Here is a 57,516-nt window from a genome sequence, read left to right as displayed (position 1 = left end):
TTTCGGCTTTGACTAACAGATATTGGTCTTTGATAAATTCTTTGAATACATCAATAAAAGATGGTACTCTTTTTCCTTTTCGTACTAATCCGTGAGAGACTCTGTGCCTTTCTAGGATTTCGTCTGGTCGAATTGGTTCGTTGGGTTTTTCAAAACCAATTTGATTAAAGATTTGGGTAAAACGTAATTCATGGTTATCCATGAGCTTTTGATTTTTTGCAGCCTCTTTGCCTTGAAAACACTGTTCTTTGGGATTCCATTGTTTGCGGTTTAACTTGATTTTAGTAGAAATTGGAACGGACTTTTCACCATCAACTCTAATTTCGCAATAGATAATACCAAGGTCTTTGGTTTTACCTTCACGAAACCAATAATAGAAGGACATCATGTTGATAGGGGTGTAACTAACACTTCTAGGTGATGTTGCAGATTTTTTGACATTTGTAAAAACTATTATATGTGAAGAAATTATAAAAGTTTAAACACAGGTCAAAGAGTGTTCCAAAACCACTTAAAATAAAGATGTTAGTAAAATTGTTAGTAAAATTGAAAAAGTGCCTTGGTTGCAAGTAGAGGGGCTTTTTGAGGTATTTCAGACAATTGCGGAAAATCTGATATAAAACAAAAAAGTGAGCTAAATAGCTCACTTGTAAGTCCTTGAAAATCTGGGTTGTGGTCTCGTAGGGATTCGAACCCCAAACCTTCTCATCCGTAGTGAGATGCTCTATCCAGTTGAGCTACGAAACCTTTACTCTCCCTTACAGCGTTGCTGTGTTTTGGGACTGCAAAATTAGAACAATAATTTAAAAATCACAAATTAAATGCGTTTTTTTTGCATATTTTTTCCTAAATAATGTACAAACCACTAGTAGCCAGAGAGATAAAAATATTATTTAGCAATCATTTTTACAACAGCATTGCCAGTTTGTCCCATATAGGTAACATTACCTTGAATATCAAAGTTTGTATCATTTAATTGAATTAACGTAAATTCTCCTGAAAGTGCTAATCCACCTTGAATGCTCACATTTGTCAACACTACTTTACTTTGGTCAGTATTGAATGCCCATGTACCTCCTGTAATAGCGGTACCATTGTTGTCTGTTCCAGTTACGGTTCCGTTGCTATTCAAATTAAATGTTACTTTCGACAAATCATACAGGTTTTGAGTATTAGCTTTTTGATATAATAAAATAATCCCGTTCACTGTAAGATTGTCAATAATCCAAGTTTTGGCAGAAATGTACTCTGTTTTTGTTTTAGTTGGGGTTGGATTGTCATTACTTTTGCAAGACGAAAACAATGTTACCAATACTGCAAAGCAGATAAATAGATTTTTCATGAGAGTAGGGCTTTTGTGTATGATACAATAAATAAAACACGCCCACTTTTGTGGGCGTGTCAAGAAATATTAATAAATGGCTTCTTTCTGTGCTTTAACTTTTTCGTCAGCAATATAATCATCAAAAGTCATTAACTTATCTAAGAATCCTTTTGGTCCAATTTCCAACATGCGTGTAGCTACTGTTTGAGTCAATTGATGGTCATGGCAAGTAAACAACATGGTTCCTGTAAAATCTACCAAACCATTGTTTAATGCAGTGATCGATTCTAGGTCAAGGTGGTTAGTTGGCTCGTCAAATAATAAAACGTTTGCTCCCGACAACATCATACGACTAAACATACAACGTTGTTTTTCTCCTCCTGACAACACAGTACATTTCTTTAAGGCTTCATCTCCAGAAAATAACATACGACCTAAGAAACCACGGATAAAACTTTCGTCCTTTTCAGTTGAATATTGTCTCAACCAATCAACCAAGTTTAAACTTGCATCTGCAAAATACTTGGCGTTGTCGTTTGGTAAATAAGCCTGAGTTGTAGTCACGCCCCATTTGAATTCACCACCATCTGCTTGACGTTCGCCTGTCAAAATATCAAGAAATGCAGTAATTGCCAATGAATCACGAGAAAGCACTGACATTTTATCACCTTTGTTTAACGTGAAAGAAAGATCTTTGAACAAATACGTTCCGTCTTCAGACTTCGCCGAAAGATTTTCTACAGTCAATAATTGATCTCCTGCCTCACGCTCTGGCTTGAAGTTGATAAACGGATAACGACGAGAAGATGGTTTTATGTCGTCAACTTTCAATTTATCTAACATTTTTTGACGAGCAGTCGCTTGTTTCGACTTCGCTACGTTGGCAGAGAAACGGCGAATAAACTCTTCTAATTCCTTACGTTTCTCATCATTTTTCTTACTTTGGTCAGCACGTTGACGAGCTGCTAGTTGAGAAGATTCATACCAGAATGTGTAAGTACCTCCATACAATTGAATCTTGCCGTAGTCAAGGTCTGCAATGTGAGTACATACATTGTCTAAGAAGTGACGGTCGTGAGATACTACAATAACTGTATTTTTAAAATTTTGTAAGAAGTTTTCCAACCACATGATCGACTCAATGTCCAAGTTGTTGGTAGGTTCATCTAGCAACAAAATGTCTGGTGCTCCGAACAAAGCTTGAGCTAATAGCACCTTCACTTTATCTGAACCACTCAAGTCTTTCAACAACACATAATGTAAATCTTCTTTAACCCCCAAACCTCCTAACAACATTCCTGCATCAGATTCAGCTTCCCAACCGTTCATTTCTGCAAACTCGGCTTCTAAATCAGCTGCACGATTACCATCTTCCTCTGTGAAATCTTCCTTTAGATATATGGCATCTTTTTCAAGCATAATGTCGTATAGGCGTTTGTTTCCCATCATTACAGTTTGAAGAGCAGTTACATCTTCATATTCGAAGTGGTTTTGCTTCAAGATTGACATACGTTCACCAGGGTTCATAGAAACTGAACCTGTCTGTGAATCTAATTCGCCAGAGAGAATTTTTAAGAAAGTAGACTTTCCAGCACCATTAGCTCCAATTAGGCCGTAACAGTTGCCTTCAGTAAATTTAATATTAACATCTTCAAAAAGTACCCGTTTGCCAAAACGGAGTGATACATTCGATACGGTAAGCATTCCTTAGTATATGAGAATTATAAAATGAGTTAAAAGTCAAAAAAATGGGCATTATTTGCCTCTATTATCTTAACAAAGTACAAAATTACAAAATGATTCTGATAACTTAGATTTAAAAGCTTGGAGATTTGGAAATGTAGCTATTTTGATTTGAAAATTGAGATAAAAAAGAAACAAGTTATGACAATTGTTGATTTTGAAAGATTTTTTGATTAGCCTTTGTGTGTATATTGTAAATTTGACAAAAACGCAGACCTATGTTTTGCCAAAAAGTAAGATATCAAATAAAAAAAAGTAACTTTTTTTATTTTTTTTTCACAACCGTAAATGGTTCTTTATTGTACAATTAAGCGCCTGAAAAATAAATAATTACTGTAGGTGTTATGAATTATAAAACGCCTCAATTAGCCGAAAAAATGATGTTTTTTGGATAGGAATTTAGATTTTTTTTCCTGAAATGTTTGTGATTTCAAAAACAATATTCTAATTTTACATCACAGAAACACAGAGACACTGTAACAAAATAAAGGTTTCGTAGCTCAACTGGATAGAGCATCTCACTACGGATGAGAAGGTTTGGGGTTCGAATCCCTACGAGACCACAACCCAGATTTTTAAGGCATTGCAAGCGAGCTATTTAGCTCGCTTTTTTGTTTTATAACAGATTTTCCTCAGTCGTCTGAAATACCTCAAAAAGCCCCTCTACTTGCAACCAAGGCACTTTTTTAATTTTACTAACAATTTTACTAACATTTTTATTTTTCGTTGTTTTGGAACACTTTTTGACCTGTGTTTAAGCTTTTATTATTACTTAAATTTTACACAGTTTTACAAATGTCAAAAAATTAAACAACTACCCACCTAGAAATGTTAGTTACACCCCTATCAACATGATGTCCTTCTATTATTGGTTTCGTGAAGGTAAAACCCAAAACCTTGGTACTATCTATTGCGAAATTCGAGTTGATGGTGAAAAGTCCGTTCCTATTTCTACTAAAATCAAATTAAACCGCAAACAATGGAATCCCAAAGAACAATGTTTTCAAGGCAAAGAGGCTGCCAAAAATCAAAAGCTCATGGACAACCATGAATTACGTTTTACCCAAATCTTCAATCAAATCGGTTTTGAAAAACCCAATGAACCAATCCGACCAGACGAAATCTTAGAAAGGCACAGAGTCGCCAACGGATTGGTACGAAAAGGGAAAAGAGTACCATCCTTAATTGATGTATTCAAAGAATTTATCAAAGACCAATATTTGTTGGTCAAAGCCGAAAAGCTCAAGAAACAATCTGTAGTAAGTCGAGAGTCAAAATTTGAGACTATTCGAACCTATCTGGTACAAAAGCGACTGGAGCAAATAGATATTGATGAAATAGACCATGTTTTCATGGAGGATTTTAAATTTTACCTCAAAATTTCGAAGTATCAAGAAAGTACCATCGAAAAGTATCTATTCCTTATTAAAGGTATCATTAAGTACGCCGTATCTAAAGGATACACCCAAGACCGAAAAATAGAAAACTATAAGGTAGAGAAAGCCAAAGAGAAGGAACCTGTATCACTCACTCAGGAGGAGCTGGATAAAATAGAGGCTTTGGATTTGTCAGAGAAGCACCGAAAGACCTTTGACATCTATCGTTTTTGTGCCGAAACCTCTCTGAGTTATGTGGATTATGATACACTTTGTGAAGATGATATCGTCATTGACTCGGATGAAATCATCTGGATAAAGATAGGAAGGGACAAAACGGACACTAGACAGAGAGTACCCTTAAACGAAAACGCCATGAGCATATTCAAGCGTTACGGCTCTGATATTCTTTCATTACCAAAAATGTCAAATACTAAGCTTAATAAATACATAAAGGAAATCGCCAAAAAGGCTAAGATAAATAAGTACCTTACCTTTCATACTTCACGAAAGAGTTTTGTTGACCACAGTATCAATGAGCTTGATTTACCAGAAAGTACGATTAAGGCAATAGTTGGCTGGAAAGATAGCAGACAGCTTTCAAGGTATGCAAGAGTGAAGGACTCCACTATTAAGAAGCAGTTTTTGAAGTAAAATCCAGTCGATGAATAATTTAATAAGTGTCTATTCGTTGGTAGAATTTTATTGATTAAAAAAATTACGAAGGAAGTATTTATTATATATCTTCCTTCGTACAATCTTATCTCTTTTAACTTTTGAACCGTACTCTTTTTGAGGAAACTTACACCGAACTTATGGGTTAAGAAACATTTTCTGAAGTAGTGACAAAGTATTTAATGTAATATTTAGCCAGCTGTTGATTGAAACTGTTTTTTAAAGATTCTTCTATTGCTTTTTTTATATGTGTTATTTTAGAGAATCTTTCGAATAAATCAGCTTCATCAGCCAGTAGAGAAAGCCACTCGACTTTGAATTTAGAATAATCAAAAGACTCAGGATACAAAAAGAACTGCATATATTCTGTTAAATTTGTTAAGCTTTTAAGCCTTGGGTCATTATTTGATAAATTTAATGAGTAAATAAATCTTACAGCATTCATGAAAGTGAAATTCGATAAAATAGCTTTATCTGAAGAAATAATAGGCTCTTCTCTAACTTTATCTTGTTCTATCTTTTGAATATATCCATCGAAGTATCTTTCATATTCAATTACGCCATTCTCCACTGCTGAAACATATAAGTCTATTTCCAAATTTGAATCAAGTGTTTTTATTATTTCTGCTTTCAAGTCAACTTTTATTTCTGTACCAGAAATTGTCCACAGATATGGTAACACTCTATTTTTTGAATATGAATCTTTTTTGAAAATTGATACAATATCATTAACTAAACTCTTATTGTCAATCAGGAACTTATTTTTGCTTAATATTTTTGAAATAAAAATTAAGCTATTTTCAACTTGAAAAAAAATATATTTTTTGGATATTGTTTCAAGTAGTGTTTCAATATCATCTTTTGAAAATAGATGAAAGTTTTTATCAATAAATGGTAAAATATATTCCAATTCTGATCCTAATAAAAACGATTCATGTTTGAAAAACTTGAGAATATTATTTACTAGGCTGGAAGTATCAGCCTTGGGTATGGATATTTTTGCAAGTACTGTGAATATATTTTTATATGTATTTTGACATTTATACTTAAAGAAATAAATGCTAGTTTGGTTTTTCATTTTTTTTTCTTCGGAAGTACCCGTCATTAAGAATGTATCTTCTTCATAAAAAGATTTTAAGAAGTTGTTCACATGTTTAACAATTGAGGATAATCCTTCTTCGGAAAAAACGAGCTCAGATATATGAAATTTATTAAATATGTCATTTATAGCTTTTGAATCTCCATACTTAATCAAAAGTTCAAAAAATCTCAAGTTAAATCTTTGAATTCTTCCTTCATACTTTTTATCTGTAGCATAATTAATTAATAGTGCTTCAATACCTTTGTTTATCACTCTTGGGATGCTTTCATACTCATCTCCTATTATATAATTATTAGTGTAAAAAAGTATAACATTATGTATCTCCTTAAAAATTAATTGAGGGTAATACGTACCACGCCTATCCACTCTTTTTTCCTTATAAAATTCATATGTATCAAGAACATTTTTATAGTGTTCATTTATATTGGCCTCGGAATCTTTTAAAACTGTATCGTCTCTTATTATTTTTAAAAGCTTATATTGGCTATCACCCAAATATGGAATATGAGATATAAGTTTATCAAAATCTATGTCGTCTAACTCTCTAATTATTTTTTCTTTTTCATCTTCGTCTAGATTTTCTTCTTCATATTTTATTAAATTCCTTAGGGCTTTTATATTGTGTTTTGCAATATAATAGGTTAGATACTTACCTGATTGCCAAGCTTTATTCGCAATTTCTTGAAATAATGAATATGATTGCTTAATGTTACCTATTTTATGATTAATATAAGCTAATGCTAAAGCATTAGGTAAACTTGAAGTTCCATGTATAGATGAATTAAGTGCATCTGAGATTAAACTATGAAACTCTAGTCTATCATACCTACAATTGAAACATTGACATTCTTCATTTTGGATGATAATAATATTTTTTTCAGGTTCCAATCTTTGACTCCCAGTGATGTCGCCTGTTCTTGATTCTGGCTTGTAATAGAGGGTCGAAATCCCACTATAGTTTAAAAAAATAAAAATCTCCTCTATTTTTTTTTCAAATTGCCCAATTTCAATCTCAGAAAAGGTGTGTTTGTCTGTTGGATTGTATTTGACCTTCCCATTTGCTATCTCGGTATTCAAGCATAGTTCTTTGAAAAGTGATTCGTTAGATAGCTCTAATGTGTAAGGGGCAAAATTATAAACGTATCTATCCGTAATTTTAAAAGGGTATAGATTTGAAATGAAACTGATGGGTAAAGATCTTAATTCAGAAAAACGAGATAGGGAGTTATAGAGTTGGTCAATAATATGCTTTTCAGTTATTAGGTCATTGAATTTATCATAATTAGACAAAAAGACAAGGAAATTAAGCAGTCTTTGCCCCAGCATAGAAAAGTTTTCCCCTTTCTTAAAATATTTCTTCTTAAGTGCGTTATTGCCTTTTATATATTGTTCTATGTAGTTTTCTTCTTTTCCACTATCAAAATAATCTATGACGTTTATTCCTTTATTTTTCAAGTAATCTCTTTGTGCAGGATGTAAACTATTATCTACTGATAGTAGATACGCATTCTGAAAATCTTGAGTAAGTATATTCCTTACCGACTGAATGATAATTTTGAGATTTATATCAGAGAAGCTATAGCCAACAAATAGTACAACTTTAGATGCGAAAGTAGATTTTATAAAGGACTCAATAAGTGGATGATTCAAACCATAATCCAAATAATCATCTTCTTTAAGAACTACATCAGAATTGTCCAAATCGCCATGAATTTTCACTAAAAGATTAGTATTTAAAGCATATGGGAATTCTTTATCCTTTGTTACTATTGAAAAGGGCAAAGATTCTTTTCTTATTACTTGCTCTAATAAATCATCATAGTTTGTAGTAATTAGATGTACAGGATTTAATTTAAAAATAGCCTCATGTATCTCATTATGTATAGCCTTTTTATGATTCAAGACTACACGAATTTTTTCCATATATTCTTTCTGCTGGCGTTCATTAAAGTACATTTGTGCAATTCTGAGATAGTCTGATTCATTGGCTGGTATATCTATTTCAGATTTCATTTCATTAATTAGCGTACCCCATAACGGTATTCCCGCATCAATTGAAACTCCTGCACCTGCAAATACCACAAGCCTATTTGAATCGATTGCATTTCTAATGTTTTTTATATCAGTCAAAAATTTCTTCATATTTCTTTTATCTTCTAAAAGGCGTTTACTAAATATTAAGTTACAAATATGATTGTTTTTATCTTGAAACAACTTTTTAGGGTAAATAATCCTTTCCACGATTCTTAAGATGAGGAAGAATGTATCCACAACTTACCCAATTTCCATATAAGTCATAATAAATTATAGTTAATTGAAAACTACTGATATGCAAACGCCCACCAATTCACAATTGGTGGGCGTTTGCATATCAGTAATATTTAGAAGAGAGCTTTGTTTTACGACATTGACACGTTCCAAGCTTTGGCGCAATCGGCAAATGTGACGTATGCACAACCTGTTGCCTTTTTTACCTGTCTGATTTTCTTTGCCGAATATTCCTTTGTCCAGCCCATGAGTTGAGCGATGCTTGCAGAATTAACTATCGTAGAAGCTCCCATAATAAATCCAATGTTTTCGTTTTAGGTTTTCATACAAATTTACTAAAAATCACTTGTGCAAAAAAGAGATAAAAACGGATATATACGGACAAAATCGAATGTGCTCGCATGAAAACATCATGTTTTCGTCAATAGCCTACTAATTTCATGATGAAAACGCCGATGAAAACAAACGAAAACATCGGTCTTGATTCATGAAAACATTGAAAACATGGCTGAAAACATTGCACGTACCGTCCAGATTGGAGCAAGAGTAAGACCTGAAATTGCTGACTGGCTAAGAAGCTCTCAAAACACTAGTGATTTCCTTAACGAGATTCTTGAAAAGACTTTTACAGGCAATACACTTAAGCATGAAAACACTGTTTTCATACACCTCACACCTGAGCAGCTTCGTGAACTTGATACCCTACTCGAAGAAAATCCTGAGCTGAAAACTCATGAAAACATTCTTCAATCTGCCTTGGCTCACTATGTTTTCAATGGTCTAACGTTTGGCTTAAACGAAAACGATGAGCGCCTACTAACACCTGAACGAGAAGTCGAAATCCGAGCACAGTTCCAAACCTTGTTGGATGAAAACATCAATCCTCTAAAGGATGAAATCATTCAGTTGAAGCATGAAAACAAACGATTGCTGGACGAAAACAATGTTTTCAGAAATCATGAAAACATTAGCACTGAGCCTGAAAACATTGAAAACAATCCTGTTTTCATCAAGCTTCAAAGTGAAAACATTGCTTTACAGAATGAAAACAAACGCCTGATAGACGAAAACAATGTTTTCAAGAATCATGAAAACATCAATACTGAGTTTGAAAACATTGAAAACAACTCTGTTTTCATTCAGCTTCAAAATGAAAACATTTCTTTACAGGATGAAAACAAACGGCTGCTGGACGAAAACAGTGTTTTCAAGAATCATGAAAACATCACCACTGAGTCTGAAAACATTGAAAACAACCCTGTTTTCATTCGACTACAAAACGAAAACAAAGCTCTTCAACTTGAAAACATCCGTTTGCGTGATGAAAACAACGAAAACACCATGCTGGATAAGTTCAAGGCTTTTAAGCTCGCTAACGATGCGGGTCTCAACAATTTGATTTCTGAGGCAGTTCGATTCTCTGAGCAGAGAGCATTTGTTCGTATCGGAGCGGGTGTCTGGAAGAAACACTATACCAAGGGCTTTGAAGAAATCTCTCAACCATGAAACAAATACTTGCTACACTCACCCTAGACACTAACGGACAAATTGTAAGCTATCAGAGTCACGGGGAAATGACGCTTGAAGAATTTCAAGCATTTTCTGAAGAAGCTCTGGCATTACTTGCCAAGAAAAAAACTTATGATGCTGCCGTTATCAACAACGAACTCAAACTCGATATGATTGGAAAATACATGACCGCAATGGGTTGCTTTCGAGCCGATGGAGCGATTGATTTTGAACCCGCTTTTCGTCCTGTTTTCGAAAAATTGATTATCGAATGGGAAGAACGTAAAACCTTGATGGGAAAAGTCAAAGCCCAAATAAAGGCAGGTAAAAAGAAAGTAGCGTCCTTCTTTGTTAACCTTGGTTTAAAGTACGCTGGCAAGGGTCTAGCAAAGGGAGTCCAATACGTAAAAAAGTAGCACCATGATTTTTTCAGAAAAACTAAAATTAATCACAGAGGGTGCGGAAATAGGTAATTCCATCCTCACGGGAATGAGTTCACCACCCGAAAGAGTGGAAGAGCCACCAGCTCCCAAACAGCTTGAGGGACTATTTGATAATCCTTTCAAACCTCAAACTGTAGCCCAACAGGTCGTCACACCTCAATATGTGCCCAACATCGACCAAGTGATTTTGGAAGGAAATGCAGAACTGGAAACAGAACTAATTTTCTCCTACGTAAAAACGGGTACGGGCGTGCTACGAAATATCTTGGCAGAGATGTCGACCGAAAATGGCGATGAAAAACTGGTCGAAGATTTTGAAGCGAGCCTTATTCCATTGAGCGACGAAGTCAAAGCAGCTCAAAAACGAGTAGAGCAAAAGAAGAAAATCCAACAGGATGAAGGATTGGAAGATACAGAATCTATCCGAAAGTTTGTCAAGCTGGTGATTCTCGAAGACTTGAAGAAAAAGGCACGTGAAGGCAGATACAGACTCCCAAGTAAAACCGCCATGATTTACGATTTAGTGGTACTCATGGGTTCAAATATCATTGCCCATCATCCACAGGCACTATCGAACTTCACCATAAAAGTAGTCAAGAAAATTAAAGCCAAAATCACCTAGATATGAATCCCAAAGGAAACGTTTGGGGCTTCTTTGGTACTCGAAATACAGGAAAGACCTACGAAGCCTTACAACTCTCACTTGATTTTCGAGTCGGAGCCTTCAAAAATAACCCCAAAAGAATCATTGTCTTTGACCACTCGAATAATTCCAGTTACAAGGAAATCATCAAGGTGGTATCGTTTGAGGATTTGGAAAGACCCATGCCCAAAAATGCCGTGGTTAAGCTTCAATCTGATGATTATGACAAGTTTTCGTACTACTGTAGCCATTACCTGAAAAATGCGGTGGTCATCTACGACGATGCAGGTTCATTTTTTGGATCAGGGGCGATGACAAAAGCTCAAAAGCAGCTTTTGAAAACCCCGAAAAATAACGGTTTAGAGCTACTTCTACAATTTCACTTTTTCGGAGGTACAGAGGTTTCACCAGACCTTTTGAAAATGATGAATATGCTGGTTTTGAAGGAAACAAGTGATGATTTCAATGACCTACCTACGAAAGTTCAACCGAGAAAAGAGATTGCCTATTTGATGTATGACATTGCTGTTCAAAACACGGAGCTTCCTGAAAACAAGAAGTGGACAACGAGATACTTCGACAAAGAGGAATATCGTGTAGGCGTGCGTAACACCGAACAAGTGGAATGGATAGATGGGAAAAAGTACTTTCCTTTTGCACAACAGAAACTAGAATTTAACCCCAAATAGCACCTATGTTAGATTTTGAAGATGAATCAGAGAATACCAACTACGGATTAATTGTGAAGTTGTTTTTGATCATTTGCGCCATTGTTGGCATGGTGATTCTTGGCATGAGCCTATTGATGCGAAAAAGGACTGAAAAGAACCTTGCAGATAATGCCACGGTAGTTGAAGAACCTACAGAAAGCCAGAATACCACAATAATGCCCATCAAACTGGATAAATCAGAATTGAATGAGCTAAGTGAGCATTTTGAGTTGGAAGAACCAGAGTCTACTATCGGTTTCCAGCAAGCTAATGACGAATCAGCCCAGCTACGACAACAGTTTGAGGATACTATCAAGATTGATTCTGTGATTTTGTATGAGTTAGTTCAAAAACACTTTGGCAAGCCATTCAAGGCACTTCACAATCACGAAGTAACTGAATTGGTACAAATTATCAATCACGATAAGAAAATCTACGAGAGCCTAGATATTGACTCACAGTTCGCAATTCTCAACTGGAAAACCTTAGAAAACAATGACCCTTCGTGACACCTTAGACCTAGTATTCCTATGCGTAATTTTCTTTGTTGGGTTTCAGACCCATCGCAAAAAAGTCAAGCAACAAAAGCTTCAGCTAGAGACAGAGGTACGTAGCTTTAGAAACATGGTGATGATGCAAACCACCTTTTTGAAGTTCCAATACTGTCTGGCTATCCAAGCAAAAAGAGAAGTATTACCACCACTCGACTATTTTAGGGAGCTGCCAGACTTTCACACCATGCTCAAGAGAAATGAAACACCTGAACTGGAACAGTATTTCTCAGAGCAAGAAATCAAAGACTTTTTACAACCTCTTTAAACCATGTTTACACTAAACCTATTACTCATTCTTTTGGTGGTCTTTTGTCTAGGAGCAATAGTAAGAACCCTGATCCAGAGAAAAGACCGCTACAAACAAACCTCCAACGCTCAAACTATGCTAGCACCACAAATGCAAGACACCATGCAAGTCTTTTGCGACAAGCAGCAATTAAGCCTCAATCCAGAACTACAACTAGGTAGAGGCATCACCAGAAAAGAAGTCAAAGAATTACCCCTTGGATTCACACCAATTTTAAAATCAAGATAAGATGAAAATCTATCCACCTTCAACACTAACCGATATTTGCAAAGAGTTAAGCATCACCAAAGGTCATGAAAAGAAACTCAAAGCTGATGTGAAGTATCTTCTTTCGTGTTTGAAGGTGGATGCTCACAAGGAAAAGTTAAAAACATTGGGTTTTGATCCAGATAAACCTGCTTTACGTAAAAAATTACCCTATCCTGCTATCGATTATATCTACAGGGAGGTATTTAGAGTCCACTAATTTATATACATTTGAAAACTTCATCCTTTTTTGAAAATCCCACCAAATACGACCGTATCATCCATGAAAACCCCAATGTACAACAACTAGCTGGCTTAATTGCTAGTCAATACATTCACCAAGCCAAGACACAAACCAAAGCTTTTGCCAAAAGAGTTAAGTCTCAATCGTACCAAGATTCTGTTAAAGCCCTGTATGACTTTTGTAGAAAAGAGTTCAAATACCAATACGACGGCTATCCTGACTCAGCAGAAATCATTCGTTTACCCAATGCCTCATGGGCTGACAGACATACAGGAGTAGACTGTGAAGATTTTGTCATTCTTTTAGGAGGGACACTACTGAATTTAGAGCTTCCTTTTAAAGTTCGTTTAGCTACCTATCCCTCACAGAGTACTTCACACATCTATCTGGTGGTTTTGCTGGATAAACCTCTTATCCTTGACCCATGCAATCCCGTTTTCAACGCAGAGGAAGCTGGTATTTTTACAGATTTTGAAGTAACTCAAACTATCCAAAGTATAGGCAAATTGGTTATTGACCATTCGCTTCAATATGTACAAGCCATTGAGAAAAGACTCAAAGAAGGTCAAAAGGATAGTAAAACCACTTCCCAAAAACTAGCAAGCCAATTTGGTATTACCAACCAATCAGAGGTCAAAGAACTTACTGAATTAGCCATTGTTCGCACCGCACGGGAATATGCGCATGCCAATACAAGTATTTTAGAGCGATATTTGAGCATTGTTAATCTATATAAAAACCAAGTTCGACTCAATCACCGCACCTCTGAGAGTATCATGCTCCAGCAATACTCCACTCCAGCGCCCATTGCCTTTTTGATGGGGATTTGGTGTGGAATTGATGACCCAAACAAACAAGGTTTTGAACCAAGTGCAGGAAACGGACTTTTAACCATTGCCGCAGAGCCTAGGCAGTTTATCGTTAATGAAATCTCTGAGCTACGATATAAGAATCTCCTCACGCAAAGCTTTAAGTTAGTAACGAAGAATGATGCCTCTTTAAAGATGCCAGCTTATCAACGTAGCTTTGATGCCGTTATCTCTAATCCTCCCTTTGGTTTACTTCCCCAAAGAGTGAATGTGGGTCCTATCAGAGTTCATAAACTCGACCATTTGATGGCACTCTATGCTTTGGAAACCATGAAGCCAGAAGGTAAGGCAGCTTTTATCCTTGGTGGACATACCCATTACAATGCTCATGGATTGATTGCTGGTCGAAATCGTGGGAATCATGCCGTAGGCGACCGCTTCTTTTTTAACTATCTCCACCATTACTACAATGTGGTCGATGTAATTAGTATCGATGGAGAGCTTTACGCTCGCCAAGGAACACAATTTGACGTGCGTGTGGTCTTAGTCGATGGTGTCAAAAAAGAACCTTCGGGTTTTGCTCCAATGGCAGAGGAAGTCAATCAAACTGTGGTCGAAACCTTTGAAGCGCTTTATGAAAGATTTATGACTACTTATCAGAAAGGAGAAAGAAAGCCTACGGAATTAATCAAAATCAAACTACGATTACTCAAACTCAAATCTATGGCATTAGCCATTTGATAGCAAAAAAATACAAGAGCTTTACTGATCAGCTCCTGATATCTACAAACCCTTATTGATTTTGATAGCAAAATCCGTTTTTCTCCTGGTCTTTTTCCAGCTGCAGACGCTCATTTTGCTATCAAAATAAACACCTCTACCATGATTAAATTGTTTAAATCCAAAAAGAAGAAAGTGGAAGGATTGGGCGAAATGTATCGCCCCGCTTCCAAAATGAAGTCACTTTCCGTTGAAACCCCCGATTCTATGTTTTTTGAAGGACAAATCGCCCTTTCAAAACTCAAAGAATATCTTCGAAACGAATACGGTGACGAAATGACAGTCGATGAATACGTCAAGATGCACCTACGCTACAAATCACTCGATGAACTCTCGAATGCACTGGCGGCCGAGCAGGTCGATTCGGTCGCATTGGCTATCTATCAAGTCGAAAAAGGCAAAGGAATCATTATCGCCCACCAAACAGGCATTGGAAAAGGTCGTATCAATGCGGCCATGATTCGTTATGCCTACCACAAAGGAAGGAAGCCCATTGTTATCACTGAAAAGCCCTCTTTGTTTACCGATCTTTACCGTGACCTTATCGGGGTGGGTATGGAAGATGGTTCTCAAAAACTAGAAATCGCCATTGGTCAAGTCGAGCAGAAAATCAAATATGATTCTTGGGAGGAATTGAGCGAAGAAGAGAAAAGCAGCTACGAAAACAATTCCGAAAACTACGAAGCTTTTAAAGAGCAAAACCCCACGAAAAGCGTGTTTAAATACAAACGAAACACCGCTGACTATGACTTGTCAAAGGGTAAACATATCAGACCCTTTATTGTCAATACAAGGGATGCCGATTCGCATATCAAGGATGATTTAGGAAATATCATTTACAAAGCCCCTGAGAAACTAGAACAAGATGGAGTCATTGACTCAGGTGTTTTACCCGATGAATATGACTTTATCTTAGCAACCTATTCACAAGTAGCCACAGGCAATAAAATTATCTGGAATGGGGGTAAAAAGAACGTTATCAAGGGTAAAAAGGCTAAATTCCTGTACGAACAGGCAAAAGACAATATCTTGATTTTGGATGAATCGCACAATGCCTCAGGAGGAAGCTCATCTACGGGTATCATTATGCGAGAAATTGTCCGTGAATCCAAAGGTACGATTTTCCTTTCTGCCACTTTTGCCAAACGTAGCGAAAACATGGCTTTGTATGGTCTCAAAACTGACCTTAGTGAAGCCAATATGTCCTCCGAGCAAATGGCTAATGCCGTAGAAATGGGTGGTGTCGCTTTGCAAGAAATCATCTCAGCCAACTTGGTAAGTAAAGGGCAGCTCATTCGACATGAAAGAGGCATGGCTAACACTGGTGCAATTGTTAACTGGATTGTGTTAGACAAAACTGCTACCAGTTTTAGCATGAAGGATTATTCTACCTTGCATCGAAAGATATGTGACAACATCACTGACATCATGCAAATGATTGTAGCCTTCCAGCGAAACTATGTCAAGAGCACGGTAGAAAACATGAATCAAACCTTACGTGATGAACAAGGTGAGGTAGCGCTGGCCACTGGAACGGCTGATTTAGGAGTGCGCAACGCTCCATATTTTTCTAAGGTCTTTCAAATTGTCTCACAAATGCTATTGGCTATCAAAGCTGATGCCGTCGCGGATAGAGCAATTCAACGACTTAGAGAGGGTAAAAAGCCTGTCATAGCCTTTGCCAATACAATGGAAGCTTTTGTCAAGGAGCTTGATATTGATTCAACGGGCAAGGTAAATACGGATTTCTCACAAGTATTAACCAGAGGTCTGGAAGGTGTATTGCGAATACAAATTAATGATGGTTGGGGTAAAAGGCATTTTGAGAAAATCGAACTGGAGACCTTAGGGAGTAATGCCGTTTTTGAATACAACTACATCTTGAGTAGAATCAAAACCATTCAAACGGGTGTGATGATTTCACCGATTGATTATGTCAAACAACGTATTGAAGCTGAGGGCTACAAAGTTGGTGAGGTAACGGGTCGCAACTTGGAGGTTATTTATGAATACCTACCCAAAGGCTTAGGAAGAATGAGTGCTGCTGTCACGGCAGGTCGAGTTCAAACCCGACGCAAAGAGAATGCGGCTGATACTTTCCAGAAGTTTCAAGACAACCAAATTGACTGCTTGATGATTAATCAAAGTGGTTCAACAGGAAAGTCCGCTCATGCGATTCCTACCAAGAAAGTACCAGCCTCCGATGTAAAACAAAGAGTGATGATTGTTTGGCAACCAGAGCTTGATATTAACACCGAGATTCAAAAACGTGGTCGTATCAACCGAACAGGTCAAATCTTGCCACCGATTTACGACTATCTCAGTTCTGATATTCCTGCTGAAAAGCGATTAGTGATGATGCTCAAATCAAAGCTTAAATCCTTAGATGCGAATACGACCTCATCCCAAAAGACGTCAAAAGACCTGATTCAATCTGAGGACTTTTTGAATAAGTATGGAGACATCGTGATGAAAACCCTGATTGAGGATGATAAGAATGAGGATTTAGAAAAGAGTTACTACACTCGTTTAGACCTTCAACGCTATTTCTATGATGCTCAACATGGTGATGAAGATGCAGAACAGACGAATGCAAAGTCCGAAAAGTATATTGAAAACTTAGCCAAAAGCGTGTCTGGTCGAGTAGCCTTACTCAATACCAAAGAACAAGAAAAGTTCTATGCTGATATGGTCAAAAAGTATCAAGCCTTCGTGGAGCTAAAGATTGCCTTGGATGAATATGACCTTGAAGTCGAAACGATGGACTTAAAGGCAGCTAGTATCGAAGAACCCAATATCGCAGTACTAGGCAAAAGCTTTACAGATTCACCTTTTTCGGGACCTACCTACGTGGGCTTGTATGAAATTAACAACCTACGAAAACCCTACACGGTCACAACGCTCCAAGAAGAACTTAAAAAGCGTGAAAAGGTACAAAAGGATGGTATCAAAGAGGTTGTTTTGAATTTATTAGAGCAACAAACACAATCCAGAATTACCAGAGCGCAAACGGACTATGAGAAAGACAAAGAGATGACGATTTCATGGTTTGAAGCACTTAAAAATAAGACCGAGGAACAACAGCAAAAGCTACAAACCAAGCTGCAGGAACACATCGAAGAACGCGAAGAAGCCATTGCCTATCATAGTTCAGGGAAAGAAGGAAACAAACGAGCCTATGCAGAACTACTTGACTTTTTCAAACTAGGAAGGCTTTTGTATGTCCCACAATCCGACAATAGTTATGTCACAGGGGTATGTTTGGGTATAAAGCCCTACGAAGAAGGTCAAATACAATTAAACACTTTTGAGATTGACATAGCCGTCTCCAATGGCGTCAAAAAGCAAACCTTTGGCATCACAGGCAATGATTTTGGTAAGCTCTCAGGAATTATGAGCCAATCGAAGTTTTTGTCCAATGATAATGTGTTGGAACAATGGCAAAGAGCCATTACTTCTCAGTCTAAAGACCGTGTTTCAGCTTTGATTGTTACAGGCAATATCCTTCAAGCCTATACCAACGATAAGTTTGCCAAAGGACGTTTGATTGATTTTACCATGCAAGATGGCAGCGTCAAGAAAGGCTTATTGCTTCCTAATTCATACCTGAGGGAATCTAATTGGAAAAGTAATACTGCCAATGTTATTGCACCACTAACGGTAGCAGTACCCATCATTCGAAGTAAAGGTCAGGTGTCCACCAGTATTGGAACTACCTTTTTCAGACAGAATGGCAAGTTTAGAATGATTACCGCTCTATCTAAAAGCAAGGGAGGAGATGTTTACACCGATGCGGAACTACTAAAATACGTAGATGGTGGCAACTTCAATTCAGTATCGAGCACGATGGTGGGTATTGTCGATGATTCAAACTTAGAGGCAGTCTGTAGGATTTTGACCGAGCGATTTGGAGCGTCTGTCAACCTGAGTGCTACCGACTTTAAAATGATTCAAGATTCGGTGAACGCTCAGGTACAACAAAGTTCTAACGAAGCCTCAGGCAAACAGAAATCCATGCGCCTGATTAAAATCAAGCTTCAACTACTCAAACTCAAAGCACAAGCATTAAACTTAAATTAAACCTAATCAAACATGAAAATTACCGTTAGCAATTACGCTTCAAAACGTTCAGAGCTTTTAGAAAACTCAAACAAGAAATTAGTCGAAATCGTAGAAGGACTTACGACAGATACCGTAGAAGTGTATGGCCTTGACCCTGAAATTGACGAGTCCATTGATGTGATTTTAGAACAAATCAATAAGGCGCTCGATACTCAAGCCAAACCAAAAGAATTACCCACAATTGATGTTTACTCCATTCCAAAAAGTGAACCCGAAAAGCCTAGTCCCAAAGAGGCAAAAAAGATATCAAAAGCAAAATCTCTCTTAGGTATTTCCAAAGACAACAAAGAGAAAGGAAAAGCCTTTGCCAAATCAAAGCAAAAAAAGGTAGCTATCAAACCAAAACCTCAATCTAAAAACAAACCTGACTCAGTTAAAAAACTCTTCAAAGGCACGCTAGATGAAGGCGATATTGTAAAGGATCAAGAGTTAGATAAAACACTCAAAGTTCAAAGCGTCAAAGGAAACCAATATGAAGGAGTACTTTTAGTCGATGATACTAAAAAAGTAGTGGTGATAAAGCCCGCAAAAAAAGTAAAGGCGAAAGAGGTTCATCTTAAAAGTCCCTTTGAAGAAGGGCAATTGGTAAAAAGAGGTAAACTTCTATTTCTAGTAACCAATACAAAATCAAACACTGTTTCATTGGAGGAAATAGATGGGAAGATGCTCAAGAATCAATCCATTGAAGGCTTTAAAGCTGCTCCTATTTCTCAATTAGACGAAAGAATTAGCAAAACCAAGGCCAGTATTCGTGAGCTTGAAAAGAAGATAGAAACTGAATCAGAGGCGCTAAGAAAGCTTTACAAAATCAGCTCAACCACCTTACAAGAAATCAGAGGCATGGGACGCTTAGGAACGGATGCAGAAACCAAGTTCAAGGAGGCTCAGGCACTCACGTATCAGAAAATGGTATTGACCTCCATTCACAAAAAGGATATGCGAACATTGAGGCTGATTGCTAAAAAGTCTAACATCGAATGGGAGTCCTTGGGGAAAATGCCTAAACGCAAGAAGTTCTTAGGCTTGTTTTAACCAATAGTTTAAGAGGTTGAATTATAACCATTCAACCTCTTAGTTTTAAATACTAATTTGATTCTACCAAAATTTCGAAAAATTCACATTAATCTATAAATAGCGTCTAAATCAAAAGACTGTTACTTTTCTGATTTATGCATACTTGAAATTTTTTGATTGTTCCCATCGAAAATTCAGTTTATTAAATCTATACTGTTTATGTAAAGCGCAAGAAAGACAAATACTTTCAGTATTCCATTTTTTAGTATTTGTTCACTTATTTGACTTTCGAGGATGAATAACTTCAATCTCTTATTTGTTATTTTCCTTGAAAAAATCGCTTAGATCCACATGACTTTTCAGCTCGTTCAATTTTTTCAAATCGAGTGGCTTGCTAAAAAATTCAATCACCCACCGATACGTCCAAGCTCTATTATAATCTGCTTGATCGATTGATGACGACACAATAACTACTTTCACTGTACATGAAAGGTATCTTTTATTGAGGTTTTCTAAAAACTCCCAACCATTCATTTCTGGCATATTGATATCTAAGAAGATAATATGTACATCTGTTTGCGAATCATGAGATGCTATAAAATTCAGCATTCCTAATCCACTCAAAAATTGGTTGGGCGTTGTAGCAATCCCTACCTTCTCAATTAAGAGTTTATGCAACAGTTGAACGGAACTATCATCGTCAACTATTGAGACATATACGTTTTTATGCTTTGTTGCGATTGCATTGTTAATATTCATTTCAAGTTCTTTTACGCTGTAAGTTTTATTGGTGATATCTTTGATAATTTGATCTATTTCAAATGCTGAGCTAATAATATGATTTAGACATTGGGCACGTATTTCAGAGTCTTCCATCCCATCTTTTAATAGCAATACTAATCCCATTAATCTAGAGAGAGGAGCTCGAACTACATGCGACTGCACCCATGCAATATCCTTCAAAGTTTTATTTTGTATCTCGACCGCATTAAAGTATTTGTTTCGATCAGTCACATCATGAGCTATTTCAAAAATTAGGTTTTGACTACCTATTTCAATCATACAGCTATAGATTTCCATATCAAATACTACCCCACCTTTATTCCTTTGTTTCGTTTCAAATACCTGCCCCTTATTCTTGGTAATCAATTCAAATTTTCTGGTAACATCATCTTCTGAAGTATTGATATCCAAAATATTAAGTTGACTAAATTCATTTCTTGTCCAGCCATAAAAGTTTATACAAGCATCATTCATATCTACAAACTGCCCGTTGTCAGGATTGATAATGTACATGATAGATGCATTATTTTGGAATAATCTTCTGAATCGATTTTCACTCTCTATGAGTGCTAAAGATGCGGTCTTCCTTTCTGTAATATCTACTACAATAGCTACAAATTGACGTTCTTGTTCTATTTCAACTATTTGAAGATGAACCTCAACTGGATATTGTGTTAGATTTTTTCGACGATGTATGGTTTCAAAAATAAGTTTTTTCTTTTGGCCAGTAATTAAAGGATTTATTAATTCAAGAAATTCATTACGGCCTATCAATGGCTTTATATCAACTGGAGTAAGACAAACGAGCTCTTCGGCACTATATCCAATATTATCTATGGCAGCTTTATTTGCTCCCAAAAACTTTAAAGTATGAACTTCGAATAAATAAATTTCATTAAGCAGATTTTCAAATATGTTATTATATCGAAGTACATCATTGATGGCATACTTTTCTTTTGAAATATTTTTACTAAAAACAGATACACCTACCACTTGGTCATCTAACAAAATAGGATTCATCGAAATTTCTAAATAATAGGTCTTATTGTGTGTGGGTATTTTATCGTTAAATTGTATAACCTTATTTTCAAAGACTTGTTGATAACGACTCTTCCATTCTTTTTTTACTAGGTCTGGTAAGGCATTAAGGATGTTTATACCTTTATGAAGCTCAACACCAAATGACTCAAGGTAGTCTCTACGAACAACTTTGTTCGCATAAATAATTTCAAAATTTGTGTTTATCGACCAAATACTTTCAGAAGAGCTATCAAGTATTGCCTTTAGATTAGCTTCACTTTCTCTTAAGGCTTTTTCTATGTTACGAATCCTTGTAATATCAGTACTCATCCCAGCTACACCTATTAATTGATTTGCTGAGTCTCGAACAGGAAACTTTACACTAATAAAATCACGTTTTTCTGAATCAATAATCACCTTCTCCTCAAAATAAAGCGGTTGTCCACTATTGAGTGCATCAAGATCATTTGAGATAAATTCTTTGGCAAAATCCTCTGGAAATAAATCAAAATCTGTTTTTCCTAATGCCTGTGACTTACTAATATTCAGAACAGACTCCCAAGTTGAATTAACAATTTGATAAACCCCCTGAAGATTTTTTACATAAATGACTGAGCCATTATTATTTATGATATTGTTGAGTAATTGTCTGCTTTCTTCTATCTCAGAGATGATTTTTTGTCTTTCTAAAATGTTGGTTAACATCTTAGCCAACATCTTGAGAATTTGCTCATCAAACTTATCGTCTCTTTCAACTTCTTTACTAATCTTGATACCCACAAATCCTACTAACTCATCGCGGGTGAAAATTGGTTCAAGGACCATACTAGTGTATTCTATTACAAAATGATATGAATCCCCTTGAATATGTCGTTGGTAAATTTCTTCCAATCTTTGTTCCAGTTCGATTTGAGTAGTTTTGACTGTATCAGGATTAGTCTTTCTCCATTCATTTTTTATAACAAACGAAGAATAAGAGTCTCGATAATTTGCAATAAACAGATGGTCTACTTGGATACAATTTGCTAATTCTTCCAAAGCTGTATTAATCTTTGCATCGGCTTCACTCGAGGTAATACTGATATAATCCAAGAATACCCTCATAAGAATTTCTTGTAAGCGACTTAAATAATGTAAATTATCAAATGCTTTTTTTGAATCGGTAATATCTCGAATAATACCTTCGACAGCGATAAGTTCATTCGATGAATTGTAGATAGGTACACTCCGTTGTTCAACCCATACAATTTCTCCAGTTTTCTTTACCCATCGCAACATAATAGGGGTATTGAAGAAATTTTTCTTTTCCATCAATTCCATAAATTTGTCCCGATCGTCTACATAAATAACATTGGATGCAAGTTCAATACCGTTGTAAAAATCTTCTGGCTCATATCCTATAATTTGGCGAATAGATTGACTAACGTATGTAAATTTCTTTTGAGGTACTAATTCAATTCTGTAGACAATATCTTTGATATTTTCTGTAAGTCGTTTGTATTTTTCCTCACTTTCTTTTAAGAAATCAACAGAAGTTTTTTGTTCAGTAATATCAACGAACGTATAGAATATACGAAATGGAATAGAGTCCTCTTCTTTAAATTCAGGTATAGCATTTACACGTAGCCATTTTTCCTGCGTAATTGAATGATACTTAATTCCAACAATTTCTCCAATAACAGGTTGGCCAGTGGCAAGAGCTCTCGCAAAAGGTAAGTGGTTTAAGTCAATAGTAACTTTGTTCGTATCTAAAAATTTAACTTCCTTGAATAGTTTTGAAATTGTTGTAGTATTGATATTCTCAATACCTAGAATTTTGGAAGCACTTTTATTGGCTCGAATGACTGAGCCATCCCGGTTTTGATAGACAATCCCCTCTGATAGGTTTTCAAAAATTCCACGAAACTCCTGTTCTCGCTCTATTAATGAGTTTTCTACATTATACCTAATTGTGACGTTTTGAATAAGTTCCGCCAGCACTTTTAGAAGTTCTATTTCATCCTTTCCAAAGGCTCGTTGCTCTTTCGACGTCATAAGTCCAAGCACTCCAATTACCTCATTACCTTCAAAAAAAGGTAAAACTATAATCGAACCTACAGACTCCTTCAATAAAGCATCAAAAATCCGAGGGAAAGAGCTTAGTTCCTCAATATTGTAAACATATAATATTTTGTCATCAATGAGTTTGTTAAAAAGAGGTTTCGCCTCAGATATAGCTATCTCTAGAAGTTGGTCATCGTCCTCAATGACTTGTGTCGGACAAATCCATTCATGAGTCTTTATTAATTTTCCCTGATTTTGTTCATAAGTATAGATAAAAGCTCTTGAGGTTTGTGTTGATTTTCCGACCGTTTCAAGTATGTTGACTAATTCACTTTGAAAATCTTGGTAGGGTTTATTAATAAAAGTAATGGCGAGTTTCGCCAATGTGTTTTGCAGCTGATTTAATCTTTCAAACTTAAGTTGTTCTTCTATTTTAGTAGTTACATCATTGGCAAGACCAACATGTTTGTAAACTTGGAGTTGTTCATTTAACAAAGGAAACTTTACAAGCTCAAACCATCTACAAATTCCGTCGGATAGTATAACTCTTGTTGAAATTCTTAGAGGAATGGAGGTATTATTTAGATAGGCTTGTTGCGCATCTAATAGTTTAGGTAAATCTTCTGGATGTATTATCGTATAAAAATCCTTGATAGTAGATAAGTTTTGAGAATATCCTGATAGAATCTTTTCAATACTTTTATTTATAAATAATACCTCATCGTTAGTACTGTTTGTAATCCACAGAATTTCATTGATTTCATTAGTAATTCTTTGAAAGTCACTTCGACTTTCCTCCAAATGAATCTGAGTTAGAACTCTTTCGGTAATATCAATAAACGACAGAATTGTAAATTGTTTAAGTAGTTTGAAAGAAACATCAAAATACATAAAAGTACCGTTTTTACATCTGACTTTAGAATCAAAAGGTACAAAGGTTTGTTCACCAGCCTGTACATTCGAAATTCCCTCAAACCACTGATTATAAATTTCCTGACGGTAGTTCTCTTCAGGAAATGCCAAAGATAACCACTCCTGCATCGACTTTAAATCTTGATTCTGGTAGCCAATAAGTTGACTAAAATTATCATTGACAATGACTTTATCTCTTTCAAAGTCATAAGCCATCATAGCAACTGGAGCTAGATCAAATAACTCTTTTAGTAATGTTTCTGAAGAAGTAGATATTTCTCTGATGAATAATGTAATCTCCTCATCTTCAGAAAAAAAACATAGTTCATGCTCCGTCTTCAAGGGAGTATAATGGCAAATTATTTTAAAAGTTCCACTATTTATTTGAATTTTATGTCTAACATATTCAATATTTATGCCATAATTTTGGATAAAAAAATAGGCTAAGTCATTTATTTGGATGTTGCCTAATAAAAGTTGTGCTTCTTCACTAACCTCTGTAACACTCCAATTTGAGGTTAGTAGAATATACCCACAACCTATATTTTTAAGTTGTTTAAAGAGATGATTATATTTTATCATGTATGTAATTAGTCGTTTATCTTTATAAGTTAACGCTACTACAATAAGATTAAGAAAGAAGAGAGAGAATGAAATTGGTAATTCTATTATTTGTGTTAAACAATAGTAATTCTTTATTTAGTTTTGGGACTACAAAGAGAGTACAAAAGATGAGAAAAATAAATATGCAAAAGGATAATTTAATAACTAAAAAGATTTTTTGGATTATGTATGACTTATATATACCCTCTTTATTCGGTCAAAAAACAAGGAAATAAAGAAATATATTCATGAGAAAACCAGCAAGTGAATAGATAGTTGCTTTATGTCATTAATGCGATTCACTATGGCACTTACAAGTTGGATGTGACTTGTTTATCCCCATACTATCAAGGAATTTTAAAAGTCAAGATGTTATTAGTTTCGTAAATTAAGTTTATGTAATTCTTATTTACTCAATAACTTACCAATGTAAAACTTAGATATGATTCACTCTTACACTACAACTACACTTTATTAACTCCTTACTACCACCATATTACCTCCAAAGCCTTAAAAAGCCATTGTAATTTTGTAGCTGCAAACAAGGAAAAATCAACCTAGCAACAAAACCTATTTATCATGTCAAACATTATTGATTTAAACCCTAGTCAGGAAAGTACACCGCCGTCTAAGAGTGTGAAGTACAACCTCAAAAACGGTGACAAAGATGTCAAAGTCTGCCTTATGCCTGGTCTTCGCTTAGGCAATGTTTTGAATGGTCGCTACGTAACCGATGGGACGTTCAAAGCAGTCGATAACGATACCGAAATCACGGCAACACCTGAAGAGGGCATTCTCTTAGACCACGTACAGGATTTTGATTACGTGTATCCGCCGACCATTGAAAGTATTCGTGTGAAGGTAAAGTCTGAATTGAACCAGCTCGCTCAAATGAGCCAAAAATTAGAAGTAAACACTACCTCTCGAAAAGGTGTAGCTATTTCACGCGTGGTTGAAGCTAAACACGAAGGTGGTGATTCCTTTATTTATCATGTCAATGAGCAGATCACTTTAGACAAGCATATCATCTTACCGCTTTTAGCTTCTATTTCGGTAGATATTGAAGTAAACTATGCTGAGTAAGAGTTAATCCTCTTTGTTTCGTTTTAGGCTCTCATATTATCTCTATTCAACATGAATTTCGCAAAACAGTATCAAAATGGTGATATTATCGCTATTGTCAACTACAACGATGGTATCACCAGAAACATTAAAATCTTTCGGCATTTGGGTCTAACCTTTGCCTGTATTGCAGCCAGTAATTCACCTGACAAGCTGATTCCAGTAGGAAAAGAGTATTTTGCTCATGCTACCATTGTCCCAAAATTGAGTATTCTCAATGGGTTTAATACCGAGCATACCAACCTACTTGCTTCGGATGCAGACTTGGTGGCAGTTGGTCTTAAAACTGGTACAACGCCCATGCAGTACACCCAACAAAACTTAGTGGATTTTCCAAAGGAAGGTTATGTTGAGCCAGCACCAGTAACCATCGACAACGAATTAGTTATTAGATTGATGGCGTACTCGAAAAAGCTCCAGAACATCCTTGATGCTCGCAAAATCCCCTACGAGGGCTTTAATTAAACCCAATCAATTTCAATTTTCCTTTAAACTCCAAACCTCTTAACACAAGAAAATGGCATCTATTATCAATATCCATGCACTTGGTGCAATTAAACAAGGTGACGTAATTTTCGCATTCAAATTCAGCGAAACCAGTACTTGGACACTCGCTCTTTGTGAAATCAACTCACAAAAAGTCCTTTTTGCCAAACATAGCAGCGGTAGCACCTTTGAACCTATGCCTCTTTCTAAATTGGAAGGTTCAGGTTGGTTCAATGAGGCTGGTATCTCAGAGTATGCCAAGGCCTTGAAACCTTTTGCTTTGCCAGAAACCCAATCGGCTGGTATGGCTTACACGACAGCCTCAGACAAAGAAATCGGTTTGTATGCAGATGGTAAAGGCGCCATTGCCAATACGCCATTTGTCGCAAAAGACGCTACTGACGTCATCAAAGAAGTCTTGGGTGGTTCAAGTGTAAGCGCATCTACCGAAGGATCTCCAGAGGCCGCCACTCCATTTTATAAAAAGCCGCTTAACTACGTGTTAGCTGGTTTAGCCGCTTTGGCTGCCTACTTCGCTTGGAAGTCTTTTAGCAACGAGGACGAAGACTAAGATAATCATGCTAGACAGCCTATCAATATAGGCTGTCTGGTCTTAACTCAAACACAATGGCAATTGATATCAAAAATGTCCGTATAGGAATGTCCGTTAAGGCAACATCCCCTAAATACGGTTACGTCAAGTTGTATGATACTGCCGATTGGGATGAAGATAATCCAAGCAAAATTGACTTTGGTGGTGTAATTGGGAAGGTGAACAATGGGCTTCAATTGGGAATTATCCAAGATGTCTATGAGGATACTAAACTAGCTTTAGTTCAGTTGTACAAACCTATTTTGTATATGCTAAAATATCGTACCAACGCCATTGTTCCTTTGTCTGACCTTACCACTATTTCAACACCAACCGTCGTTTCTGGAACGAAAAACTACTATTGCACAGGCGATAGTGTCAGAATCAGAACGGGAGCTTCTTTAACCTCAGCCATTAAATCAGCCGTTAATAAAGGTAATTTGATTGGTCAGTCCGATGGTAAAAGTGTCAATGGCTTCTTGAAGTTCAACTTGGCAATGGGTGGAGTAGGTTATGTAGCTGCTCAATATTGCTCGACGGTCAAACCTGTAGTCAATCAACCTGTGAAAAAGACTGTCACCAAAACAGACACTACCACAGGAAAAACCAAGGACGTTGTAGTGACCCAAGTAAACACTGGCGAAGGCTATACAGTCAAGGAAGTCATCATCAAAGGTGCAATCGGTGCAGTAGCAGGCTTTTTAGCGATTAAACTAATCGGAAAACTCTTTAAACTCAAAGGTGATTAATGAAAGCACTAAGCCTAGCATGGGGAACTTTCCTCAAGGTGGTCAACAAGCTCACCTCTTCGAGTGTATTCTGGTACGCTGTCTTTGGTGCGGCTGCATTTTATGCCTACAAGCGATTGACAACGCCCAAAGAGGAAACCTTTTTGGAACTCCCACTTCCTAATTCAGGCTCAGGGCTTCCAAAAGACTGGAATCCTAACCCATTGGTAGAAGAATTCCATGCCTACTTTGACTCATGGTTTGGCAATAGCGATGATTTGAGAGATGCCTATATCAAAGCGCTTTCACTAACTAACGACCAATTCCATCTCCTTGTTCAGACCTATAATGCCAAATACGGCAAAAAGGATGCGGCAACCCTTTGGGCTAGAGTCACAAGCTGGAAGAAGATTCTCTTCTCATGGAATGGCGACCAGCAAACTCGAATGGAACAGCGTATGATTGCCCTAAAACTTAACTACTAATGAATAACCAAAGTGGATTATTAGGCAATCTAGGTACAGCCAATATCAATGTACAATTTGATGTGCCTAGTGCCTTAAAACTTGGAGCTACTGCCCTAGGGGCTGGTACGCTCCTAATTCTTATCTCAATCTTTTTGAAAAAGTGGATTAACAACTAATATATGCTACCCTTTGAATGGCTCACATATCGAAACCCTTACGGCTATATCTCCAAAGTACGAGAGGTAGCTCAAAGACTCAAAATCAAGCCTGAATGGCTGATGATGGTCATTTGGGTGGAAAGTAAGCACAGCTCGCAAGCAGAAAATAAGCTCTCAGAAGCATTCGGCTTGATTCAATGTTTGCCAAGTACGCTAAGACGTTTGGGCTATTCATTAGGGCAAGTAAAGGGTAAGTTTGGAGAATGGCAATTAGAACACCTAGTGTATCCTTATCTCAAACCCTATATCGGGAAGATGAACTCATCTTATGATGTGTATCTAGCTATTTTCCATCCCGCTGCCCTTGGTAGAGGTGATGGCTATGTCATTGCTTACGAGCGTGAAAAAGCCTACCAATACAACAAAGTACTAGATACGGTTTATGGTGATAGAGACGGCAAACTGGAAGTATTAGATGTAAAATTCTTCTTTAAAAAGTCTGTCCAAAATGCCGTAAAACTCCACAAGAAACTACCTGAATACAAAGACAAAATTCCGTTTGGTTATGAGCTTAGTTTATATTGAAAAAATACCCTCAAACCTTCGGACAGCCTTTGAGAATACGGTTAAGGCGATTTGTTCAGACCTAGGTATCAAAAATCCTGATTGGCTCATGATTGTTATGTGGGCAGAGTCAAGGCTCAATCCACAGGCTCGAAACCCTAAAGGTACAGCAACGGGATTGATTCAGTTTTTGGAAAGTACCGCCAAAGACCTAGGGACAAGCACCGCAGCGCTTTACAAGATGAACCACGTGCAGCAATTGCCTTATGTGAGAGAATACCTCAAACGAAGAATCAAGGAAAGAGGTGTACCAAAGGACGCGTATCAACTTTACTTTTTGGTACATTTTCCCATCGCATTCGGTAAAGCTGACAATACAGTACTCTACAGTAAAGGTACATCGGCTTACAATAGCAACCCACTTGATTACAACGCAGATGGCGTAGTGACAGTGGCAGAAGTGAAACTATTCCTAAACAAAGCCTTGCCAGTCGGCTACGACAAAATAAATCTAACGACAGGGTCGATTAGTTCCCAAACTGGCAGGGCTTTGTTGTGGATCATAGGGATTTGCTTCTTTGTGGCAACAGGCTACTTTATCGTTCGACCTGATTCATGGCAAGCAGTCAAAGCGCTAATCAAGGATTTTATCAAACAAACCATCAAGGTTTTCAAATGAACTTAAACGTTTTTAGAAACATATACTATACCGATTCCGATATGCTCTTAGAAATACCAGTCATGGGCTTCATCATTCATGACTTTTCAGATTTGGCACAAGCAGGCTTCTTTCTTTTATCCGCAATTTATGTGTATTGGAAAATCAAGAATGAGAAGCTCAAGCATGAGAACATGAAGTCTGGAAAGGTAATAGAGGACAATGAGGACGATAACTAACAATCATTATGGCAAAGTATGAGGATGAAATATTAGCAGCACTCCATCAAAATACCTTGGTGATGCAGCAAATGGTCGCTCAACAGAATCCTACAAATGCTCAAAAGTCAGATGTAACAGGCTTAAAAGCTTTTATCAAGGTGGCGGTCGATAATCCCAAAACTACAATTGCAGGTTTGGGAATTTTCGTTTGCGAAATTATCAAAGTGTTTATTCCAGAGATGCACGAAAAGCTAGAGATGACCAAAGCAGGACTTGAATCCTATCTAGGTTACAAAGCCGTGGATGCCAGTGTCAAGCCTAAAGTACCACCTAAGGAAGAAGAGGTCGTTGCAGGATGAGAAAATTCATGATTGCTTTTAAGCACTATCAACACGATGGAAAAGACTTTTATGGCAAACTGATGAAGACTTTTCTAAGAAGTGAATTTATTCATTGTGAGCTGGTTTTCTCAGATGGTAAGGTCGGTTCTTCAAATGAATTTACAGGTGTAAACATCTTTCCAGAAGACAAGAACCGAAACCCGTTTTATTGGGAGTTCTACGAAATTCCGTGGTACTACGAAGCCGAGACACGAAAATACGTAGCACGAAAGGTAGGGAAACCCTATAATTGGGGTGGGGTCTTGGGAAGTATGCTATATCCAATGGGGCTGAGTCAAGATGGTTTTTGTTGTGCTGACCTCTGCTATGTTGCACTTTGTAAATCAGGTGTGCCACTAGCAAGTCATGACCCTGAGAGTGTTTCACCCAATGATTTGCGGTTAATGATTCAAAAACTCTATCCACGAATATACCCTTGAAACGATGTTTAACAAACTCTTAAAACTCGGAAGCTTCTTTGTCGGCTTATGTATCGCTGGTTTCTATGTGTCAGGAATGATGCTAAACTTTATCCAGCTTCGTAAGGAAAAAGAACTTCGAAAAATCAATAAATACGAATAACCGCTAAACCTATACGAAATGAAACAAGGTGATATTCTTTATGCCAAAAGCTTACGATTCACAGCCTTTGCAGGAAAGAAGGAAGAACGAAAATACAATCCTTGGGTAGACACCACGAGTAATCGAAGCTTTCTGACCTACTTAATACCAGGCGTTGGGCAAGTCATCGGTCTGGTTGATTTTGCGACAGGCTATCAACAATATGACGACAGTCCCATTGGCAACGAATTAAAGTTCTTGGCAGAAAGTGACCCCGATACCGTTCCCATGCAATTATTCATTGGTGGCTCAACCTATCCACCACAACGTAAGCTCTTAGTAGAGTTTGAATTTGGGGATGTGGTGGGCGTGTTTGCTGGTAAGACCAAGTATTTGGGTGGCGTTGCCTACGTCCAAGTAGCCGTCGAGATTCGTGGTTATACAGGTTCTGGAGATGATTTCCCTGTTCCAGCCTTGGTCTGGGTGAGACTATCAGATGTCTCCAATGACCAAGACGAACTCACCCAACTCGCTGAGCAAGGACAATCGGGTAATGTGGATACCAAAACCCTAAAAGAAAAGCTCTCTAAGGCGCCAACCAGTGCTACAGGAAGTGGATCTGGTTCAGGCTCTGACAATAGTAGTTCCAAAACAGGTTTAATCCTTGGTCTGATTGCTGGTGTGGTGCTGATTGGTGTCACGATTTGGGCAATTGTCACTCGTAAAAAAGAAGACTAATGAAAAAGACAGCAACGGACACTTCACAGGGTTTGGACACTTCCAAAACGGATAGTTCGAACCAGACAAATACGGATAAAAACGGCAAAACCAAGGTCGGTCAAGCTATCTCCAATATTTGGGGAGGTATTAAAGGTATTTTTACAGGAAAAACACAGAATCCTGTTTCAGCCAGTGGCACAATTTTGCAGGTAAAAGACAACCAAGGCAATGTCATAGCACAGAAGGAAACTAATACCAATTGGGGCGGAGTTTTGGCAGGTGTGGGACTACTTTTTACCAGTATTTTCCCCAATGCCATCAGTCAGGATTCCAACCTTAACAACCAACAACCTGACCCCAATGTTCAGCAACAACAGTTGCAAAGAACAGGTCAGAATATCCTTTGGGTGGTTGGTCTAGCTATTGTGGGCATAGGCACTGCCATTTTTATCTATTTAAAAAAGAAGGATGATTAGAATCGGAGTAGTATCAAAAGTGAAGGAAATAGACCTTGAGCTACTACGAAAAATCGTAGTAGCTATCAATAAGCAATTGGCACTACATTTTGCACCTTATTGGGCAATTGAAGCTCAAGCTACGGTTTTTAGTAGTACCTCGTTAATTCCTGTTGGCTATTTCCCTGTAACCATCGAATATGACATTGGCGAAGACCTTGGTGGCTTTCATGGAGTCGATGACGATGGTATTCCATTTGGCAAGGTTAGATATTCTAGCAAAGTCAGCTATGTTCTTTCGCATGAGATTCTGGAAATAGTTCATAATCCTTATCTAAAGAAGTTTAGAAAAACCACAGGGTTTAAGGAAAATGAAGATGACCCACTTTATGTTGAGGAAGTCGCTGATGCCACAGACGGAAAAGGCTATTTGATTGATGGTGTTGAAGTATCGAATTTCATCACACCCGACTGGTTCAACAAGGTTCATGTCGAAGGTATCAAGTATGATTTTCTTGGATTATTGAAAAGACCCCGTGAGTTATACGAAGGTGGATACATTAGCTGGCTCAGTGTGCAAGGAGAATACTGGCAGGCGGTCAAAACCAAAGGGAAACTCCTGATTCGAAAGCTCACAGGTTCAAGTGTAGCAAGTGAAACCAAGAACAACCCACTAGCTTGGATTATACCAAGTGCTGCCATTCTCATTGGAATTTTCACTTACCTATTTATGCAAAGGAAAACCTCTTAAATTCTTAATAACCTATGAAAAAGACCCAAAAGAAGTCAGAGGAGAAGCCTAAAAGAAGCTTTTCTCCTGCACAAAAAGCAGCCCAAAAGAAAGTAAAGCAAGTCAATCTGGAAGCTGTGAAAAGTATCTACGAAGCTGGCAAAGCTGGGAAACCATTACCAACATGGGGTAAAAGCCTAAAAGCTGCTTCCAAGAAAGTCTACAACAAGTAATTGCCTCTAAACCTAAATAGCCTTGACTGAATTTTTAGTCAAGGCTTGTTGAATCATGAAACAACACAAATATCCTCTTTGGAGCATCTTTCTGATAATACTAGCAGCAATATGGTTTTTCTGGGATAAGATAATGTTGTTTTTTACCCAAAAAGCGCAAAAGGAATTGGCAGCCTCTAATGCCAAAATAGACAAGGATACCGACTATTTACTCCAAGTATTAGCTCAGGATAGATTGGCGATGCAGAACCTCTCTCAGAAAATCGAAAAATTGAAAGAGGAAAAGAATGATGATACTCAACCCGATGGTGAAGTCAATAATCACTACAATACAACGGTTTACAAAGGTGTCGACTTCCAAGAAGTTCTAGCTGGCGAATACATCGTAAAAGGTCGCTTAATCACCATTAAAAACGGGCTTGCCTATCACTTCAATCCATTACTGGAAGAAAACTATCTCAAAGCAACAGGAATTAGTTTAGACAATGCTCCAGTGGGCGAAACACTCCATATTCAAGTCGAAGGAGTAGTTGAAATTGCCAATTGGGGACTCGCAGTCAATGCCAATTACTATGCTGGTCCTGCTGGACAATTGATGCCATCCGCACCTGATAGCAGTACTACCCAAGGTGTAACTCAAAGTGTTGGCTTGTCACTTACTCCCGAAAAGCTCAATATCGATTTCTCAGTATCCATTATCAATCAAATTATCACTTAAAAACTAAACCTTAATTTAAAATGCCAACTAAAAAACAAGCCATTATCAAGACCACCGACGGTAAAATGCAAGTAAACGTAGCAACAGATACTTCAGACGGTACTGCTGCTAACGCTGGTCGATTTTTGTTACTCAACGATTCAGGTATCGTTGATGATTCCGTGATTCCAGATTGGATGAAAGGTTTTCTTATCAAAGACAACTGCGTCGAAACAGGTGGTATTGCCGTGGGTAAAATGGTAGCCCTAACCTCAACAGGTTTTGTTTTGGCAGACAATGCAACCTTGACCAAAGATGTTATCGGAATTGCCGTAACCGTTGGCGTTAACGGTGCTCAAATGTCCGTTTTGACGGGTGGCAAATTTACCATTACAGGTGCAACATTTACCAAAGGGGCTAATTACTTCTTAGGTGCGGCTGGTGATGTTACTGTAACACCTCCAGATAACGTAGCCAATAAGCTATCCCAAAGAGTTGCAAAGGCATTAGCCACCACCCAACTGGTTCTTGAAATCTCAGAACCTATCATTACCTCATCATTGGCTTAGTTTTTTCCTAAGTCCTAAACCTATTCTAAATCATGGCAAAAAAGCAAGTTCTCTCAAAAAATACAAATGGCGATATTCAAGCAGTAGTAGCAACCGATACCTCTACAGGGGCAGTTGATGCTGGTGAATATGTTATTCTGAATGGTATTGGGGTACTCGATGAATCTGTTTTGCCCAATGAGATTTCAAACTTTGTACTCAAAGACAACTGTGCTGAGGCTGGTATTACGATAGGAAAGCTCGTTGCGTTATCTTCAACGGGCTTTGTGTTGGCAGACAATGGTTCTATTGCCAAAGAGGCAATGGGTGTTGCTTTAACAGCAGGAACCGTTGGACAACCCATGCTAGTAGCCATAGCAGGACGATTAACGATTTCGGGTTCAACCTTTGCTAAAGGAACACGCTATTATTTGGGTTCGGCAGGTGCAGCCATTGCCACACCACCAGACAACGTTGCAAACAAAATCAGCCAGTACATTGGGAAAGCACTGTCATCGACCTCGATTCACATTGAGTTTGGACAGTCGATTATAACCACTGCACTCTAATGAAAGAAAAAGTCCTTTTTAAATCAACGAGTGGGGTTTCTACAGAAAAGGTAATTGGCACACTTCCTACGGGAGGTGCTGCCAATATGCTCTTTGTCAAGGGCTCTACGACAGATTATGATGGGATATGGCAAGCACTTACCACGGCAATGATTACAGGCGCTTTAACTGCAGGTTCACTTTCGCCCTCTTTAATTGTTCAAGATAGTAACAACAGATTCGTAACGGATTCGCAAATATCGGCATGGAATGCCAAAGCCAATGCGACAGATTTAAACAACTATCTTCCATTAGCAGGAGGCTTTATGAGTGGTGCATTAAGATTCAGTAGCCCTTATGGACAAAACTATCTCTCAAAAGGCACTGGTGACGGTGCAACCAGCACTATCTATAATCTAGAGATTGCCTCTTGGTTTGGAATTGGATTTAAAGACACTTGCTATAACACAATCAATATCATATTCGATACCAGAGCTGGAAAAATCCAGACAAAGAAAGTTCAGATAACAGATTTCAACAACGGAGTTGTAGATGCTCCTGTTGTGGCTGCAGCTGATGGAACATTAGCCAAGAAAGCTATTAGTGCAGCTTTTGTGACAGAATCGACTGATAAGCGCTTTGTAACGGATTCCCAAATATCAGCTTGGAATGCTAAAATATCAGGTATCACTTTAGAAGAAGATTCTACTGCTAAATCAACAGGTAACACTGCCATTAATTTCAGTCATGGAGCGTATGCCATTGTTTCGGTAGTAGGAAAAGTTGTAAGATACAATGTGGATGTAGTTACGGACAACTCCCGTTGGTTAGACACTGTCACCAATCCTGTAGCAACAAACCTAGTCAAATCTAAACTCGATGGTAAAGCCGATTGGGGACATGGACATAGTTGGGACAGTATTTCTGGTAAACCTACAGAGTTTAATCCAACAGGGCACAGTCACCATTGGGATAGCATTTATGGTAAGCCCGGTGTTTTCAATGTGCTACTGAAAGAGAATGGAGGAGACAGAAGTGTCAATGCTGCCATTGATTTTTCTAATGGTACTTATAATGTCGCTCAGGTCGATGGCAATACCGTAAGGTATCACGTAGATGTCGTCACAGACAACTCCCGTTGGGCTGATTGGTGTACCAATCCCGTAGCAACCAACCTTGTCAAAAGTAAGCTAGATGGCAAGGCAGATTGGGGGCATAATCATCATTGGGATAATATCGATGGAAAACCACTTTATATCAATGGTTCTGTGTTGGTGAGCAACCTTAGGTTCTATTCTCCCAATGGCAGCACACTTGATGGAATGAATTACATTGGTCATATCAATTCGGAGGTGATTGCTTCTAATAGTATTTCAGTAAATGACCTTCGCTTAAATGGCACACCTACCTATGCCAAGTCAAGCGCTCCGTCTGGTTACCTGACGCTCGATGGTAACAGAGTCATTTTCGTCAACTCATTTTATTAATTTTTAACCCTCTAAATCACACACCTCATGTACAAAATCCTATTAGCTCCCAATGTAAAGGGCATCTCGGAAATTCTAGTGAACTATGACAACATTTCAGAAATGAAACAAACGGCTGAAATCTCCTACGCAGAAGTCATCGACATTTCGAAAATTGTAGATAAAGCTCGTTTTCCTCAAGCCGAAGGAATCTCACAAATCAATAAGATTTGGAGAGCCGAAGGACAGCTATTCGACGATTGGTACAACGAACCAGATACTCTTTTGGTTGAGTACCTTTTAGAGAACCTTGGCTTGACTTTCACCAGTATTCAAAAAGTTGATCCTCAATCTGGACAATTTGTAACTTTTAAGACCAATGAATAAGAAAAAAATCAATTTCAATACCTCATTTAGAGGATTAGACGATAAAACTGTAGTAGAAAATGGTCAGGAGTTAAATCTTGGTCAAATCTTAGCCTCACGTATTGCCTATAGTAACAGAGGCGCTGGGAAATTGATGTTTTTGGGCTTTGATATTTACAAAGGAAATGAGTTGGAGTTGGACGCCTCAGATGTTAGCTTACTACGAAATTTCGTAGAAGAGGACGAAGCCATAACCAACCTACTCAAGTATAGAATCCTTGAACTTTTGTAATGTTTAGTCAACTCTATCTACCCATTAAGCTCCCGCTCTGGAAGGTACGCCTTCTACAGGGCGGAGCTCTTTTGTTTGTATGCCTACTCATTGCAGTAGGATATTTCTATTATCAGAAAGATACCCAAGTGGCTAAAGCTGAAGGACAGAAAATAGAAATATCAGAGAGAATTGCCCATCGAGAGCAACAAAGGACGACCCTGCAAAAGATTGCCTACGAAGCATTCAAAAACGGACTTTCTACCCAAGAACAAATCCAAGAAAAGCACCATGAAGACGAACGCAATATCAATGTGTATATCCTTGCTCTGCCTGATTCTACCATTGAAGCTCTATTCACAGACCAGTACGGACAGCCTAAGCCAATCACGGTTTACAAATAAGTACTATCTGATAACGCCACTACAGCTACGAAATATCGTGGCTGACCGTATGAGGTATGATTCTTTGTTGGTAAGATACAATGCACTCATTCGCAACAATCAAACAGTGATTGAACCAGCCATAGATGCAGCCACACAATCCTTCGAACTAGCCGACCAGAACGCTCGTGACTATTCGAAAATCATTAAGCTAGACACCAAAACCATCAAGAACCAGAAGTTTCAAATCATCTGGCTCAAAGTCAGAACTCCATTGCTAGGTGCAGCTTTGTTTTACTTAGGAAATAAGTCGGTGACATGGGGATGGAAATTTTGATAGCAAATGTTTAGACCAGGGAATTACTTCAGCTCACTTTTTATCAAATTTTGATAGCAAAAATTCTATCGGCGCTCATTGCTCAGCTCCTGAAGCTCAAAAAAATGATAGCAAAATTTTACCCACTTTCTCTGGAGCAGTACTCAAGGACGAAGTCGACATCATAAAATTGATAGCAAAATGGTATAGAGCTGCCAACTTCACACCAGGGAAAAGGGTATATTTTGCTATCAAAATTTCTAAAGCACTAAACCTATAAATATGAATGACATAATTGGCACAGTTAGCAACCTTGTGGGAGGTCTATTTGGTAGTCAGTCACAGGACAATACTACCGATTTATCCCTACAAGGAACAAAATATGATGGGATTGCCTATCAAAAAGAAGTCGAACAAAACAAAAAGCTTACAACGTACCTCCTGATTGCTTTTACCATAGGAATCACAGTTTTAAGCGTATCACTTTTCAAAAGGAAATAATATGGCAAACATCGCAGATATTGGAAACATCATAAATTCTGGCATATCATCCTTGGGCAGCGCAGTCAAAAGCGTTTTCCAAGTCACCGAAACGGGCAAAACCAATAGAACTCAATTAGAAACCGATGCAGAAAAATACGGTAGTGATTCTGCTTACGCATCGAGTGTAACAGTTCAGCAAGGGAAAACGATAAGAGTCTTACTTATCTCTGTAAGTGCTATTTTCCTTGCCTTTCTAACATTTAAACTTGTTAGACTTTATCAATAACCTATGAAAAAACTCTTAATAGTTGCAGCTATGATAGCAGCAGTAGTAGTAGCCTATTTTCTTGGCAAAACCCCAAATAATAACTCCAATTCAACAGCTAGTAACCAGCTCGATGATTCAGACACCACTCAGAATTCAAGCAGTAGCACATCCAATACCAATACTGGTAACAGCTCCAACAATAGCAGCACTAATAACACACAAGGAAATGGGCAAGGAACAAACCCCGATGTAGTAGATACCAGCAAGTTTTATGATTATTGGTCTGAAAGAGGTGAATACATTTACCTCAGAAAAGGAGGCAAAACAGCAGTAGGTAATTATGCAGTAGGCTTCTTAAAGGATGGTAGAATGGTTTACACACATTATCAAAATGAAGGAACACCTGAGGAGACCATGCAATATAGTTTGTCACCAGAGTATTTACTTGTTTATTGATTGAAATGGGAGCCTATATGATGTAGGCTTCCTTTTTGTTTTATAGTAACTTGTACTTCTTTTCTATAATTTATTGACTTTCGTTAATAAAGATTAAACATGCCCTTATATTTCATGTTAGCTTTATATACGCTATGAAATTTAATTATATTGCGCATGTAAACTCGTTAGTGTTAATCTAAAACGACACCTCCAGACAAATGAACATAATTGAAATTAAACTTGAAAACTGTTTTGGAATTGGTAAGCTAGACCACAAAATCAACTTTGGACAACTAAATAGCAACTCCTGTCTTATTTATGCCCCTAATGGGACAATGAAAACCTCCTTTGCAAAAACATTAGACCTCATTTCTAAAAATGACGTTAAATCAATGCCATGTGACAGAGTGTATGATAACAGAGCAACAACACATATGGTTAACTGTGACGGTGCCGCAATACCTATAGAATCAATATTAGTAGTTAATGCTGAAGATAGTAGCTATGATTCCTCTAACAAGATAAGTTCATTTATAGCAAGCCATGAATTAAAGAAAAAGTACGATGAAATATATTTAGAGTTAGAAACTCATAAGACTGAATATATAAAGAAATTAAAACAAGTTTCCCAGAGTACCGACTGCGAAGCAGAATTTGTAAATGCTTATAGCCAGTCACCAAAAGATACTTTTTTTGAGGTGCTATTAACTATTTCCAAAAAGCTAGTTACGAAACCCCACACATACAGTTTTCGATATAATGACATTTTCGACAAAAAAGGAAATGTAAAAAAGTTCTTAGATAAGAACCAAAAACTCCTTTCAAACTATCTGGCCAAGTATGACGAGCTTCTAACAAAGTCTCAATTCTTCAATAATTCAAGAAATTCTTTCGGAACATATCAAGCAAATGAATTATTAAAATCAACGGAAGATAATTCATTTTTTGAAGCAGGACATAAGTTTACGCTAAGCGACAATGCAGAAATTACATCAGCAGAAGAGTTAAAACAGCTACTTCACACTGAAATAACCAAAATACTAAATGACGAGAAATTAAAGAAATCATTCGAACAAGTTGATAAATCAATTGGTGCGAATACTGAACTGAGATCTTTCAAGACTGCAATAGAAAAGGACAATCTTATACTTGTTGAGCTTGACAAGTACGAAGATTTTAGAAAAAAGGTATGGCTAAACTATATTTCTACTCTGGCAAAAGAAACTGAAGACATTACGAAATTCTATGAAAGTAAAAAAACGGAACTTGAAAAAATTATAAATGATGCTAAAAAGGAGTTTTCAATTTGGGAGGAAATTATTAAAACCTTTAATGAAAGATTTTATGTTCCATTTGAAATAAAACTTGTAAACCAAGAAGATGTTGTATTAAAGCAAGAAACTGCCAATCTTGAATTTGATTACAAAGACCCCAATGAAGCTCCTATAAGAAAAGATAAGCAATCGCTACTATCAATTCTAAGCAGGGGCGAGCAACGAGCCTTTTACATCCTTCAACTCCTGTTCGACATTGAATCTAGAAAGCAATTAAATCTTAACACATTGCTGGTATTAGACGACATTGCTGATTCTTTTGACTATAAGAATAAGTATGCAATAATTGAATATGTTAAAGAATTGCATAACAATCCAATTTTCAGACTAATAATACTTACTCACAATTTCGACTTTTATAGAACAGTTGCTTCAAGGCTTTCATTAAATTGGAAAGCTGCATTTATGGCGACAAAAAATGATAATAGAGAAATAGCATTAATTGAAGGAAGATATAGGAAAGATGTTTTCAGTAATTTTAAAAAGAATATTGCTAACCCGAAAATATTTGTAAGCATTATTCCTTTTCTAAGAAATATTATAGAATATACAGAGGATAGCTCATGTGTAAATTATGCAACTCTTACATCTTGCCTTCACATTAAGACAAATACAAGTACTATTACTTGCACAGACATTTTAAATTTAATGCATAATAGTTTTCCTTCAACATCTAATCAAAATATTACCTTTGGAGCGAAGTTGATAAAGGATTTAATCTACGAAACCGCAGATTCAATTGAACAAGAAAACTCTATAAATGAAATACTACTTGAAAATAAAATAACACTGTCAATTGCTATACGACTAAAAGCTGAAGAGTTTATGATGGCACAAATTCCCAATTCAGGTGCATTAGTTATTACATCAAATCAAACATCAGAACTGTTAAAGTATTATAAGCTTAATCATAGCGATAAATCGACAATAATAATATTAGAACGAGTTAATTTAATGACACCTGAAAATATACATGTAAATGCCTTTATGTATGAACCACTAATCGATATTTCTATATTTCATTTAATTGACTTATATAAAAAAATTAAGATGTTTGCTTAAAAAGCTAAAGTAAACTTGAGTTACTCTGGTTTTGCGTCAGGCGGAGTGTAGTACAAAATACAACAGCAGTTTTTCGATTGAACTTTAGTAATAATATAAATTCTTGTGCCCCGAAACCTGCCTGAACATATAGCCCGAAAAAGTTATGGAGAATTTTAAGATAACCGCATTATGAAACGTCCAAATGATTTTAAACTTGAAACGGTAAGGCAAGTAGCAGAAAGAGCAAGCTATTTTTGTTCAAATCCAAAATGTAGAAGAATAACAATAGGTCCTGACAAATCAAACCAAGCAAAATCTACAAAAACAGGTATTGCTTCTCATATCTGTGCGGCAAGCCAAGGCGGTGCAAGATATGACATGTCACAGACACCAAAAGAAAGACAAAGCATTTCTAATGCAATTTGGCTTTGTGCGACCTGTTCCGTACTTATTGACAAAAATGGTGGACATGATTATCCTGCCGACCATTTAAAAAAATGGAAGAAAGACCACGAAAGTTTAATGAAAGAATGTTTAGAAGGCAGTAAAAGAGTGATATTGCAACTTAAGCCAGTCACTGACCAATCAATTATATGTAGGAAAATTATTAAATTTTTAGAGAATAAAGGAGCCTTATTTGTTGACTTCAACAATGAAAATCCTCACTATGTGTTTGATAGTATTAGAGATATGCGAACTTTTTTTGTCAGCTTGCAAACCGAAATACTTGAAAGTTCTCCTCTTGAAGTAATAGTTGACAGTATGACAAATGCTTGTAGACATTTTATGAATAATACTCAACCAACAATGTCAATAAAAGAAATGGAATATGGATTAGGTGCTATGAGAAAGATTATTGGATTCAATTTAGCCGATATGAAGAAAGTATACAGTGTAACATTATCTACAAATCTTGAAAGTATATTACCGACAGAATAAAACCGCCTATAAAAACGGTTTTACAACAGTACTGCAAAAAGTCAAATGCTCAACTTCGGTAATTCTATATATCTCTACCGCTCTCAATTGGCAGGTCGGTATTACTGCGCCATAACAAATATACCGAACATTAGGCATCATTAAAAAACAAAAAATGGAAACTAAGAATACTGAGATACCCATAGAAATTCCTTTGGACTTTCCATACAAAACCAGCGACAAATTATTGCAAGAAAAAGTAGAAGAACTAGCTTGGGGCGTTGTGAAAACAACTCATACTAATTTAACGTATAAGTATTCAGCTATCGCTCAAATTGGTCTTATTGAGATGAGGAATCGCTCTAATGCAAAAAATTCAAAATTCGCCAAAAGAACAACGCTTTTTAGTTTATTCTTCAGTATAGCTGCTATTTTATGTAGTTTCATTGCTGTTTATTTTGCGTATAAAGACGACGAGACTGATACTGTTTGGCAGAATAATCAACTTGACTCGTATAATCAGATGACGATTGAACTTAAAGAATTAAATAAGAAAATTGACTCATTGACAATTATTATGAAAACAAGTACAAAGGTAATTAAATCAGAAGGAAAATAAACTAACGCTTAAGGGATCCAAGTATCTTAAATTCTTAAAGTGGTTTACGACAGACTGCCATTAGTTTAAACTCTCTGACGACAAACCCAAACAACTAAGGAATGAAAAATTTGAAATATTGGTATAATGAAAATTAAAGTTGACTTTTACGACAAAGAGCAGAAAGAACTTATAGAAAAAAATTTCCCTAAGGATTTTGAGCTATTTAAAAAAAATGACGGTAATCATGTTGATGTATCATTGGAGGACTTTAAAACCTATGCCTACTTTAGACATCAATTCAAAAAACCTAATGGCAAGCATCAAACATTTTTAGACCTTATACCTCTAGCTAAAAACTGGGGACATTACGACACCTATTTTGAACTTCAAGGAGACAAATTTGTAAATATCTACCCCGAAAGAATTGAAGCTGCTGACGTTTCAGAAATGATTGGTGTTGCAGGTGGACTGGCAGTAGCTAGTGCAATCTATGGTTTGACACAAGCGGACTGGACTAAAATCCCAATTACCACAGCACATAAAGACTTTGATTTTAGCCACATCTCCTGTATTACTGATAGGTTTATCAACATAGAAGCTAAAGGAAGTATTGCTGATGACAATTCAGTTAAGGAAAGTTCAGTTTCAAATTTAAAGGCCAACATACTAAAAAAGAAAAAGGACGATGGTTTTAAGAGAAAGTATAATTATAAAAGGGACAGTTGCATTGGAATAATAACCGTTGCAGATAAAACAAAGAATTTACAGTCTTGGTTGGTCGACCCAACTATTGATGACTTTGATAGCTCACCTGAAAAAACTAAGCTCATAAAACGACTTTATTTTTATCATTCAATCTTTAGGCTGATATCTAAACGTTCCTATTTATCTATAACTTTGGCAAATAGGATTAAGACGATTGAACTTATATCTGATTATAAAAAACTTGATAATATTCCACTATTGGATTACAGTTTTGATAAAATTCAAATAAACGAAAGTTTCATCAATGCACGTTCAAGAACTTATGACAAAAAGATTATCGGAAGTACTTTCCTTATTGACAAATCAATCTATTTCGTTGGAATAGAAACTGACCTAATAAATTCAATCATTAATCAAAACTTTGACGATATCTTATCTCTAAAAACTAAGCCTTCAACTGAGCTAGTAACTCTTTTTTGTAAAATTTCAAAACGTAGAGAACAAGATATTACCTCATCGGAAAATTCAAAAATAAAACTAAAAAAACAACAAAATAAGGGCGAAAATTACATCTATTTTGATGTGGAGACAGACTTAATCAAAAATTCATCTGGCTTGTGTATTGCAAGACAGAAACTATGAAAAAGGAGCATCCACCAAAAGTTGCATTGCACAATGGTGGATAATGAAGTTAATAGAGTACTATACTTTGTATAAACTTTTACTGGGTATTGACCCTTTGGGTCTCCGAGACCAGCTACCAAATCGTTGTATTCAATGACAGGATGACCGTGTCTACGGCAACTGACCGACCAAAACAAACAATATTACAATAAGTCTTATCTCTGTTTGTAACTAGTAGGTTTAATCAATCATGATACTTATAGATTACTCTGTCCATTTAGATAAGTTAATACTAGATTAGCGGAATTTAAGGTATTTGTATTATATCCGTCGAAAATCAATACAGTTTATACTTTTATTCTGTAATAAATAAACCAAGATAAACTCTAATTAAGCATTGATTTTCCCCATAATTTGGGAATCTTTGTGAAAAGCTTAGAAATAATGACCTTATAAAAAACGAAACCCACTAGTTTGAATTACTTCAGGGACTAATGGGAATAAGATAGCACAAAGGTATAGTAAAATTCAGAAAATGCAAACAAATTCGAAAAATAATGAGATATAGTGACTTTGCCAGTGTAATGACCAGTGCCCGAATGAACCGTTATTTATTAGCTTGCGGTGGAAATACTCGTAACGCAATGACTCTTTACAGGAAAAATTTACAGCTCACTCAAGAGTTATTTACAGTAATAAGTTGTTTTGAAGTAGCACTAAGAAATGCTATAGATGCTACTATTTCACCATCTTTGGGTAATGACTGGTTAAGGGATGCTGTTTCTACTGGTGGAGTATTTGATACACCAAGGTGTCGTTTAACAAGAGATAATATTAACGATGCCATAAACAAATTAAATATCTACAGTCATTATAAGGTAGTTGCAGAATTAGGCTTTGGGTTTTGGCGTTTTATGTTTGCTCAATACCAATTTAATGCCACAGGGCGAATATTGTTGCAGGTATTTCCGTCAAAACCAACATCAACCCCAGCTATTCAATACAACAACACTTATATCTTTAATCAATTGGCTCAACTCAATAATATTAGAAACCGTATGGCACATCACGAACCTATATGCTTTTTACCAGGACAACCCATAAAAGATACTACGTATGCAAGACAACATTATAATTTAATATTGCAGTTATTTCAATGGATGCAAATAGATGAATCAGCTTTACTCTATGGTTTAGACCATATAAATACCGTTTGCAATGAAATTGATAGATTATGATACAAGTTCCACGGGCTATGGCTCAGGTTTCTTCCAAGTAAGATTTAAAAAAGTAATGATAGATTAAACGTTATACTAAAGTACTATCCTTTTACACAGTAAACGTGACAGTTCAGATGATATTTTAATTCTCTGTTATTTCATGTAAGCGCAATACTATTACAAAGACCTTCAACTACTTTGTAAAAGCTAACCCTTGATTTTGGAAAGGAAGGTATATTACTAACTCTGTCTTTAACTTTAATAAATCATAAATTTACAACTTTATTAGTATCTGAACACACAAAATATTTTTCATAAAATAGCTTATGAGCAAATCTGTTGACATCAATTCGCTTGAAAAAGAACATAAACTTGTCTTTCAAAAGTGTGAGTATTTCTGTAAAGATGTTTCAAACCAGATTCAGCATTTATTGGAAAAAGAGAACATTCAACTTGCGGTTCCAATTCAATATAGAGTGAAAACTTTTATGTCTATTTCTAACAAGATAACTCAAGGAAGATATAGTATAAAAAAATCAGTTCTTGAGTTGCAGGATTTGTCTGGAATAAGGATTATAACCCTTTTTACTATTGACGCACTAAAAGTTGTAGAACTTATCAAGCAACAATTTGAGATTATCAAAGAATATAATACGGCTGATAAGCTTGAAGATACGCAGTTTGGTTATTCTTCATTTCATATTGTCGGAAAATTAAGAGAAAATTGGTTGGATGTCCCATCATTTTCTCAGTACAAGGATTTAAAATTCGAGATACAAATTAGAACCTTATCTCAACATTCTTGGGCAGAAGTATCAAATATTTTTCAATATAAAAGTGAGGATAATGTTCCTAAACAGCTAAAAAGATCAATTAGCAGAATATCTGCCTTACTGGAAACCGTTGATCTTGAATTTGAAAGACTTTTAAAAGACAGGACTGCATATAAGGAGGATATTCAGCACCAAGATACAACAGATTTAATTTTGAATGTGGACTTGTTGGAGGAAGTCCTAAATAAAAAACTACCTATCGAACACAAAATAGTAAATGAAGACTATTCAGTACTTTTGGATAATTTGACCGTGCTAGGATATGAATCAGTTAACAAACTTTCAGACTTAATTGATAGTTATCTTGAGGAAACGATTATTGAAAATAAGAGAATAATAGATGGGTTTATGTCACTTTTTCAAAAGGATAAAGATACTAACTCATTTGAAACTTATGCCTTAAGAGGACATGAAGAAGATAGAATAAAGAATGGAGTTTTTTTTACTCAGTGTGGATTAATCAGACAAATGTTAAATTTAGACCTGAAAACAAATTGGAATGACTTGTACAAAGAAAAAAAGACAAGCATGAAAACTATTAAATATTAGATAGGTGGATATATACTCCAAAATCGTGAAGAAATATACCACTTCGTACTTGTATTTTTACAATATTATTTTTTGCCGAATACTAGTTTTCAATTTAAGTCAAAAATCGAAAAGATATGGTAAAACGTGATTTCATAATCATGAATAAACCTCCAACACAATATTATAATATACTTAATAACACCTTAAAATGTTGATCAGACAAATTAAGGTGTTATTTCCTAAATAATACTCTTATTGTAAAACTCCTCAACCGCCTCAGCCATCTCCTCAGTCATTTCCTCAAATTTCCCCCATGCTGGTTCTAGTCCTGATTCGTTATACCAATCCTGACAGTTCTTACTATACGATGGTTTCCAATTGGTGATTTCTTGGTCGAGTTTATCTCTGATGTTTTGTGAGGCATTGCTGCCATCCAAACCCAATATATTAAATAATGCTTGCGCTTCGTAGTATTGAAGCTTTAGCCTTTTCAACCCATTTTTCTTTAGTTTGATAAGCTCTGGATTGACCAAGAACCAATTGGTATAGAGTGTGGCTACTACTAATGCTGGTTCAATAGTTACAGACTTCTGAACTCGAAAGTGTGCTTTAATCAATTGGTATTGTCGGTAACTAATTATTCTTAGTACCTGATACTCATAAAGGTCAATATCGAGATAAATTAGATTAATCATTGGTTGAGTTCGTTTGCTACTTCTATAAATTGACAGAATCCCGTGATGGCTTGCTTGAGCTTTTTATTTTCAATCTGTAATTCTTGTATTTCGTTGTTAGACTTGTGTCGGTGAGCGTTGTAGGTTTGTCTAAGCCCTTGTAACTCTTCTGTCTTCTCCCTGTAATCTCGTAGGATAAATTCAAAGACAGATTGCCCAGTTTTAATATTTTCTTTCTGCATAACTTGGTTCATGATTTCGACCAAGTCTGCATTTTCATCGTTGTCTAACCCACGTAGGGTCATCGTTGAGAATTGTTTCATTTTGATAGGATTAAAAATATGATGACTAAAAAAGCGGTAAATACGTTTGCGACAGTTTCTGCCAGCAATTCGACTTTTAGGTGTTCTTTACGTTTTTCCATGATTAGAGTTTATGAGCGTTGTTTTTGCAGTTGGCTTTGTGCGTAAGTTGGATGTTATAATTAATCACTACAAGGATGTATTCGCAACTATCAACTTCTACTAGAGATATTCCATGTTGTATCTGTTGATAAGGTAGAAGGTGCCTGTATTTAACTGGTGGTGATTCCTTCTGAGAAAAAGCTACAATCGTTATCAGGAGCAGGAAACTAACTATTTGGGTCTTTTTAAATTTCATGTTGTGCTATCAATTTTTAGTGAAGATTTGCCTGAACAGCGCGAGCTGCCTTGAATTTTGCTATCAAAATTTGCCTAAAAGCGAGCTGAAGCTTTTCCCTGGTCTTTCAATTTGCTATCAAAATTCTCTCTTGAAGTAATATGCCAATATCCACACTTGTCACACTCGTAAGCTCGTACAGGCTTTTTGTGATTTTGTCCAATGTATTTAATTGATTCCAGAAACCTATTAGCCTCTTTTTTCGAAATATAAATAACCTTTTTGCATGGGAAATAGACTATTGGTGTTAGTATGATGCCATCCCGTCGCTGAATTATTCTTTCGAGATTATTGATAATGTACTCTTTGAGTTCAGCATTAAAATAGCTCTTTGCTTGATGGATTCTCAATAGATACTCTGGTGGTACTCTACACAATTGAGTGAATTTGTATTTCCCAAAAGTCAAAAGTGTTTGGTCAGTGTACATAATTGATTGGGGGTAAATCAATTAATATTGTTCTGTAGAATTCTGAATGTCCTCAAATGCACTCTCTAAGTTTGATATGGCATCTTCCAGATTAGAAAGAGAATTTTCCATTTGGCAATACCTTTCACTACTTTGTAGGTTTTCAGGCATATTATCTAGTTTATCTTGTTCCTCATCCCTGATAGTCTCTACTCTATCTTTGATTTGAGTAATTTCCTCAAGGATTTTGGCTAGTTCTTTTCTTTGATTCTTGTTCATCTTAGTAAAGCGTTTAAATTGATTCTACAATTAAGGTTATGAGCGTCCGAAATTGGCAGACGCTCAATTCCTTCTTTTAGCTATTTTATACCATAGATTTGACGTTTTTTTGCTTCAAATTCCTCTCTGGTTCTTTGTTGGCGCTCAATACGAGCTTCTTTGGCTTGTCTGGCTTCTTCGTGGGTTGGTGTTACGGCAGGTAGTGGAACATCCGCTATTTTATTGTTAAAATTTGTTCCATCATAACTAGGGAATCGAACCTTAACACAATCCTTGAAATAGCCGTCAATTCGTTCCTGTGGGACTGTATTGGATTTAGAAAGGGTCAACATATACTCGCATAGATGTTCGTAGTTTTTGAAGAAATTGTAGTTGCGTGGGAGCTTCACATTAGCAAGTTCTTCTTTGTACTTTTTACCTCTGGTTTGCTTGTCTGGAAACTGTGCATACAATACCGCTTCAAAATTGGGGTTTTGCTTTGCCTCAACACATCTGACATGGGTATCAAAAAGCTTATTAATTAGAGTATTGATTATGGGGTGCTTCATTATCTTTTCAGAGCCATTGAAGCCCTGTGGGGAGATTGTTAGGAATGGAGTGGTGTTTGGGTTCAAAACGCTGTAAAAGTCGATTCTAAGGCATCTAAATACGTATCCTTTGGTAAATAGCATGGTAAGCTTTTGGCAAAGGACATAGACTTTATCTTCGTTCTCACGGTGGTTATTTAGCATTGAGTATCCAACCATTTCTAGTGCTGAATTCTGAGTGGGGTCTAACTGGATAACCCAATAGAAGCTTGATTCTTGTTTGTTACCATAAAGTTTGCGTGGTGCGATGCTAGCGAATTGGCTTTGAGGAATCTGAAAGTTTGACATTGTTTTGTGAGTTTAGTTTTGAGCAAAGAATTCCCATTCAGGCAGGGGCGTCCTATCTGTTATTCTGTTAGGGAACAGTAATAAAAATCTAAAAAAAACACGTTAAGAGTTATTCTAACTAAAATGTTATGCTACTATGATTAACAAGAAATGTTAGAATAACATAATGAATAACTATGGAATAACAGAGCGCGACTTTGAAAAAAAAACTGCTAAAGTACAGGCAATATTTACCCACCCTAACACAAAATGTATGTTTGGAAAAAAGTGCATAAATCCCCCTGTTAGCTACGCAGGCAGAATTAACGAGTCGCTATATACGTGATTGTCTAGGATGAATCCATAAACGGAAAATTTAAAGATGAAAGGTTACTTACAAAAGGCTTACGCCTAGCTCAACACAGGGAATCGAACCCACTTACCAAGGATACTTTCTTGATAAAGCCAACATTGTTGAAATAAACACCCAACCCAAGCGAGTCGGGTGTTTATGATGCTCTCTCTAAACTTACTTCATTGTGGGTGCTACCATTCGATAGCCCGCAATATCTTTTCTATAATGGTACTCATATCGTGGGTCAACTTTCACGAGCGAGCCGTCAGTCAATAACAATTGTTGCATAGAGTAACCCGAATAAGTAATCCTCTGGATTTTACTAGACAGGTCAACTTCTTTTAGTTCCTCTTTTCTCTCCTCAATAATCTCTTCTAAATCAATCTGCTTTGCTACGTTTTTTCGTGGCTCAGGCTTTATTGGAGGAGCTATTCTTGCAGGCTTTTTTCTAGGATTCAAAATAGAGTCAAGCACGTAGTAGGGATGCTCAAATTGTCGGTCGGGTGCTAGAATTATGACCATCAAATCGTAACAGTCCATTACATTGATTTTGCAAGTATCAAGCTTATAATTCTCATGGAAAACCCTAGTATTCAACCCTATCTCTTTTAGTTTTAGCCTAAAAGATTCTTGTTGATTAGCATCCATGATGTCATAGACTTTGTTGAGGATATTCGGACGTTTCATAGGTTTAAGGAATCTTGTCAGTGGCTCTTTCGTAGAGCCACATCCCAAATACAACCAAACAAACTAAATCAACTAAAACAGACATTTTACAAACAGTTAGTAGGTGGTCGTCTATTGTTCTTAAAGTACCAAGCCATGAGTAATCCTCCGATTACAAAGCCAGCATAAATGTGAAAGTCGCTATTCATGAGTTTAATATTAGAGTTGAAAATGACAAAATTAAGTAAAAATCAACTCATCAGTCGAATACCAACTTGTTGGGACGTTTACTTGTTTACTCATCGGTGTCTTTGCCGTAAAGCAAATCCCTCAAAAACTCAGAACGATTAAGTCCTTCACCCAACATCGAGATTGAAAAAGCACCCAAACACATTGCAAGTATAAACTGCATAAGTGGGTCAGCGGACAAAGAGCGAACTAATTCAGGTATATTCATAGTGTAATAGAGGGTTAAATGAACGTAATGAACTATTAATCGAGTAAAATAAATTGCGTAATTGGTCAAGGAAGACAGGGGTGGAAATAATAAATACCACTCTAAACCCCACCCCGTAAAAGTCTTCCTTGATTTCCCTGTGTTGAACAGTTTAAGGGAACTTAATTAATAAGGGTATAAGGATTTAAAGTTGTCTTAAAGTAAAGTTGATGTAACTTTATAACAATTTGAGTTCCTTAAGAAAATAGTACTCCTCTTTTTCGGTGATAGCAATGTATCCACAGAGTCTATTTTGAACAGACCTAACAGTTTTTCCAATTTTGCCAGCAATGTTCTTTAAAACAATCCCTTTATCAGGTCTGGATTTCTCATTGTATGCTTTTTGAATTTCTGCTAATCTTGACATCTCAAATAAAATTTTAACATAAAAACAACACTATTTTACAACTTTCGTTGTACTTTCGTTTAGCTTTCATCTAAACTCTTGGCAAATATTAAACTTTATTTTTGTTTGTCAAAGAAAAATGACAAAAAGTTTAGTTTTTTGAAAAACTTAATTCATAATCACATGAAAAATTTTGCAGAAAAATTGAAAAAAGCTCTTAAAGACAAGGGTGTCAAGCAGAAAGAACTTGCTGTAAGAATTGGAATGTCAGAAGCAGGACTCATTAAAATGATTGCAAATGGTTCTGTTCAGGTTGAGACACTTGAAAGAATTTGTGAGGAGCTACAGTTACCAATTACATATTTCTTAGAAGTTGATATTAAGCCTGAGGGCTTTTGGAAGAAGCTAGTTGAGGACACAATGGAAGAACTAAATCAATGGAAAATAAGAGCCTACAAAGCTGAATCCCAATTGACGCAAAGCGGAAATTTTAAGTATGTTAGTAGAAGACAAGGCGTGTTGGCGAGTATGGCATAGGCTTTTTTTTTGCCCCATTTACTAACATTTTTACTAACAGTTGCAAGTTTCGACTTGTAATGCCCTGAAAATCAACAAGGTTCGAATCCCTACGAGACCACAAAAAGCGAGTCATACGGCTCGCTTTTTTGTTTTTATGCCTTGATAATTCTTTTTCAAAATCTATTATAAGGTATAATAGACTAGAGGTCCTCTCCTATTTAATATCATTTTCTTTGCACACAGCTCTACTACTCCTATGTATTGTCAGAAAATTAACTAAATTCTCATTCGTAATGGAGTGTTATCTCCCAAATTATCCTTTTGCCTGTTTCTCATGTGTTTAAAACAGATATTTAGACGTATAAATGGCAGCCAATGAAAAAGGGGCTTAACAAGATAAAGTTATCTTATTAAGCCCATTTTATAGATATCTAAGATTTTAATTTCCAATTACGAAAACAGCATTACCAAATAGCAATTTACCATTTTGCCAGAAACCTCTAAACAATGGGTTGTTAGCCAAGTAAACTACATTACCACGTCCCATATCTTGAACACCCCAAATCAAGGAGTTTTTTAATTTTTCTTGAGCCTTTACTCCTGCAAAACCAGCGATTAGGTCTTTCGATTTAGTGATACCAACATTCCATCCATCGTTAAGATATTGATAAGCAGCACCTTCTAGTACTAAACTAAAATATGTATTGCCATAACCAAATGCTAATGGATGAGTCGTGTCCATGGTTACTCGGTAAATACTACCTGGCGTTTCTTCTGAAATAGATTCACGCTCCGCGTTACCATAAATTTTCAACTTACTTTCATCTGATTCTTTCTTTTTCTCTTCCTCCTTAACCTTCAATTCGAAGCCCTCTTTTCCAGCTAAAGCTTTCAGCGCGTTTTCGATAGCGATAAGTCTACCACCATTACGAACCCATTCTTTAATTTTTCCTAAAGTAGACTCATTCAAAATTCTATTATAGTTACCTCCTGGCAAAATCAATACATCAAATTGTGAAAGGTTGGTGCTTCCCAAAGTGTTTTCTGGTAAAACAGTAATTGGATATTGGATTTGTTGGTCAAAGAAATGCCAAACTTCCCCAAAGCCTGTTGTACTAATACCTTCGCCAGCCACAGTTGCTACTTTTGGCATTTTTAAGAAAACCACATTTTCTGAACCAAAATCAGAACCTTTTGTTGCCATACCTGTAGTAACAGCTGTAAGTCCAACACCTAATTTAGTAGCCTCATCAGTTAGGATTTTTTCTAAATGAGCACCCAAACGCTCATTGCCTGTACGTGTAATCACTAACGTTCCAGCAGGATAGGTTTGTCCTTCCATTTCGAAAGATTTAGCAGCGCTACGGACTTTGATACCTTTTTGCATGATTGCAGACAAGAATTTTAAGTCAGTAAATGACTGCCATCTAGCCAAATAGGCATAAGCATTATCGGTCTTAGTTATTTTGTTTTCAAAATTTACTTTGGCAGTTGGATTCAAACGATCTTTCAAAGCATAAGCTTTTAGGCCATAGGCATAAGGTAATGACCATGAAGTTATATCATAAGTCATTGAGTCTTCTACCATTGTTTTAGGTTCCATCAAAATTTTCAAGAACATTGAACGCGGTTGGTATAAGTTAAAAACTACATCTTCTGCTTCAACTTTTACAAAACCAGATTTGTCATCATGATAGCTATAGCCATTTGCCATATAATCTTTTCCTGCTACGCCATATTGAAAACCCTCTTTGTCAAGATAATTCAAAAATTCTTTCACGCGAGCCTCCTCTCCTTTGGTTTTGATAACATACGATTTGTATGGACCAATTGGATTTTTTGAAGTATTATCATGAAACTTAACAAACTCATTTACGGCTTTATCTGCATTAGCAGAAATTGCATCTAAACATGCAAATGAAGTGCTAAAATGATGGTCAATTCTTTGTTTCAGCGTCAGAGTATCACCATCACGTTTTGCGATACCCAAGCCAGCACGACCTGAACCACCCTGTTCATACGTCATACCAAAAGCACCATTATAAGTTGGATAAGTGTCTCCATAAGAAGGATAAAGCAAATCAAAACGTTCTTTTGAAAAATATAACCAACCATTTTTATCAAAATCTTTTTTATTGTAATCTCCAATAATTTTTTGAAACTCGCGTTGCCAAGCTGTTATGTCTTCATGATATGGCTTGGCTGCTGGAGAAAAATAGTAAGGAGATTCAACACCTTGTTCATGGAAATCTGCATGTAATTGTGGCATCCACTGGCGATACAAGGCCATTCTTTCTTGCGATTCTTTTTGTACTTGCCAAGCCCAGTCACGATTCAAATCGAAGATGTAGTGATTAAAACGACCTCCAGGCCAAGGCTCTTGGTGTTCCCAAGCAGCAGCATTTGCATTGTACCTTGCTCCTACTTTTTGGTTATACCAGTTGGCATAACGATCATAACCATCTGGGTTGATAGACGGGTCAAGAATCACAACAGTATTCGCCAAAATTGCTTTACTACGGCTCGAATTAGGATTTAATAACTCATGAATAACGAAAGGTGCAGTATTAGTACCACAAGATTCATTACCATGTACATTGTAGCTCATCCAAGCAATAGCAGGTTGTTTGCGCGAACTAGGTTTACCATCCAACAAACCAATTGATTTGAGGTTATTAGTACGAATTTCCTCTAAAGAGGCAAAGTTTTCAGGTGAGGCTACAACGGCCACAATGAGTGGGCGCCCCTCATTGGTAGAACCATACTGAATTAATTTTACCTGAGATGGATTTTGAGCTGCCACATATTCGTAATAGCTTACCACTTGATGATGTCTCAAAAATCGGTCTCCTTTTTTAAACTTCAAAAATTCCTCTGGCGACTGCATTTGGGCTTGTGAGGTAAAACACAGTAGCAAGAACATCATAAGGTTGATGAAAGTAGTTTTTTGCATGATGTATAAGTTTATATGATAAGAAAGCTCAAATATAAGCAATAAGGCGTTTTAAGCAATCTACTAATTAGGAGTTAGTAGATGAGTATTAACAATTTCGGAAAAATGAACAGTACACAAGAATATTTATGAAGAAATCATTACTCCAAAATTTCAAAAATTTATTTACTAGGTTCAAAATATAATTAAAGAAGGTGAAACAAGTAATTAGGGACAATAATAAAAAATTAACAGTTTCGTACTGACACATATATACTTTTGTTAATCAGAGAATTGTACAATAATTATGCAGATAATAGTCAAAAAAGATAAAAAAAATTATACTTTTTTATGACAAATGTTTGCATCGTATGATTAAACCTGCTAATTTTGCATCACGAAAAATGACAAGCAAATAGCTTTGTAAGATTTCGTCCCCACAAGGTCCGTTCGTCTAGGGGTTAGGACACGTCCCTTTCACGGATGAAACACGGGTTCGATTCCCGTACGGACTACACAGTGATTATTAACGACTTGCAAGCGAGCTTTTTAGCTCGCTTTTCTTGTTTTTAGCATATTCCTTCTTCATGCTGAAACCCTCAAAAAAAGCTTCAATACGTGCAACCAAGGCATATTTTACGATTTACTAACAATTTTACTTACACTTTTCTTTTTTGGATTTTTTGGAATACTTTTTGACACGGAGTAAACTTTTATTATTTAATATCAATTTTAAGTTTTACCAAATGTTAAAAATTCAAACAACTACCCACCTAGAAATGTAAGTTACACCCCTATCAACATGATGTCATTTTATTATTGGTTTCGTGAAGGTTCTTTCAAAGACCACGGCGTTATCTATTGTGAAATAAGAGTTGATGGTGAAAAGTCCGTTCCATTCTCTACTAAAATTAAACTTCACCGAAAACATTGGAATTCTAAAGAGCAGTGCTTCAATGGTAAAGAATCTGCCAAACATCAAAAAATGTTAGATTTCTATGAATTAAGATTCACCCAAATCTACACTCAAATATCCTATGAGAAACCGAATGAACCAATTAGACCATCCGAAATACTGGATAGACACAGATTTGCTCACGTTGGCGAGCGAAAGACCAAAGAAAAAGAAATTGAGTTTATTGACGTCTTTAACGAGTTTCTGGCTGACCAGAATAAATTATTAAAGGCTGAGAAACTTAAGGAAATCACAGTTAGAGGAAAAGAAGCAAAGTATTCAATTATCAGGGCATATTTGGGTAAGAAGAAACTTATCTCAATTTCAATCACAGAGGTGAACACCTCCTTTTTAGACGAGTTCAAGTTTTATCTCCAGACATCAAAGTATAGAGATAGTACTATTGAAAAGTATCTGGTTTTAATTAAAGAAGTATCTACCTATGGAGCGTCTAAAGGATACTGTAAAGAAAGAGTTCTGGATGATTATAAAATTGAGAAAGCCAAAGCCAAAGAACCAGTGTCACTTACAAAAGAAGAAATGGATAAAATGGAAACATTAGAGCTGTCACCAATCCAGCGAACTACCTTAGATATTTATCGCTTCTGTGCTGAGACTTCCTTGAGCTATACAGATTATACTTCTCTTTCAGACGAGGATATTGAGATTGACAAGGAAAAAACCATTTGGATTAAACTGAGTCGTGAAAAGACAGATACCAGCCAAAGAATTCCTCTTAATTCCAAAGCACTTGAAATTTTCCAACAATATGGAGGCGCAGCATTAATGCCTAAACTATCTAACTATAGACTTAACATTCACATTAAGGTAATTGCTAAGATGGCTAAAATCAGAAAGCATATAACTTTTCATACTTCTCGAAAGAGCTTCGTAGATTATTCCTTGAATGAATTAGCAATGCCTGCCACAACCATTCAGGCAATGGTCGGATGGAAAAATACCAAGCAGCTTTCAAGGTATGCAAAAGTAAAAGACTCCACGATTAAGAAACAGTTTTTGAAGTAAATAATTAAAAAACTAAGTATTAATCATTATTTATTAAGTGGTAACTACGGTTATCACTTTTTTTTTACCTTTGCATTCGCTTCAACGTTTATACATATAGTTCTATAAATATCTCGTGGAGTTCTCAGCTAGTATTCAATAAATCAATTAATAATTTACAACCTAAAATTCAAAATGAAGCTTACACAAAACTTAATGAAACACTTTCTACGCACGTTATTTGTTTTTGCAATTCTCCCTTCAGTATTCATACTATCATGTAAAAAAGATGACCCAATACCTAGTCCCAATGTAAGCTTCCCCAAAAATAGTACGGATTAAAAGTTTAAAAAGTGTGATATTTTTTAACTTTAGGTAAGTATTATGAAAATCAGCAAATTTAGTCCGACCGAAATTGCCAAGATTCTTA

62 protein-coding genes and 3 tRNA genes (1 of these 65 only partly in view) are annotated in these 57,516 nt (G+C 36.4%); 49 read left to right on the top strand and 16 right to left on the bottom strand.

All coding sequences use genetic code 11. The features are described from left to right. The 4 genes from QM491_RS23680 to QM491_RS23665 form a co-directional block, all read right to left on the bottom strand. Window positions 1-388, bottom strand: partial view of a tyrosine-type recombinase/integrase gene (locus tag QM491_RS23680; protein WP_283330023.1) — the 5' portion only. The gene continues 791 nt to the left of window position 1, outside the view; the window shows 388 of its 1,179 coding nt (coding positions 1-388); its start codon is at window positions 386-388; the stop codon falls past the left edge of the window. A gap of 285 nt (window positions 389-673) precedes the next feature. Beyond that, window positions 674-747, bottom strand: a tRNA-Arg gene (locus QM491_RS23675). A gap of 142 nt (window positions 748-889) precedes the next feature. Further along, complete coding sequence (locus tag QM491_RS23670) at window positions 890-1,342, bottom strand: hypothetical protein (RefSeq protein ID WP_283330022.1); 453 nt, start codon at window positions 1,340-1,342, stop codon at window positions 890-892. Window positions 1,343-1,411: 69 nt separating this feature from the next. Then, entirely contained in the window at window positions 1,412-3,028 is a 1,617-nt protein-coding gene (locus QM491_RS23665; RefSeq protein WP_283330020.1) for an ABC-F family ATP-binding cassette domain-containing protein, read from the bottom strand. Between the two features lie 528 nt (window positions 3,029-3,556). On the opposite strand from QM491_RS23665, the gene QM491_RS23660 reads away from it, so the two are divergent. Together QM491_RS23660 and QM491_RS23655 are read left to right on the top strand one after the other, a co-directional pair. After that, window positions 3,557-3,630 (top strand) — tRNA-Arg (locus QM491_RS23660). Between the two features lie 288 nt (window positions 3,631-3,918). Next, window positions 3,919-5,097 carry a tyrosine-type recombinase/integrase gene (locus tag QM491_RS23655; RefSeq protein ID WP_283330019.1) on the top strand — a complete coding sequence of 393 codons (1,179 nt, stop codon included), beginning with the start codon at window positions 3,919-3,921 and terminating at the stop codon, window positions 5,095-5,097. A 166-nt stretch (window positions 5,098-5,263) separates the two neighbouring features. Here QM491_RS23655 and QM491_RS23650 read toward each other — a convergent pair whose 3' ends face one another. Both QM491_RS23650 and QM491_RS23645 read right to left on the bottom strand, forming a co-directional pair. Beyond that, a complete protein-coding gene (locus QM491_RS23650) occupies window positions 5,264-8,461 on the bottom strand; it encodes an SIR2 family protein (protein ID WP_283330018.1) in 3,198 nt (1,065 codons plus the stop codon). A 158-nt stretch (window positions 8,462-8,619) separates the two neighbouring features. Further along, window positions 8,620-8,781 (bottom strand): hypothetical protein, encoded by a 162-nt coding sequence (locus tag QM491_RS23645; RefSeq protein WP_166553764.1) that lies wholly within the window; start codon window positions 8,779-8,781, stop codon window positions 8,620-8,622. A gap of 211 nt (window positions 8,782-8,992) precedes the next feature. Here QM491_RS23645 and QM491_RS23640 point away from each other — a divergent pair, with 211 nt between their 5' ends. The 11 genes from QM491_RS23640 (at window position 8,993) to QM491_RS23590 (ending at window position 19,887) form a co-directional block, all read left to right on the top strand. Then, window positions 8,993-9,994, top strand: coding sequence for a hypothetical protein (locus QM491_RS23640; protein WP_283330017.1), 1,002 nt, complete (start codon window positions 8,993-8,995; stop codon window positions 9,992-9,994). Further along, the gene (locus QM491_RS23635; protein ID WP_283330016.1) at window positions 9,991-10,413 is read left to right on the top strand and encodes a hypothetical protein; all 423 of its coding nucleotides are present in this window, start codon (window positions 9,991-9,993) and stop codon (window positions 10,411-10,413) included. The genes QM491_RS23640 and QM491_RS23635 overlap by 4 nt, the downstream gene beginning before the upstream one ends. Before the next feature lie 4 nt (window positions 10,414-10,417). Further along, complete coding sequence (locus tag QM491_RS23630; protein WP_283330014.1) at window positions 10,418-11,062, top strand: hypothetical protein; 645 nt, start codon at window positions 10,418-10,420, stop codon at window positions 11,060-11,062. 2 nt (window positions 11,063-11,064) lie between these two features. Further along, entirely contained in the window at window positions 11,065-11,772 is a 708-nt protein-coding gene (locus QM491_RS23625) for a hypothetical protein (RefSeq protein ID WP_283330013.1), read from the top strand. 5 nt (window positions 11,773-11,777) lie between these two features. Continuing rightward, a complete protein-coding gene (locus QM491_RS23620; protein ID WP_283330011.1) occupies window positions 11,778-12,302 on the top strand; it encodes a hypothetical protein in 525 nt (174 codons plus the stop codon). Continuing rightward, entirely contained in the window at window positions 12,289-12,612 is a 324-nt protein-coding gene (locus QM491_RS23615) for a hypothetical protein (RefSeq protein WP_166580407.1), read from the top strand. The genes QM491_RS23620 and QM491_RS23615 overlap by 14 nt, the downstream gene beginning before the upstream one ends. A gap of 3 nt (window positions 12,613-12,615) precedes the next feature. Then, window positions 12,616-12,882, top strand: coding sequence for a hypothetical protein (locus QM491_RS23610; protein ID WP_283330010.1), 267 nt, complete (start codon window positions 12,616-12,618; stop codon window positions 12,880-12,882). 1 nt (window position 12,883) lies between these two features. Beyond that, on the top strand, window positions 12,884-13,120 hold the full coding sequence (locus QM491_RS23605; protein ID WP_283330009.1) for a hypothetical protein: 237 nt from the start codon (window positions 12,884-12,886) through the stop codon (window positions 13,118-13,120). An 11-nt stretch (window positions 13,121-13,131) separates the two neighbouring features. Beyond that, entirely contained in the window at window positions 13,132-14,694 is a 1,563-nt protein-coding gene (locus tag QM491_RS23600) for a hypothetical protein (protein ID WP_283330007.1), read from the top strand. A 141-nt stretch (window positions 14,695-14,835) separates the two neighbouring features. Further along, on the top strand, window positions 14,836-18,813 hold the full coding sequence (locus QM491_RS23595; protein WP_283330005.1) for a strawberry notch C-terminal domain-containing protein: 3,978 nt from the start codon (window positions 14,836-14,838) through the stop codon (window positions 18,811-18,813). A 12-nt stretch (window positions 18,814-18,825) separates the two neighbouring features. After that, on the top strand, window positions 18,826-19,887 hold the full coding sequence (locus QM491_RS23590; protein WP_283330003.1) for a hypothetical protein: 1,062 nt from the start codon (window positions 18,826-18,828) through the stop codon (window positions 19,885-19,887). A 294-nt stretch (window positions 19,888-20,181) separates the two neighbouring features. Here the strand turns inward: QM491_RS23590 and QM491_RS23585 are convergent, their stop codons facing one another. Next, window positions 20,182-25,209, bottom strand: coding sequence for a PAS domain S-box protein (locus QM491_RS23585; protein ID WP_283330001.1), 5,028 nt, complete (start codon window positions 25,207-25,209; stop codon window positions 20,182-20,184). Window positions 25,210-25,809: 600 nt separating this feature from the next. On the opposite strand from QM491_RS23585, the gene QM491_RS23580 reads away from it, so the two are divergent. From QM491_RS23580 to QM491_RS23420, 33 genes are all read left to right on the top strand, one after another. Next, window positions 25,810-26,313, top strand: a complete 504-nt coding sequence (locus tag QM491_RS23580) for a hypothetical protein (protein WP_283330000.1) — start codon at window positions 25,810-25,812, stop codon at window positions 26,311-26,313. A 51-nt stretch (window positions 26,314-26,364) separates the two neighbouring features. Beyond that, window positions 26,365-26,817, top strand: a complete 453-nt coding sequence (locus QM491_RS23575; protein ID WP_283329999.1) for a hypothetical protein — start codon at window positions 26,365-26,367, stop codon at window positions 26,815-26,817. A 52-nt stretch (window positions 26,818-26,869) separates the two neighbouring features. Next, entirely contained in the window at window positions 26,870-27,409 is a 540-nt protein-coding gene (locus tag QM491_RS23570) for a hypothetical protein (protein ID WP_283329998.1), read from the top strand. A 56-nt stretch (window positions 27,410-27,465) separates the two neighbouring features. Beyond that, the gene (locus tag QM491_RS23565) at window positions 27,466-28,179 is read left to right on the top strand and encodes an SH3 domain-containing protein (protein WP_283329996.1); all 714 of its coding nucleotides are present in this window, start codon (window positions 27,466-27,468) and stop codon (window positions 28,177-28,179) included. Further along, entirely contained in the window at window positions 28,179-28,643 is a 465-nt protein-coding gene (locus tag QM491_RS23560) for a hypothetical protein (protein ID WP_283329994.1), read from the top strand. Before QM491_RS23565 ends, QM491_RS23560 begins: the two co-directional genes overlap by 1 nt. Next, complete coding sequence (locus QM491_RS23555) at window positions 28,643-28,801, top strand: hypothetical protein (protein WP_166554115.1); 159 nt, start codon at window positions 28,643-28,645, stop codon at window positions 28,799-28,801. The genes QM491_RS23560 and QM491_RS23555 overlap by 1 nt, the downstream gene beginning before the upstream one ends. Before the next feature lie 3 nt (window positions 28,802-28,804). After that, complete coding sequence (locus QM491_RS23550; RefSeq protein WP_283329993.1) at window positions 28,805-29,368, top strand: transglycosylase SLT domain-containing protein; 564 nt, start codon at window positions 28,805-28,807, stop codon at window positions 29,366-29,368. Further along, complete coding sequence (locus QM491_RS23545) at window positions 29,349-30,026, top strand: transglycosylase SLT domain-containing protein (protein WP_283329992.1); 678 nt, start codon at window positions 29,349-29,351, stop codon at window positions 30,024-30,026. Before QM491_RS23550 ends, QM491_RS23545 begins: the two co-directional genes overlap by 20 nt. Next, window positions 30,023-30,244: a hypothetical protein gene (locus QM491_RS23540; protein ID WP_283329991.1), complete on the top strand. Its 222-nt coding sequence runs from the start codon at window positions 30,023-30,025 to the stop codon at window positions 30,242-30,244. The genes QM491_RS23545 and QM491_RS23540 overlap by 4 nt, the downstream gene beginning before the upstream one ends. Window positions 30,245-30,252: 8 nt before the next feature. Continuing rightward, window positions 30,253-30,585 (top strand): hypothetical protein, encoded by a 333-nt coding sequence (locus tag QM491_RS23535; RefSeq protein ID WP_283329990.1) that lies wholly within the window; start codon window positions 30,253-30,255, stop codon window positions 30,583-30,585. Then, window positions 30,582-31,046, top strand: coding sequence for a hypothetical protein (locus QM491_RS23530; RefSeq protein WP_283329989.1), 465 nt, complete (start codon window positions 30,582-30,584; stop codon window positions 31,044-31,046). Before QM491_RS23535 ends, QM491_RS23530 begins: the two co-directional genes overlap by 4 nt. A 4-nt stretch (window positions 31,047-31,050) precedes the next feature. Next, window positions 31,051-31,188: a hypothetical protein gene (locus QM491_RS23525; protein ID WP_166554030.1), complete on the top strand. Its 138-nt coding sequence runs from the start codon at window positions 31,051-31,053 to the stop codon at window positions 31,186-31,188. A gap of 18 nt (window positions 31,189-31,206) precedes the next feature. After that, a complete protein-coding gene (locus QM491_RS23520; protein ID WP_283329988.1) occupies window positions 31,207-31,905 on the top strand; it encodes a hypothetical protein in 699 nt (232 codons plus the stop codon). After that, window positions 31,905-32,363, top strand: a complete 459-nt coding sequence (locus QM491_RS23515; protein WP_283329987.1) for a hypothetical protein — start codon at window positions 31,905-31,907, stop codon at window positions 32,361-32,363. Before QM491_RS23520 ends, QM491_RS23515 begins: the two co-directional genes overlap by 1 nt. After that, window positions 32,356-33,093 (top strand): hypothetical protein, encoded by a 738-nt coding sequence (locus QM491_RS23510; RefSeq protein WP_283329986.1) that lies wholly within the window; start codon window positions 32,356-32,358, stop codon window positions 33,091-33,093. The genes QM491_RS23515 and QM491_RS23510 overlap by 8 nt, the downstream gene beginning before the upstream one ends. 14 nt (window positions 33,094-33,107) lie before the next feature. Continuing rightward, complete coding sequence (locus QM491_RS23505) at window positions 33,108-33,305, top strand: hypothetical protein (protein ID WP_283329985.1); 198 nt, start codon at window positions 33,108-33,110, stop codon at window positions 33,303-33,305. A 55-nt stretch (window positions 33,306-33,360) separates the two neighbouring features. Then, on the top strand, window positions 33,361-34,023 hold the full coding sequence (locus tag QM491_RS23500; RefSeq protein WP_283329984.1) for a hypothetical protein: 663 nt from the start codon (window positions 33,361-33,363) through the stop codon (window positions 34,021-34,023). Window positions 34,024-34,043: 20 nt separating this feature from the next. After that, window positions 34,044-34,571 carry a hypothetical protein gene (locus QM491_RS23495; RefSeq protein ID WP_283329983.1) on the top strand — a complete coding sequence of 176 codons (528 nt, stop codon included), beginning with the start codon at window positions 34,044-34,046 and terminating at the stop codon, window positions 34,569-34,571. Window positions 34,572-34,603: 32 nt separating this feature from the next. Beyond that, complete coding sequence (locus QM491_RS23490; protein WP_283329982.1) at window positions 34,604-35,119, top strand: hypothetical protein; 516 nt, start codon at window positions 34,604-34,606, stop codon at window positions 35,117-35,119. Next, entirely contained in the window at window positions 35,119-36,585 is a 1,467-nt protein-coding gene (locus tag QM491_RS23485; RefSeq protein WP_283329981.1) for a tail fiber protein, read from the top strand. Before QM491_RS23490 ends, QM491_RS23485 begins: the two co-directional genes overlap by 1 nt. A gap of 27 nt (window positions 36,586-36,612) precedes the next feature. Then, window positions 36,613-36,951, top strand: coding sequence for a hypothetical protein (locus QM491_RS23480; protein WP_283329980.1), 339 nt, complete (start codon window positions 36,613-36,615; stop codon window positions 36,949-36,951). Beyond that, window positions 36,944-37,222, top strand: coding sequence for a hypothetical protein (locus tag QM491_RS23475; protein ID WP_283329979.1), 279 nt, complete (start codon window positions 36,944-36,946; stop codon window positions 37,220-37,222). The genes QM491_RS23480 and QM491_RS23475 overlap by 8 nt, the downstream gene beginning before the upstream one ends. Further along, entirely contained in the window at window positions 37,222-37,605 is a 384-nt protein-coding gene (locus QM491_RS23470; protein ID WP_283329978.1) for a hypothetical protein, read from the top strand. The genes QM491_RS23475 and QM491_RS23470 overlap by 1 nt, the downstream gene beginning before the upstream one ends. 49 nt (window positions 37,606-37,654) lie before the next feature. Then, window positions 37,655-37,921 (top strand): hypothetical protein, encoded by a 267-nt coding sequence (locus QM491_RS23465; protein WP_283329977.1) that lies wholly within the window; start codon window positions 37,655-37,657, stop codon window positions 37,919-37,921. A 261-nt stretch (window positions 37,922-38,182) separates the two neighbouring features. Next, the gene (locus QM491_RS23460) at window positions 38,183-38,401 is read left to right on the top strand and encodes a hypothetical protein (RefSeq protein WP_283329976.1); all 219 of its coding nucleotides are present in this window, start codon (window positions 38,183-38,185) and stop codon (window positions 38,399-38,401) included. Window position 38,402: 1 nt separating this feature from the next. Then, window positions 38,403-38,669, top strand: coding sequence for a hypothetical protein (locus tag QM491_RS23455; RefSeq protein ID WP_283329975.1), 267 nt, complete (start codon window positions 38,403-38,405; stop codon window positions 38,667-38,669). A gap of 3 nt (window positions 38,670-38,672) precedes the next feature. Continuing rightward, window positions 38,673-39,107 (top strand): hypothetical protein, encoded by a 435-nt coding sequence (locus QM491_RS23450; RefSeq protein ID WP_283329974.1) that lies wholly within the window; start codon window positions 38,673-38,675, stop codon window positions 39,105-39,107. A 200-nt stretch (window positions 39,108-39,307) separates the two neighbouring features. After that, entirely contained in the window at window positions 39,308-41,485 is a 2,178-nt protein-coding gene (locus QM491_RS23445; protein WP_283329973.1) for an AAA family ATPase, read from the top strand. A gap of 171 nt (window positions 41,486-41,656) precedes the next feature. Beyond that, window positions 41,657-42,406, top strand: a complete 750-nt coding sequence (locus tag QM491_RS23440) for a DUF6650 family protein (RefSeq protein ID WP_283329972.1) — start codon at window positions 41,657-41,659, stop codon at window positions 42,404-42,406. A gap of 154 nt (window positions 42,407-42,560) precedes the next feature. After that, window positions 42,561-43,004, top strand: a complete 444-nt coding sequence (locus QM491_RS23435) for a hypothetical protein (RefSeq protein ID WP_283329971.1) — start codon at window positions 42,561-42,563, stop codon at window positions 43,002-43,004. A gap of 126 nt (window positions 43,005-43,130) precedes the next feature. Then, entirely contained in the window at window positions 43,131-44,333 is a 1,203-nt protein-coding gene (locus QM491_RS23430; protein WP_283329970.1) for a hypothetical protein, read from the top strand. Between the two features lie 539 nt (window positions 44,334-44,872). Then, a complete protein-coding gene (locus tag QM491_RS23425) occupies window positions 44,873-45,553 on the top strand; it encodes an Abi family protein (RefSeq protein ID WP_283329969.1) in 681 nt (226 codons plus the stop codon). Window positions 45,554-45,861: 308 nt separating this feature from the next. Next, entirely contained in the window at window positions 45,862-46,917 is a 1,056-nt protein-coding gene (locus QM491_RS23420) for a GTP pyrophosphokinase (RefSeq protein WP_283329968.1), read from the top strand. A gap of 221 nt (window positions 46,918-47,138) precedes the next feature. Here the strand turns inward: QM491_RS23420 and QM491_RS23415 are convergent, their stop codons facing one another. The 8 genes from QM491_RS23415 to QM491_RS23380 form a co-directional block, all read right to left on the bottom strand. Further along, entirely contained in the window at window positions 47,139-47,594 is a 456-nt protein-coding gene (locus tag QM491_RS23415) for a hypothetical protein (protein ID WP_283329967.1), read from the bottom strand. Then, window positions 47,591-47,896 (bottom strand): hypothetical protein, encoded by a 306-nt coding sequence (locus QM491_RS23410; RefSeq protein ID WP_283329966.1) that lies wholly within the window; start codon window positions 47,894-47,896, stop codon window positions 47,591-47,593. Before QM491_RS23410 ends, QM491_RS23415 begins: the two co-directional genes overlap by 4 nt. 411 nt (window positions 47,897-48,307) lie before the next feature. After that, window positions 48,308-48,700 (bottom strand): calponin homology domain-containing protein, encoded by a 393-nt coding sequence (locus QM491_RS23405; RefSeq protein WP_283329965.1) that lies wholly within the window; start codon window positions 48,698-48,700, stop codon window positions 48,308-48,310. 21 nt (window positions 48,701-48,721) lie between these two features. Next, window positions 48,722-48,958 (bottom strand): hypothetical protein, encoded by a 237-nt coding sequence (locus tag QM491_RS23400; RefSeq protein WP_283329964.1) that lies wholly within the window; start codon window positions 48,956-48,958, stop codon window positions 48,722-48,724. A gap of 80 nt (window positions 48,959-49,038) precedes the next feature. After that, complete coding sequence (locus QM491_RS23395) at window positions 49,039-49,833, bottom strand: hypothetical protein (protein WP_283329962.1); 795 nt, start codon at window positions 49,831-49,833, stop codon at window positions 49,039-49,041. Between the two features lie 508 nt (window positions 49,834-50,341). After that, on the bottom strand, window positions 50,342-50,854 hold the full coding sequence (locus tag QM491_RS23390) for a hypothetical protein (protein ID WP_283329961.1): 513 nt from the start codon (window positions 50,852-50,854) through the stop codon (window positions 50,342-50,344). A gap of 274 nt (window positions 50,855-51,128) precedes the next feature. Next, window positions 51,129-51,290, bottom strand: a complete 162-nt coding sequence (locus QM491_RS23385) for a hypothetical protein (RefSeq protein ID WP_283329960.1) — start codon at window positions 51,288-51,290, stop codon at window positions 51,129-51,131. Window positions 51,291-51,507: 217 nt separating this feature from the next. After that, window positions 51,508-51,696: a hypothetical protein gene (locus QM491_RS23380; protein ID WP_283329959.1), complete on the bottom strand. Its 189-nt coding sequence runs from the start codon at window positions 51,694-51,696 to the stop codon at window positions 51,508-51,510. Window positions 51,697-51,858: 162 nt separating this feature from the next. On the opposite strand from QM491_RS23380, the gene QM491_RS23375 reads away from it, so the two are divergent. Further along, window positions 51,859-52,212 carry a helix-turn-helix domain-containing protein gene (locus tag QM491_RS23375; RefSeq protein ID WP_283329958.1) on the top strand — a complete coding sequence of 118 codons (354 nt, stop codon included), beginning with the start codon at window positions 51,859-51,861 and terminating at the stop codon, window positions 52,210-52,212. Between the two features lie 421 nt (window positions 52,213-52,633). Here the strand turns inward: QM491_RS23375 and QM491_RS23370 are convergent, their stop codons facing one another. Continuing rightward, window positions 52,634-55,147, bottom strand: a complete 2,514-nt coding sequence (locus tag QM491_RS23370) for a M14 family metallopeptidase (protein WP_283329957.1) — start codon at window positions 55,145-55,147, stop codon at window positions 52,634-52,636. Window positions 55,148-55,569: 422 nt separating this feature from the next. Here QM491_RS23370 and QM491_RS23365 point away from each other — a divergent pair. Both QM491_RS23365 and QM491_RS23360 read left to right on the top strand, forming a co-directional pair. Continuing rightward, window positions 55,570-55,641, top strand: a tRNA-Glu gene (locus QM491_RS23365). Between the two features lie 287 nt (window positions 55,642-55,928). Further along, on the top strand, window positions 55,929-57,107 hold the full coding sequence (locus QM491_RS23360; protein ID WP_283329956.1) for a tyrosine-type recombinase/integrase: 1,179 nt from the start codon (window positions 55,929-55,931) through the stop codon (window positions 57,105-57,107). The last annotated feature ends 409 nt before the right edge of the window (window positions 57,108-57,516 follow it).

It is taken from the genome of Flectobacillus longus (genome assembly GCF_030056705.1).
Lineage (GTDB): Bacteria > Bacteroidota > Bacteroidia > Cytophagales > Spirosomataceae > Flectobacillus > Flectobacillus longus.
Note: the sequence above shows the minus strand (reverse complement) of the source record. Positions and strands in the feature narration are given on the sequence as shown.

What these genes read in the sequence shown, in the direction of transcription:
- QM491_RS23525 (WP_166554030.1), top strand. Translation starts at nt 31,051, where the DNA reads ATGTTTAACAAACTCTTAAAACTCGGAAGCTTCTTTGTCGGCTTATGT.
- QM491_RS23390 (WP_283329961.1), bottom strand. Translation starts at nt 50,854, where the DNA reads ATGAAACGTCCGAATATCCTCAACAAAGTCTATGACATCATGGATGCT.
- QM491_RS23570 (WP_283329998.1), top strand. Translation starts at nt 26,870, where the DNA reads ATGGCATCTATTATCAATATCCATGCACTTGGTGCAATTAAACAAGGT.
- QM491_RS23640 (WP_283330017.1), top strand. Translation starts at nt 8,993, where the DNA reads ATGGCTGAAAACATTGCACGTACCGTCCAGATTGGAGCAAGAGTAAGA.
- QM491_RS23485 (WP_283329981.1), top strand. Translation starts at nt 35,119, where the DNA reads ATGAAAGAAAAAGTCCTTTTTAAATCAACGAGTGGGGTTTCTACAGAA.
- QM491_RS23455 (WP_283329975.1), top strand. Translation starts at nt 38,403, where the DNA reads ATGGCAAACATCGCAGATATTGGAAACATCATAAATTCTGGCATATCA.
- QM491_RS23535 (WP_283329990.1), top strand. Translation starts at nt 30,253, where the DNA reads ATGGCAAAGTATGAGGATGAAATATTAGCAGCACTCCATCAAAATACC.
- QM491_RS23375 (WP_283329958.1), top strand. Translation starts at nt 51,859, where the DNA reads ATGAAAAATTTTGCAGAAAAATTGAAAAAAGCTCTTAAAGACAAGGGT.
- QM491_RS23505 (WP_283329985.1), top strand. Translation starts at nt 33,108, where the DNA reads ATGAAAAAGACCCAAAAGAAGTCAGAGGAGAAGCCTAAAAGAAGCTTT.
- QM491_RS23500 (WP_283329984.1), top strand. Translation starts at nt 33,361, where the DNA reads ATGAAACAACACAAATATCCTCTTTGGAGCATCTTTCTGATAATACTA.
- QM491_RS23590 (WP_283330003.1), top strand. Translation starts at nt 18,826, where the DNA reads ATGAAAATTACCGTTAGCAATTACGCTTCAAAACGTTCAGAGCTTTTA.
- QM491_RS23465 (WP_283329977.1), top strand. Translation starts at nt 37,655, where the DNA reads ATGAGGTATGATTCTTTGTTGGTAAGATACAATGCACTCATTCGCAAC.
- QM491_RS23480 (WP_283329980.1), top strand. Translation starts at nt 36,613, where the DNA reads ATGTACAAAATCCTATTAGCTCCCAATGTAAAGGGCATCTCGGAAATT.
- QM491_RS23380 (WP_283329959.1), bottom strand. Translation starts at nt 51,696, where the DNA reads ATGTCAAGATTAGCAGAAATTCAAAAAGCATACAATGAGAAATCCAGA.
- QM491_RS23635 (WP_283330016.1), top strand. Translation starts at nt 9,991, where the DNA reads ATGAAACAAATACTTGCTACACTCACCCTAGACACTAACGGACAAATT.
- QM491_RS23385 (WP_283329960.1), bottom strand. Translation starts at nt 51,290, where the DNA reads ATGAATATACCTGAATTAGTTCGCTCTTTGTCCGCTGACCCACTTATG.
- QM491_RS23460 (WP_283329976.1), top strand. Translation starts at nt 38,183, where the DNA reads ATGAATGACATAATTGGCACAGTTAGCAACCTTGTGGGAGGTCTATTT.
- QM491_RS23560 (WP_283329994.1), top strand. Translation starts at nt 28,179, where the DNA reads ATGAAAGCACTAAGCCTAGCATGGGGAACTTTCCTCAAGGTGGTCAAC.
- QM491_RS23545 (WP_283329992.1), top strand. Translation starts at nt 29,349, where the DNA reads ATGAGCTTAGTTTATATTGAAAAAATACCCTCAAACCTTCGGACAGCC.
- QM491_RS23665 (WP_283330020.1), bottom strand. Translation starts at nt 3,028, where the DNA reads ATGCTTACCGTATCGAATGTATCACTCCGTTTTGGCAAACGGGTACTT.
- QM491_RS23620 (WP_283330011.1), top strand. Translation starts at nt 11,778, where the DNA reads ATGTTAGATTTTGAAGATGAATCAGAGAATACCAACTACGGATTAATT.
- QM491_RS23420 (WP_283329968.1), top strand. Translation starts at nt 45,862, where the DNA reads ATGAGCAAATCTGTTGACATCAATTCGCTTGAAAAAGAACATAAACTT.
- QM491_RS23415 (WP_283329967.1), bottom strand. Translation starts at nt 47,594, where the DNA reads ATGATTAATCTAATTTATCTCGATATTGACCTTTATGAGTATCAGGTA.
- QM491_RS23555 (WP_166554115.1), top strand. Translation starts at nt 28,643, where the DNA reads ATGAATAACCAAAGTGGATTATTAGGCAATCTAGGTACAGCCAATATC.
- QM491_RS23580 (WP_283330000.1), top strand. Translation starts at nt 25,810, where the DNA reads ATGTCAAACATTATTGATTTAAACCCTAGTCAGGAAAGTACACCGCCG.
- QM491_RS23510 (WP_283329986.1), top strand. Translation starts at nt 32,356, where the DNA reads ATGATTAGAATCGGAGTAGTATCAAAAGTGAAGGAAATAGACCTTGAG.
- QM491_RS23490 (WP_283329982.1), top strand. Translation starts at nt 34,604, where the DNA reads ATGGCAAAAAAGCAAGTTCTCTCAAAAAATACAAATGGCGATATTCAA.
- QM491_RS23450 (WP_283329974.1), top strand. Translation starts at nt 38,673, where the DNA reads ATGAAAAAACTCTTAATAGTTGCAGCTATGATAGCAGCAGTAGTAGTA.
- QM491_RS23625 (WP_283330013.1), top strand. Translation starts at nt 11,065, where the DNA reads ATGAATCCCAAAGGAAACGTTTGGGGCTTCTTTGGTACTCGAAATACA.
- QM491_RS23610 (WP_283330010.1), top strand. Translation starts at nt 12,616, where the DNA reads ATGTTTACACTAAACCTATTACTCATTCTTTTGGTGGTCTTTTGTCTA.
- QM491_RS23615 (WP_166580407.1), top strand. Translation starts at nt 12,289, where the DNA reads ATGACCCTTCGTGACACCTTAGACCTAGTATTCCTATGCGTAATTTTC.
- QM491_RS23550 (WP_283329993.1), top strand. Translation starts at nt 28,805, where the DNA reads ATGCTACCCTTTGAATGGCTCACATATCGAAACCCTTACGGCTATATC.
- QM491_RS23370 (WP_283329957.1), bottom strand. Translation starts at nt 55,147, where the DNA reads ATGCAAAAAACTACTTTCATCAACCTTATGATGTTCTTGCTACTGTGT.
- QM491_RS23530 (WP_283329989.1), top strand. Translation starts at nt 30,582, where the DNA reads ATGAGAAAATTCATGATTGCTTTTAAGCACTATCAACACGATGGAAAA.
- QM491_RS23470 (WP_283329978.1), top strand. Translation starts at nt 37,222, where the DNA reads ATGTTTAGTCAACTCTATCTACCCATTAAGCTCCCGCTCTGGAAGGTA.
- QM491_RS23425 (WP_283329969.1), top strand. Translation starts at nt 44,873, where the DNA reads ATGAGATATAGTGACTTTGCCAGTGTAATGACCAGTGCCCGAATGAAC.
- QM491_RS23435 (WP_283329971.1), top strand. Translation starts at nt 42,561, where the DNA reads ATGGAAACTAAGAATACTGAGATACCCATAGAAATTCCTTTGGACTTT.
- QM491_RS23645 (WP_166553764.1), bottom strand. Translation starts at nt 8,781, where the DNA reads ATGGGAGCTTCTACGATAGTTAATTCTGCAAGCATCGCTCAACTCATG.
- QM491_RS23400 (WP_283329964.1), bottom strand. Translation starts at nt 48,958, where the DNA reads ATGAACAAGAATCAAAGAAAAGAACTAGCCAAAATCCTTGAGGAAATT.
- QM491_RS23520 (WP_283329988.1), top strand. Translation starts at nt 31,207, where the DNA reads ATGAAACAAGGTGATATTCTTTATGCCAAAAGCTTACGATTCACAGCC.
- QM491_RS23445 (WP_283329973.1), top strand. Translation starts at nt 39,308, where the DNA reads ATGAACATAATTGAAATTAAACTTGAAAACTGTTTTGGAATTGGTAAG.
- QM491_RS23515 (WP_283329987.1), top strand. Translation starts at nt 31,905, where the DNA reads ATGAAAAAGACAGCAACGGACACTTCACAGGGTTTGGACACTTCCAAA.
- QM491_RS23565 (WP_283329996.1), top strand. Translation starts at nt 27,466, where the DNA reads ATGGCAATTGATATCAAAAATGTCCGTATAGGAATGTCCGTTAAGGCA.
- QM491_RS23430 (WP_283329970.1), top strand. Translation starts at nt 43,131, where the DNA reads ATGAAAATTAAAGTTGACTTTTACGACAAAGAGCAGAAAGAACTTATA.
- QM491_RS23605 (WP_283330009.1), top strand. Translation starts at nt 12,884, where the DNA reads ATGAAAATCTATCCACCTTCAACACTAACCGATATTTGCAAAGAGTTA.
- QM491_RS23410 (WP_283329966.1), bottom strand. Translation starts at nt 47,896, where the DNA reads ATGAAACAATTCTCAACGATGACCCTACGTGGGTTAGACAACGATGAA.
- QM491_RS23630 (WP_283330014.1), top strand. Translation starts at nt 10,418, where the DNA reads ATGATTTTTTCAGAAAAACTAAAATTAATCACAGAGGGTGCGGAAATA.
- QM491_RS23475 (WP_283329979.1), top strand. Translation starts at nt 36,944, where the DNA reads ATGAATAAGAAAAAAATCAATTTCAATACCTCATTTAGAGGATTAGAC.
- QM491_RS23495 (WP_283329983.1), top strand. Translation starts at nt 34,044, where the DNA reads ATGCCAACTAAAAAACAAGCCATTATCAAGACCACCGACGGTAAAATG.
- QM491_RS23440 (WP_283329972.1), top strand. Translation starts at nt 41,657, where the DNA reads ATGAAACGTCCAAATGATTTTAAACTTGAAACGGTAAGGCAAGTAGCA.
- QM491_RS23575 (WP_283329999.1), top strand. Translation starts at nt 26,365, where the DNA reads ATGAATTTCGCAAAACAGTATCAAAATGGTGATATTATCGCTATTGTC.
- QM491_RS23405 (WP_283329965.1), bottom strand. Translation starts at nt 48,700, where the DNA reads ATGTACACTGACCAAACACTTTTGACTTTTGGGAAATACAAATTCACT.
- QM491_RS23360 (WP_283329956.1), top strand. Translation starts at nt 55,929, where the DNA reads ATGATGTCATTTTATTATTGGTTTCGTGAAGGTTCTTTCAAAGACCAC.
- QM491_RS23540 (WP_283329991.1), top strand. Translation starts at nt 30,023, where the DNA reads ATGAACTTAAACGTTTTTAGAAACATATACTATACCGATTCCGATATG.
- QM491_RS23595 (WP_283330005.1), top strand. Translation starts at nt 14,836, where the DNA reads ATGATTAAATTGTTTAAATCCAAAAAGAAGAAAGTGGAAGGATTGGGC.
- QM491_RS23585 (WP_283330001.1), bottom strand. Translation starts at nt 25,209, where the DNA reads ATGATAAAATATAATCATCTCTTTAAACAACTTAAAAATATAGGTTGT.
- QM491_RS23655 (WP_283330019.1), top strand. Translation starts at nt 3,919, where the DNA reads ATGATGTCCTTCTATTATTGGTTTCGTGAAGGTAAAACCCAAAACCTT.
- QM491_RS23395 (WP_283329962.1), bottom strand. Translation starts at nt 49,833, where the DNA reads ATGTCAAACTTTCAGATTCCTCAAAGCCAATTCGCTAGCATCGCACCA.
- QM491_RS23670 (WP_283330022.1), bottom strand. Translation starts at nt 1,342, where the DNA reads ATGAAAAATCTATTTATCTGCTTTGCAGTATTGGTAACATTGTTTTCG.